The following is a 56,491-nucleotide window of genomic DNA, read 5'->3' as shown; positions in this document are numbered from 1 at the left end:
TGTCGCGGATCACGGTGCGGTCTGGACCAGTGCGGTGTCAATACGGCAGGGGCGGCTCGGCGGGTGCGGGCCGCCGAGGGGCCGCTCGCCCGGGCGGGCCGCCTTCGCGGGCTCCCCGCAGGGGCGGGGCACCCCCGGCGGCCGCTGCGGGGGCAGCCCCGGGTTTCGGCGCCGCGGCACGGTTGTCGGTGGTATCCGGCAGAATTGATTCCAGGGCCAGCGCACGCGCCGAGGCGCCGTCGAGCCTTCGGCAGATCTCATCGAGGGGCACGTATGTCCGGACTGATCGACACCACGGAGATGTATCTCCGCACCATCCTCGAGCTGGAGGAGGAAGGTGTGGTCCCCATGCGCGCCCGGATCGCCGAGCGGCTCGACCAGAGCGGTCCCACGGTCAGCCAGACGGTGGCCCGCATGGAGCGCGACGGCCTGGTGTCCGTGGCCACCGACCGGCATCTGGAGCTCACCGGCGAGGGGCGCCGGCTGGCGACGCGGGTGATGCGTAAGCACCGGCTGGCGGAGTGCCTGCTCGTCGACGTGATCGGCCTGGAGTGGGAGCAGGTGCACGCCGAGGCGTGCCGCTGGGAGCACGTGATGAGCGAGGCGGTCGAGCGCCGCGTGCTGGAGCTGCTGCGGCACCCGACCGAGTCGCCGTACGGCAATCCGATCCCGGGCCTGGAGGAGCTGGGTGAGAAGGACGGCGCCGACCCGTTCCTGGACGAGGGCATGGTGTCGCTCTCCGAGCTGGACCCGGGCGCGGAGGGTAAGACGGTCGTCGTGCGCCGGATCGGCGAGCCGATCCAGACGGATGCGCAGCTGATGTACACGCTGCGGCGGGCGGGCGTGCAGCCCGGCTCGGTGGTGAGCGTGACGGAGTCGCCCGGCGGAGTGCTGGTGGGCAGCGGTGGCGAGGCCGCCGAACTGGCGGTGGACATCGCTTCCCACGTGTTCGTCGCCAAGCGCTGACCCCGCGGCGGGCGGTGCCGGAGGGTGCTGAATCAGTCAACTCCTGTGACGTCTGCGCCAGTTGTGACGTCCTCCCGTGTGCGCCTGCGGCAGGATTCGGTGTGCCGAACGGCAGCGCCGACGCCCCGGGCGTGCGAGGCTGTCGCGTGATGCGTACGACCGGGCTCGGGTGCGGAAGAGGCCGAGAGGGGGCGGAGAATGCGCCGCAGACGTGTGAAGGGCCCCGGCGCCTCGCGGCGCCGGGGCCCGTCCTCCCCTGTCATGACCCGGAGCCCCGAGCTCTCAAGGTCATCCCCGTCGGACCGGTTTCCCCGAGCGGTCCGCCTCCCGTTGAAGATCTCCCCTCGGCGGCGGCGATCATTCCTTGAGCGAGGTCACTCGAACGAGGGGTGTTGTCCGCGGAGACGGCCTTTTTCGAATGTGCATTCGATAGTCTGCGAGTGACAGGCCGGGCGGAACGCACGCTGCACAGGATGCGCGGCAGAGCACGGCCCGCACGGAATGCGCGAGCGGAATGCGCAGCACACGGCACGACGGTGACAGGGCACAGCGGTACGACGGCAAGCGGCAGCGCGGAGCTAGGGGGTGCCAGGACCATGGCGCGGCGCATCGACGTGACCGGGGCGGGCGGCGTACGCCTCGCGGCCTGGGAGTTCGGCGACCCTCCCAAGGGCGAACCGGCGGCACTCCTGCCGGAGCAGCGGGCGGCCGGCGGCAGCGCCCCCGGCGACCCGATTCTCGGCTTCAGCGGCCAGGACCCCTCACCGGGCGTGCTGTTACTCCACGGTCTGATGGGCCGTGCCTCCCACTGGGCGTCCACCGCCCGCTGGCTCTCCGAGCGGCACCGTGCGATCGCCCTCGACCAGCGCGGCCACGGCCAGAGCGGCAAGCCCCCGCAGGCCGCCTTCACCCGGGAGGCCTACGTCGAGGACGCCGAGGCAGCCCTGGAACAGCTCGGCCTCGCCCCGGCCGTCCTGATCGGTCACGCGATGGGGGCGCTGACCGCCTGGCAGCTCGCCGCGCGGCGCCCCGACCTGGTGTGCGGTCTGGTCATCTGCGACATGCGGGCCTCCGCGCTCGGCGCCGCCTCGCAGCGCGAGTGGGCCGACTGGTTCAAGTCCTGGCCCCTGCCGTTCGCCACCCTCGCCGACGTCCGCAAGTGGTTCGGCGAGGACGACCCCTGGGTGGAGCGCCCGAACCCGGCCCGCGGCGAGTTCTACGCCGAGGTCATGCACGAGTCCCCCGACGGCTGGCGCCCCGTCTTCGAACCCGACCAGATGCTCCGCTCCCGCGAGACCTGGGTGTACGACGCCCACTGGGAGGAGCTCGCCCAGGTCCGCTGCCCCGCCCTCGTCGTCCGCGGCCTCGACGGCGAGCTGGGCCGCGCGGAGGCGCAGGAGATGGTCCGCGTCCTGCCCAGCGGCCGGTACGCGGAGGTGGCCGACGCCGGCCACCTCGTCCACTACGACCAGCCGGAGGCCTGGCGGACGGCGATCGAGCCGTTCCTGGACGCGGTGCTCACCCCGTGACCCGACCGCCCACCGGCCGGGGCCGCGCGCACGGGCCCGCGTCGCCCCGGCCGCACGGCGGGCACCCGGCGGTGGCCGGCGTGCCGCCCTGCCGCATGCCCGGGGGCCGCTCGGGCCCCTCACCCCTTGCTGACCGCCGCGAGGATCTCCGGCAGTCGTGCCGCCGTGCGCGGCGCCGCCAGCCGGAGGCCGAGCACGGTGAGCGCGGCCCCGTACGCGGCGCCGCCCGGCAGCAGCAGCCAGCCGAAGGCGTCGGCGTCCGCGCCGGCGTGCAGCCAGATCGTCACGGCGATCACGGGCGAGCACAGCAGCGCCGCCGACACCATCCCGCCGAAGATCGAGATCCAGGCCAGCCCGGCCTGCCCGGGCGCCACGTTCTTGTGGCCCTCCTGCGGGATCGAGTAAGGGAACCGGGCCGATGTCCACGCGCCGGTCGCCAGCATCGCGCCCAGCAGCGCGAACGACAGCCCCAGCACCTCCGGCAGGCGCACCCAGGAGCCGAGCAGCGCCGTCGTCAGGACGGTCACGAGCGTCGCGTACGGCAGGGTGATCACGAGCAGGGCCAGCGCTCGCGCGCGCAGTTCGACAAGGGCGTCCCGCGACGAGGAGATCGTCATCGCGACCATCCAGAACGCGGACGTGTCCTGCCCGAACTGGTTGTACATCTGGATGCCGAGCATCCCCGCGGCGAAGCAGGCGAAGTAGACGGTCCCAGTGCCCTGCACGGCGTTGAACACGGGCACGATCAAGCCGATGGCGAGCGAGGTCACCCAGGCCGCCTTCGTCTTCGGGTCCCGCCAGACGTAGCGCAGGGAGCGCCCCATCACGGTGCCGGTGCGCCCGGCGGGCAGCAGCCGCTCCCAGCCCCGCGCCGACCGCCGCTCCCGCCCGGACGGTTCGGCCGCCCGGAGCGTCGAGCCGTCGGGCGCGGTCATCAGCCGTTCCAGACTGCGCGCCCACACCACCACCAGTGCCGCCGACGCGAGTGCGCACAGCAGCAGCTGCCCGGCGGCGGCACCGTACGAGCCGTCGCTCACCGACTGCACCGCACCGACCGCCGCCCCCGGGGGCACCCACCGCAGCACGTCCGCGACCGGGTCCAGCTGCCCGAGGCCCGCCGACCCCAGCCGCTGGGCGCCGAAGTTGACGACCTGGGCCCCGACGGCGATCACCAGCCCGCTCAGCACGGCCAGATCCCGCCCCCGGCGGCTGGTCAGCAGCCGGATGTTGGCGGCGGCGACCGCCCGCGCCAGCGCCACGCACAGCAGCAGGGCCGCCGGGACCGCGAGGACCGCGACGACTCCGGCCGCCGTCCCGTGGGCCACCGCGATCACGGACCCCGTCAGCAGCAGCAGCGTGAACAGCGGCCCGATCCCGACCAGTGAGGCCGCGAGCAGGGCGCGGACCAGCGGGCGGGGCCGCAGCGGCAGCATCACCAGCCGCGTCGGGTCCAGCGTCTCGTCCCCACCGGGGAAGAACAGCGGCATCACCGCCCAGCCCAGGCCGAGCACCGCCGCCAGCACCACCACCAGCGCATCGGCGTGCGCGTGCCCGCGCAGGGCGATCAGACCGACCAGTTGCAGGGCGGCGAACAGGAGCGCGACGACCGCGGAGGCCACGTACGCGGCGCGCCGCCCGCCGGACTGCCGCAGCCCGTTGCGCAGCAGTGACAGCTTCAGCCGGACGACGACGGCGGTGACGCTCATCGCCCCGCCCCGCCGCCGAGCCAGTCGAGGTCGGAGCCGGCGTCCCGGCCGCTCGCGCCGACCAGCTGCAGGAACGCCTGCTGCAACGACGGCGCCTCGCCGCGCACCTCGGCGAGGGTGCCCTGGACGCGGATCCGGCCGGCGGCCATGACGGCCACCCAGTCGCACAGGGACTCCACCAGCTCCATCACGTGGGAGGAGAAGACGACCGTGGCGCCCGAGGCGGTGTACCGCTCCAGGACGCCCCGGATGGTCTGTGCGGACACCGGGTCGACGCCCTCGAACGGCTCGTCGAGGAACAGCACTTCGGGATTGTGGAGGAGAGCCGCCGCGAGCCCGATCTTCTTGCGCATGCCCGTGGAGTAGTCGACGACCAGCTTGTGCCGGGCCCCGGCCAGGTCGAGCACGTCGAACAGCTGCGCGGCACGTCTGTCCACCTCGGGGCCGGGCAGGCCGCGCAACCGCCCCGTGTAGGCGAGGAGTTCACCGCCCGAGAGACGCTCGAACAGCCGGAGCCCCTCCGGTAGCACCCCGATGCGGGCCTTGACGGAGACCGGGTCCCGCCACACGTCGTGGCCGACCACCTCGACGCTGCCCTGGTCGGGCCGCAGCAGTCCGGTCACCATCGACAGCGTCGTGGTCTTCCCGGCGCCGTTCGGTCCGACGAGCCCGATGAACCGCCCGGCCGGCAGCTCCAGATCGATCCCGGCCACCGCGACCTGCTGCCCGAAACGCTTCCAGAGCCCTTGCACCCGTACGGCAACCGGTCCGGCCGCTGTGATTCCCTCCGTCATGGGGCAACCCTACGACCGCGCTGCCGCCCGCAGGATGGGGCAGCAGCCCGGGAACGCGCCCTCGGGCACACCCGCGCCCGAGGGCGCGGGCCCGCACGAACCGGCAGCGGCCGTCAGCGGTCCCGCCCGCACGCGTACGCGAGCGGCGGGATCAACTCCTCCGCGTCCGGCAGCCACCGGTTCGCCGGAGTCGGCCGCCGGGCCCACTGCACCGCCCCGCGGGAGCCGTAGCGCGTCGGCGGGGCCGCCACGTAGGAGCCCTCGCCCAGCGCGAGCAGGTCCAGCGAGGAGAGCGACCAGCCGATCTTGCGCACCAGTTCGCCCACCTTCGCCGCCGCGCCCGGCAGCACGAAGAAGAACATCCGCCGGTCCGGGGTGAGCGTCACCGGACCCAGCGCCAGCTCCATCCGCTCCATACGGGCCAGCGCGAGGAACCCGGCCGTCTCCGGAACGGAGAGCGCGTCGAACGTACGCCCGGTCGGTAGCAGGATCGACGCCGCCGGCTGCTTCTGCCACATCCGGCGGGCGACGGTCACGCTGCCCGTGGCCTGCGACGCCCAGTCGGCGCGCGCAGGGTGGGCGCCGGGTGCGGCGCACCCGGCGTCGTCGCAGGAGCAGCGCTGCACCCCGTCGAGGGCTTCCAGCCAGGCGCCGGGGAACACGTCCCAGTGGCGTTCCTCGGCGTAGCGAACGGCGGCCTCCAGCAGCGATTCCCCGCGCTGCTTCGGAATCTGTGCGGCTTCGGTGCCCGGGATCGTCTCTTCCACGTGGAACACAACTCCCGCACCCACCTGGAGTTACGGCCGTGACCGCGCGCGGGGGAGGAGCATCGATTCCGCGTCCGGGGCGCACGGGTGCACGGGTGGGGGCGCGCGGAGGGATCGAGGGCGCGAGCGGGTAGCCACGTGGGGGGCGCGGCTGCGCCGCTACCCCGGCAATCCTCAACATGCCGCGCATGACGTGCATTTTCGACAAGTCGGCGGGGCATTGATCTTCACGGCCGGATCTGCACGCCGGAACGTGAGGGGTTCGGTCGCGGAAGACTCGTCAACCCGGTGCGTGGGCAGGCACCGCAGCCACAGGGGGTTATGCCATGGCCGCAAGGCCTCTCGTCGCGCGGCAGCCGAACGAACGGCTGCAGGCGCTCATCCAGGAAGCCGGTTGCTCGAACGCGGGGCTGGCCCGCCGGGTCAACATGTGCGGCGCCGAGCACGGCCTCGACCTGCGGTACGACAAGACCTCCGTGGCGCGCTGGCTGCGCGGCCAGCAGCCCCGGGGGCGCGCTCCGGCGATCATCGCCGAGGCCCTGGGCCGCAAGCTGGGCCGAACGGTCACGATCGACGAGATCGGCATGGCCAACGGCAAGAACCTCGCCTCGGGCGTCGGCCTGCAGTTCTCGCCGACGGTCCTCGGCGCCATCGAGCAGGTCTGCGAGCTGTGGCGCAGCGACGTCGGGCGCCGCGACTTCCTGTCCGGCTCGTCCGTCGCCGCCTCCGCGCTGGTCGAGCCGAGCCGCGACTGGCTCATCTCCTCGCCCGACACCCAGGTGGCGCGCGCGGCGGGCCCGCGGGTGGGCCAGGCCGACGTGGCCGCCGTGAAGGCCATGACGCGCGCGCTCGTCGATCTGGACCACCAGTACGGCAGCGGGCATGTGCGACCGGTGGTCGTGCACTACCTCAACAGCGTCGTCTCCGGGCTGCTGGCCGGGTCCTACCGCGAGGCCGTGGGGCGCGAACTCTTCGCCGCGGTCGCCCGGTTGACCGAACTCGCCGGGTACATGGCCGTCGACACCGGGCAACCGGGCCTCGCCCAGCGCTACTACATCCAGTCGCTGCGGCTCGCGCAGGCGGCCGGCGACCGCGGATACGGCGGCTACGTCCTCGCCGCCTCGATGAGCCACCTCGCCGCGCAGCTCGGAAACCCGCGGGAGATCGCGCAGTTGGCGCGCGCCGCGCAGGAAGGGGCGCGCGGGCGCGTCACGCCGCGCGCGGAGGCGATGTTCCACGCCGCGGAAGCCCGGGGGCACGCCCTCCTCGGCGACGTGCGCTCCGCCCACGCCGCGGCCGGGCGCGCGGTGGGCGCCATGGAGGCCGCCGACCCGGCCTCCGGCGACGACCCGACGTGGATCGCCCACTTCGACGAGGCCTATCTGGCGGACGAGTTGGCGCACTGCCACCGCGACCTCGGGCAGGCCGACGCGGCGGCCCGCTGCGCGGAGCAGTCCCTGGCCGGGCACCCCGAGTCCCGCGCGCGCCGGCGGGCCATCGGCTACGTCCTGCTCGCCACGGCGCAGGCCCAGCAGCGGGAGATCGAACAGGCCTGCAGCACCGGTCTGAAGGCCGTGGAACTCCTCGAAACCCTCCGCTCCAACCGGGGCGCCGAGTACCTGGAGGACTTCCAGGAGCGCCTGGAGCCCTTCCGGGACGAGCCGGTGGTACGGGAGTTCGGGGCGCGACTGGACCTTCGCGCAGCCGCATGACGGAGCAGGGCACGGCGGGTTGACGAAGCGGCACCGGCCGTCCACAGGGGTGTGTTACCGCGGTCACAGGGAAGGAGGCGCCGTTCTGAGCTGCGTGGCACCCGACTCAGGGGACCCGGTAGCGTGAGCCGACGATCCCGAAGGTCCCCCATTCGTAGGAGTCCCGGTGACGCAGAGTGGACAGGGCGAGGAGCCCTCGGCGCAGCAGCCCGCGCGCGAAGGCGTCGTGCTGCCCTCCGACGGCGGTGCGCCTCTGCTGCCGGACCCGCAGGGGGGTGGGCAGTCGGCCCAGTACCCCGCCGGCCCGCAGCCCGATCCGTACGCCGGCCAGGGCAGCGCCCCCGGCGCGGCCCCGTCGGGCGGCCAGGCCTGGGGCAGTCCGTGGGGACCCGGCCGGCAGCAGCACCAGCAGCCGCAGGCCGACCAGGGGTGGCAGCAGCCCGCCCAGCCCTGGTCCGCCACCCCGGCGCCGGCCGGCGCCGGCCCGCTGCCCCCCGAGGTCGGGCACCCCCCGGCCTACGGCGGCCCGGACGCGCCGCAGGCCCCGGGCTACGGGTACCCGGCCACTCCGCCGGCGTCGGCCGAGCCGTCCCCGGCGTACGGCTATCCGCCCGCATACCCCGCGCACGGGGCCGGCGGTGCGCAGCCCACCGCGGGCCACGGCTACGGGGCACCCGCCGGCGGCCCCGGCGCCCCCCTGCCGACGGCGGCCGACGGGGCCACCGCGTACCCGCCGCCCACCGGCGCGCCGGCGTACCCGCCCGCGCCGGCAGCCGCCGAGGGCGCGACGCAGTATCTTCCGCCGGTCGCGGCGCAGCCCGCACACGGCGCTCACCCCCCGCAGGGGGCACAGGGCGCGTACGGCGCACACACGCCGCAGGGGGCACAGGGCGCGTACGGCGCACACACGCCGCACGCAGGCCCCGACGAGGCTGCCACCCGTTTCATACCCCCCGTCGGCCCCGGCGCCCTCCCGCCCGAGACGGGCGCCGACCCGGCACAGATGCTCGGCCGGGGCGCACCGCCCGCGACCGGTCCCGACGCCGAGGCCACGCAGTACATCGCGCCGGTGCCCGCGCAGCCGGACGCCCCCGCGCCGTCGTACGGCGGCGTGCCGGGCGGGGCCGACCGGCAGCCGCCCGTCGAGTTCGACAACCTCTTCCGCAACGGACCCGAGGGCGACGGCCCGGCCGGCGCGACCCAGCAGATGCCCCGCGTCCGGCAGGAGGAGCCCGGGTACGCCGCGCGGCCCGCGTTCATCCCGCCGCGCCCCGGACGGGACGACGACGGGGGCGACGAGCGGCGCCGCGGCGGCGGCACCGGTTCGCGGTGGCCGCTGATCGCAGCGATCGGCGTCGGGATCGCCGTGCTCGGCGTCGGCGCCGGCGCGATGCTCGGCAGCTCCGGCGGTGACGACGACAAGGGTGGCGACAGCACCGACGTCTCCGCCAGCGCGCCCGCGACCACCGGCGCCCCCTCACCCACCGCCGATCCGGCCGAGCAGCAGGCGGCCGCGCTGGACAAGCTGCTCGCGGACAGCGGCAGCAGCCGGGCCGCCGTGATCAAGGCGGTCGGCGACGTGAAGGACTGCCGCAATCTCGGCCAGGCCGCCGCCGACCTGCGTGCCGCGGCCAAGCAGCGCAACGACCTGGTGACCGAGCTCGGCGCGCTCCAAGTAGACAAGCTGCCCGACCACGCCGCGCTGACCGGCGCCCTCACCGACGGGTGGAAGGCGTCCGCGTCGGCCGACAACCACTACGCCGCGTGGGCCGACGAGATCGCCGGCGACAAGGGCAAGCTGTGCAAGAAGGGTCACGCCCGCTCCACGGGGCAGAGGCAGGCGGGCGACCGCGCCAGCGGCACCGCCAGCACGCAGAAGAAGAAGGCCGCCGAACTGTGGAACGCGATCGCGCGGAAGTACGGGCTGACCCAGCGCCAGGCGACCCAGCTGTGATCCCCGCGGCCGGCGGACCCCGCCGGCCGCCCACCCGCTGACGGTGACCGGCGAGGCCCGCGGCGTCCTCGTGCGGCGGTCGGGCCACCGGAGCACGCCCCCGCGCACCGGCGCCCCGGACGGCGCCACCTCGCGCCCCGGCCCGCCCGGCGCGCGGCCCGACACCGTGCCGGGCGCCGCGACGGAGGCGAACGCCGCCTCAAGGACTGTCCCGTGAACCCGGCGGGCGCACGACGACGGCTACGGCACCTTGCCGCGTTGCCGGATGGCCGCACACGCCCGGTACGAGGGCGCCCCTGGCCGTGCGACGTACCGCATCCGGCGCCGCGCGTCGATCCACCGCGGATCACGGGACAGCCCTCAGTTCAGGTCGGCGTCGAGCAGGGTCCGGGTGACGTCCACGAAGCCCTTCTCGGCAGCCACCAGCCGGCCCTCCCGCACCACCTGGAGCGTCACGTTGGCGTTGACCAGGCGGGGGAAGCCGACCGCGGCGAGCTTGGCCGCGAACTCCCAGTGCAGCGGTGGGGTGAGGCCGCCCGTGTCGACCGTGACATCCTTGTCGAGGGTCTGCCGGACGCTGACGGCCGTGACGTCCCGGTCGCCCAGCCGATCCACTGCCCGCTTGAAGACGCTGTAGGCGATGTACGTCGTCTGCACCCCGGCGTCGGCGGGGTCGATGCGTTGGTCGAGGAAGGCCTGCTCCTTGATCACCTTCTTCATCCCGTCCCAGCGCGGATCGCCCGCGACGGGGTACCAGCCGGTGATGTACGCCCCCTCGTAGGGGCCCGACTTGCCGCCGGAGGCGTCGATCACGGTCTGGTCGACGCTGCCGAGCACGGTGGCGGCCCGCACGTCCGGGTAGTCCGCGCGGACGCGCCGGAAGGAGTCCATGAAGGTGCTGGTGCGGTCGCCGAGCGCCGGCACCACACAGCCCTCCTTGCCGGACTCGGTGCCGGCCTGCTCCAGGGCCTTCTTCGACTGGGCCGAGTACTCGGTGGCGTCCTCGGCGGCCCGCTGGTCGCCGGCCTCGGCGTGCCGGCCGGCCTTGAGGCCCGAGTCGAGCAGCGGGGGCAGCTCGTCGCCCGCGATGGAGTCGGGGCGCACCAGCGTCACCGGCCCGCAGCCGGCGGCGAGCTTGCGGCCGAGACCCGCCAGCAGCGTGGGCTGGCCGCCGTTGACGGGGTAGGACAGCGGGCTGGTGAACTCGGCGGTGGTGATGCCGTATCCGCCTATGTAGGGGATGCCGGCGCCCTCCAGGGGCGGGAAGAAGGAGTCCGCGTACTGGCTGTAGGAGCCGACGACGGCGACGACGTGTTCCTGGACCGCGAGGCGCGCGCACTTCGCGGCACCGACGCTGTCGTTGTGCTCGTCGCAGACCAGGACCTTCAGCCGGTGGCCGTTCATGCCGCCGTGGGCGTTGATCCACCGCTCGTACGCCTGGGCGAAAGCGGGCATTCCGGGTTTGCTGTCGACGTCGGAGTCCATCGGTGCCCACGTCATGACCTTGATCGGATCATCCCCGGAGCCCCCCGTGGCACCGGGGATGATCCCGCATCCGGCGACGAAGGACGCGATGGCCAGCGCCGCCCCCGCCGCTCTGGCGGTGGCTCTGCTGACGGGGCGGGTCGAAGGTGGGAGGGACGTGCTGCGCGTGCATCGCCTGCCGGTCATGTCCCTGCACGATTCCGGCACATCCCTAACCCGGGAGTGACCCGCGGTCAACGGATGGTGACGTGGAGGTGAATTGCGGGGGCCGTGGGGCGCCACGGGCTGCGGAACGTACGATCGATGACTGTGCAAGCTCCGGAGAACTCTTCCCGTCGCGGCCGTCGCTCCCCCACCATGGGCGGCATGCCTGTGAACGACATGCCGTGGTGGCGCTGGCGCAGCAATGTGCGCTCGGCGCTGCACATGCTCTCCGACCCGGCGTTCCAGAGGGACGTCTGGCTGACCGGTGCGGAAGGGTACGGAGACGTGACCGACGCCGTGTACCGGCTGGTCGAGGACACCTGGCTGGACCACTGGTCCGCCGAGAAGTACGTGGGCACGATCTTCCGCGACTCGCAGGAGGCGGCGCTCGTCGACACCGCCGTCCTCCGCGTCCTGCGGATCGTGCATCAGGTCGGCCCGGACGCGCCGGTCACCGCCTACGTCGAGCACCCGGCCTGGCCGGAGGCGGTCCGGGCGGCGCGTGACGCCCACATACGTCTCGCCGCCGGTGACGGGGAGGACCCGGACTCCCCGCCGAGCAGCCTCGACGTGCTGCGGATCCTGACCAGGTCCGCGTAGCGGACGGCGCTCTCCGGGCGCCCGCGGGACATGAGACCCTGTGCTGCATGAACGAGCAGTCCCCCCGGGCCGCGGCCCCGGCCGACCAGTACGTCCTGACGCTCTCCTGCCCCGACAAGCGGGGCATCGTGCATGCCGTGTCGAGCTACCTGTTCATGACCGGCTGCAACATCGAGGACAGCCAGCAGTTCGGCGACCACGACACGGGACTGTTCTTCATGCGGGTCCATTTCTCGGCCGAGGCGCCGGTGTCCGTGGACAAGCTGCGGGCCAGCTTCGCGGCGATCGGTGACTCCTTCCACATGGAGTGGCAGATCCACCGGGCCGACGAGCGGATGCGCATCGTCCTGATGGTCAGCAAGTTCGGCCACTGCCTGAACGACCTGCTCTTCCGGGTCCGTATCGGAGCCCTGCCCGTGGAGATCGCGGCTGTGGTGTCCAACCACACTGACTTCGCCGAGCTCGTGGCCTCTTACGACATTCCCTTCCACCACATCCCGGTGACGAAGGACACCAAGTCCGAGGCCGAGGCGCGGCTGCTGGAGATCGTCCGCGAGAGCAACGTCGAACTGGTCGTCCTCGCCCGCTACATGCAGGTCCTCTCCGACGACCTGTGCAAGCGGCTCTCCGGGCGGATCATCAACATCCACCATTCCTTCCTGCCGAGTTTCAAGGGCGCCAAGCCCTACCACCAGGCGCACACGCGCGGTGTGAAACTCATCGGCGCGACCGCCCACTACGTGACGGCCGACCTGGACGAGGGGCCGATCATCGAGCAGGAGGTCGAGCGGGTCGGGCACGACGTGACCCCCGACCAACTCGTCGCGGTCGGCCGCGACGTGGAGTGCCAGGCGCTGGCGCGGGCCGTGAAGTGGCACGCCGAGCGGAGGATCCTGCTCAACGGGCGCCGCACGGTCGTCTTCGCCTGACGGGCGCCGCCCGTGCGGGTGCGCGACGCCGCTCGGTCGCCGCCGCCCTGGCCGCCCGGGCTCCCGCCGGTGCCGGACGCCCGTCCTCACGGCGCCCGTCACCCGGGTACGCGTACCGAGCGGGTCGCCGACCAGCCCCACGCCGGTCCGCACTCCCCGGCGCACGCCCGCCCGCCTCCGACGCGCCTCGGGTTCAGCGCTGCCGCCCGGTCCCGCCTTCCGCCCGGTGCGGCGGGAGTGCGTGCCGGGCGTCGCGACGGGGCGAACGTTGCCTGTTGTGGCACTAGAGCCGGCTCAAGGACGCCGCGGCGAAGAGCACGTCCTTGATCGCGTCGCGGTCACCGGCCTGCCCGGCCGCCGCTTCGACGGGTGGTACGTGGCCGGCGGCCACGCGGCAGAACTCGACGCCGTCCAGGGCCACATGGGCCACCTCGCGCTCCGCGGAGCCGACCGCGGCGGGGGAGTCGAGCGGGATGAACCACTCACCGCCGCCCAGGCCCTCGATCTCCAGCCGCAGGCTGCGGCCGGGATCACCTGCGGTGACCAGGTGGCGGCCCGGACCGGGGGCGGCGAGCCCTGCCTGCCGGCGGGCCGCGAGCACCGCCGGCAGCATCCGGGCCGCCAGATCGATCATGTGATGCAGATGGCGGGGCGCGGGCGGCTCGTAGGGGTAGTCCACGGCCTCCGCGATGTCCTCCGCGTGCACCCAGCACTCGAAGGCGCGGTCCAGCATGGCGTCCCGCAGCGCTAGTTCCACGTCGCCGTACGAGACGCCCATGGTCCCGGCGCCGCTGCCCGTGAACGCCGCCGCCCGCACGATGGCATGGCTCTGCTCGCGCCACGGCCCGCGCACCGTCCGCGTGGGCGGGACCCGCGAGACGCGCCAGAAGGTCTCCGTGCGCTCGGTCGGCGTGCGGGACTCGGCGGCGGCGCCGTCCAGCGGGTCGTCCAGACCCAGCGCGGACGCGACCAGCCCGTCGACGGCCAGCAGATGCGCGATGACCCCGGCGACGGTGGTGCCGCGACTGGTCGCCGCGTCGCCGTCGAACCAGCGCAGGTGCACCGGCGCCTGCCACTCGCCGTCCCCGAAGTCCTGGAGCAACGCGTCCAGGCGCGCGGTCTCGGCGTCGTACGCCGTCGCCCAGCCCGGCACCGGGATGCGTGGCGGGCGCCGGTCCAGGCAGCCCTCCAGGACGCGGGTGCGCAGCGCGGGATCGAGGTCGAGGGTCTCGGAGCGCTGGAGCAGGCCGACGGCCTCACGCAGGCGCCGGGCCTCGTCCGCGCAGACGCCGCAGGTGCCGAGGTGTTCCTCCACGGCGGCGGACTCCTCGGCGGAGCAGGCGGCCAGCGCCCACGCCCCCAGCAGCGACTTCAGCACGCCGTGTGCCAGCCGCAGCGGTACCGCGGGGACCGGTGCCGGCAGCGGCAGCCCGCTGTCCTCGACGGAGATCCGGGGCATCGGTATGCGCGGTTCCGGCTCCGGGGGCCGGACGGGGGTGCCGTGGTCCCCGGCGTCTCCGGAGCCGCCCCCTCCGTCGGTCGCACCGGGGCCGGCCGGTGGCCGGTAGGGGGCGTCCGGCCCCGTACCGGGCGCGGTTCCGTCCCGCCGGCCGTGCGCCGGCCCACTGCCTTCCGCGCCCTGCTCGGTGTTCCCGGCGGTTCCGGCGGTTCCGGCGTTCCCGGCGTTGCCGGTGTCCGGGGTGCGCGTGCCGGCACTGCCGTACTCCTCGTGCGATGTCTGCCGATGCCGCGGGCCGTGTCTCTCGTGCCCCTCGCCGCCCTCGTGGCGGTCCGCCCCGCTCACACCGCACCCCCGTACTCCGGCGGGGCGCCGGGCGCCGCCGTGTCGTGGGCGGTGGACAGCAGCTGCAGTCCCAGGCGGAGGCGGCGGCGGGCCTCGTCCTCGGTGACGCCCAGGTCGGCCGCGGTCTGCCGGTAGTCGCGACGCTGGAAGTAGGCCAGCTCCAGGGCCGCGCGCAGCGGGGTGGGCATGGACTGGACGATGTAGTCGGCGCGGGCGGCCACCGCGGCATGGCGGACGTTGCGCTCCAGGTCCTCGGGGGAGCCCTGGCCGCCCCGGGCGAGCGCGGCGGTCTCCGTGGCGCGCAGGCGTTGCACGGCGAGCCGGTGGGTCAGCGCGGCGACCCAGGTGCGCAGCGGACCCTTCTTCGGGTCGTAGGCCTCGGGGTGCTCCCAGACCTGGGCGAAGACCTCGCGCGTGATGCCGTCGGCGGCGCGCTCGTCGCCGAGGACGCGGTGGGCGAGGCTGTGCACGAGTGAGGCGAACCGGTCGTACAGCTCGCCGAGGGCGGCGGCCTCACCGCGGGCGAGCCGCTGCTGCATCCTGAGGTCCCAGCGCGGCGGTGTGTCCTTGCTCGCCATGCGGCCTCCTCCCCCTGCCCGTCGCCCCGGTCCAGCGTGTGCCCGCCATCTCCTCGAATGTAGTCGGCACGTCCGACAGCGCACGCCCCTTTGTGTCAATGTGCGCCCCCTGTCGTGCCGGAGGTGGTAAGGGACGCATCCGGAGTTTTCGCTCCGGCTGGCCGCCTACCCCCTCACCTTCTGATCAGACTCGATCGAACAGGATCGAGGGTGACTGAAACAAGCCCCTTGTTGATCGGTTGCCGTTTTGCATCCCGGGTTTCAGGGAACGGCCGGTGGGCAGCCGCGCTGCAAGGAAGCGTAGGGACTGCCTCCGCTTGATGAGCGAAGGACGTGGTGGTGACGTTCAATGTGACCGACGGCGAGCAGGGCGAATGGGCTGTGCTCCACGTGTCGGGGGAACTGGACCTGGTGACGTCCCCGGTGCTGCGGCAGCGGGTGCACGATGTCGTCGCGGACGGCCGGCACCACCTCGTCCTGGATCTCTCCGGGGTGCACTTCTGCGACTCCAGCGGTGTCGGCGTCCTCATCGCCGCCCGCCGTCTGCTGCGCTCCTGCCGGGGCATGCTGCGGCTGGTGCTGCCGGACGGAGGCTCGGTCGAGGGCTCCCACGTCAACCGGGTCTTCGGGGCCCTCGGCGTGCGCCGGCTGTTCGACGTGCACGCCGCACTCGCCGACGCGGTCACCGAGGAGGTCCCGCCGCTGTCGGCGTGAGGCTCGGGCGGCGCGTTGCACTGACACAGGGCTGTCCCGGAACGTCCCCGGTCCTGGCACAGGCGTTCTGCGCCCGTTCCCGGCGGACCCCCGGCGTCCTACGCTCGCAGCCGTACGCACCCCCACGACGTGACGTAAGGCGGCCCGAGAAGACATGGTCAGCAGCGAGTACGAACGCAGGATCGCCGCCCGGTTCGCCACCTTCGACCAGAACGGCAACGGCTGGATCGACCGCGAGGACTTCAGCTCCGCGGCCAAGGCGCTGCTCGCCGAGTTCGGCGTGGCCGCCCGCTCCGACCGCGGGCAGGCCCTGTACCTGGGCGCCGAGGCGTTCTGGCAGGGCATGGCGGGCATGGCGGACCGGGACGGCGACCAGCGCATCACCCGCGAGGAGTTCGTCACCGGCGCGGTCAAGCGGCTGCGGGACAATCCGGAGCGCTTCGCCGGCATCGCCCGCCCCTTCCTGCACGCCGCCCTCGCCCTCGCCGGCCCCGACGGCCACGGCCCCGGAGCGGCCACCGTCGACGACGTCGCGCGCGTGCTGAGGATCCTCGGCGTCCGGGAGGGCGTGGCGCGCACGGCCGCCGCCTCCCTCGACGCCGACGGCGACGGCGTGGTGGAGGAGGACCAGGTCGTCACCGCCTTCGCCCGCTACTTCACCGTGCCCGAGTGACCTCGCAACCGCGCGGCCACGCCCTGTCCGCAGGGCGTGGCCGATGACGGCCCCGACGGCGCCGGTGCAGGACGGGCCCGGCGCGGGGGTGCGGCTGCGGTGTACGGCTCGCGGGTATGTCGCGGAATGTGGCATCCCGATGTCACGGAGCGTCACATGGTGCCGATACCGGGTTGTGTCCTTCACGTGACTCGTCACCAACCGGAGTCGACCGCACCCTCCGGTACCTTGTGTGGGATGCGAGTGGTTCCGGTCAAGAGCCATGCCGGTGTCGCCTGTTCGACTCCTCGCGGTGAGCGTCGCACAGTATGCCGCACGGGTACTCCTTCGCGCTGGAATATGCCCGAAGCGCTTGTTGGGGTGACTGTACGTCAATCAAGCTGTCCTGCAAGGGTTTCACGTTCCGTGACCCAGGCTTCGGCCGTTGTCCTGGCCATGCAGAAAATGGCTACGATCGTGGCCCTCGTCGTCGTGGTGCTCGCGTGGCGCGCGGCCATGTGTCCGCCGGTTCGGATGGTGTGAGCGGTGCAGGTGCTACAGGTGCAGCTGGAGATCCGGCCCGATCCCACGGAAGTGGGTCGAGCCCGGAGATGGGCCCGCTCCCGGCTCGCCGGGTCGGGTATAGAGGCCGGCGATCCGCTCGCCGAGACGCTGATTCTCCTCGTCTCCGAACTCGTCACCAACGCCGTGGTGCACACCGGCCTTCCGGCCGTTCTGCGACTGTCCCTGCCCTGTGTGGCGGCCGAGTCGGCTCCCGTGCGGCTGGAGGTCGCCGACGGCAGTGGACGGGCCCCGGTGCCCAGGTGCGCGGGTGACGACGCGACCGGCGGCCGGGGCCTGGCCCTGGTGGACGGCCTGGCCGACCGGTGGGGCTGGAGCGCGGAGGGGGCGGGTAAGCGCATCTGGTGCGAACTCGACCGGTGCACCGCTCCGCGGGAGCTCGGCGAAGGCTGCGGTGCCTCGGCCCCGCCCTACGGGGACCTGGCGTACGAAGCGGTGTGACGCCGCCCGGCGGGGAGTTGCCCCCGCATCCGGCGCCCGGATCGGGGCACGGTCGCAGACGACGACGATGCGACGGTTCCGGTGCCCGGTGTGCGCCCGCGCTGTGCTTCCGTGCGCGCCTGCGGCAAATCGGGCGTAAGTAATAATTCCCCTTTCTGCTGTTGACGTGACGTGTCCGTTTGATCACGCTTGTGGGCAGCGATTCGCCGCGAGGGGACGGCGAGGGTTCCGGTGACGGGAACCCTCGGCGAGTGTGGGTCGCGGACGGCGTCCGTTCCCTCCAGGGGTGCTCGGGGCGGAGGGAAGTCGGGGCGGGTGCGCCGGAGTCGGTCGGCGGCGTGCGGTGCCGCGCTCGGGGCGGAGCGGTGCGCCGTCGGCCGGACTGTTCGGGGGGTGTCCGCGAGGGACCCCCGCGTTCCGCACCTCGGGGGCGGATCGCTCGGGCGGCGCAGGCGGCGGGAGGGCCGCGCCGCCCGTCTCTCCACAGGTTGTGGACAACTTTTCGCGGGTCAGGGGACGGCGCGATCGTCTTCGGCTGGGTGCTCGCCGCCCACCAGGTGGACGCGGCGGCGGTGGCGTGGCTCGGCGGCGTCGCCCGGGACGTCTTCGGCTCCTACGACGTCGTCCGGTACGTGTCCGGCGCGCTGTGCGCGGCCGCGCGTCGATGGCACTGCTGATCCGGCGCAGGCCGGCGGGCTCCGCCCTCGTCGCGGGACGAGGACCCGTGGCCGCCCGCTCCGGTCCCGGCGGCACGAGCCGCCGGGGCTACGGTCCGCGGGCGCTCCCGAGCCGGTGCCGGTGATGCGCAGGAAGGTGGAAGCCGCGGAGCGGTGGGCCCCGTGCGCGGATCAGACCGGCAGACGCGACACCTGTCCGTCGGCGTTCCCGGCGATCGCCTTCGCTATCTTCTCCGCGTCCATGGCCAGTTCGCGGAGCATCCCGCTGATGGGGTTGGTGAAACCGGTGAAGTACAGGTCCGGCGCGCCGGCCGGGGTGCGCGCGCCGCGCACGACCGGTCTGCCCCGGTCGTCCAGGAGGTCGAGGTGGCCGACGAGGCCCTCCAGGGCGCGGGCGTAACCGGTGGCGGCGATGACGGCGTCCGGCTCGATCCGGGTGCCGTCGGCGAGGGCGACCTTGCCGTCCTCGAACCCGTCGACGGCGGCCACGATCTCCACCCGGCCCCGGCGGACGGCGTCGACGAGGCCGACGTCCTGCACCGGGACGGCGCCCTCGGTGACCCGGCTGTAGAGGCCGGTCTCGGGGCGGGGCAGGCCGTGCGCGGACAGGTCGGGCACGCTGAGCCGTGCCATGGGCCTGGCCAGTCGGTCGACGAGCGGCACCGGCAGCCGCCGGACCAGGACGGCCGAGAACTGGGCGGCCCAGCCGGCGGTCGAGCGGCGCACGATGTGCGGCGCGGTCCGCACCGCGAGCCGCACCCGGGCGGCGCCGCCCTCCACCAGGTCCACGGCGATCTCGGCACCGGTGTTGCCGGCGCCGACGACGAGGACGTCCCGGCCTGCGTAGGGCTGGGCGTTGCGGTAGCCGGAGGCGTGGAGGAACTCGCCGGTGTACGCGGTGCGGCCGGGCCAGTCGGGGACGCGGGGCGTGTGGTTGTGGCCGGTGGCGACGACGACCGCGGCACCCGTCAGCTCCCGGCCGCCGGTGGCGTGCAGCAGCCAGCCGGTGCCGTCGGGGGCGCGGTCGACCCGGGTGACCTCGACGCCGGTGACGATCTCCAGCTCATGGTGCTCGGCGTACTTCTCCAGGTAGCGCACCACGTCGTCCCTGGACACCCACCGGCCGAAGCGGCGGGGTATCGGCAGCCCCGGCAGGGCCGAGAGACGGCGTGTGGTGTGCAGGTGGAGCCGGTCGTAGTGGCCCCGCCAGGACGCCCCCACGCGGTCGGACTTCTCCAGGACGACGGCCCGGATGCCGCGGGCCCGCAGCGCGTACGCGACGGCCAGGCCGCCGGGTCCGCCGCCGATGACGTGGACGGGGCGGGCGGCGGGCGGCGTGGGGCGTGCGGACGCTGTGGAGTCGGCCATGTGCGCGAGCGTAATCACCCAACAGGTTGATGGGTCTCGGTCAAGACCGGAATTGGTTGCGGATTGATCACGGGTGGGGGAGAACTGTGTGGGACTTGTGTCGTAGAGGTCCTCGTCGCGAAGGGGTGAGGGGCGGCCGATCGCGCCGGTCGCCGCGCCTTTGCTCCCCGGCGGGAGCGGAGGGACGTCCGCGAGCGGCGCGGGCGCCGTGGCCCCTCAGGGCCACAGCAGCTCCCGGTGCCAGCCGCCGTCCCCCTTCCGCCGGTAGGCCAGTCGGAGGTGCCGGCGGGATGCGTCGCCCTGGAAGAACTCGATCTCCTCCGCGCGCACCCGGTACAGCGTCCAGGTCGGTGCCTGTGCGTCCGGTTCCCGCCGGGCCCGCTCCCAGGCGGCCTGCGAGGCGAGCCGCAGCTCCTCGACGGACCCGAGCGGTTCGCTCTGCCGCCCGGTGAGCGCGGCGGCCAGCGCCCCGGTCGACCGGACGTGCAGATCGGTCTGCGCCTCCTCGGCCGACGCCGCCTCCACCGGCCCGCGTACCCGTACCTGACGCCCCAGGATCGGCCAGTAGAAGCCGAGCGCGGCATACGGCCGTCCGGCGAGCTGGCGGCCCTTGCGGCTGCCGGCGTGCGTGGCGAACGCCCAGCCGTCCGCGTCCGCGCCGTGCAGCATCACGGTCCGCACGTCCGCGCGGCCCTCGGCGTCCGACGTGGCCAGCGACATGGTGTGCGGCTCCGGCTGCCCGGCCGTCGCCGCCTCCCCCAGCCAGCGCGTGAACAGGTGCAGCGGGTCCTCGGGTGCCGCGGCCGGGTCGAAGCCGGGCAGCGACGTCACCTCCGGATCCCACACCCGCAGTGACCGCAGCAGTTCGTGAAGATCGGTACTCATCCCCCGATTGTCGGGCTCCCGCGTCCGCGGCCGGGCGGCAGGTGCCGTTCGGCACAGGGCGCCGGGCACCGGTTCACCCGGCCCGGTCCTCGCCCCGCAGTCTCCCGGTTCCCGGCCCCTCGGTTCCCCGGTTCCTCTGCGCCGCCGTGGGGTGTGGGCCGCCCGCCCTCGGCCCTCCGCCGGCGTGTGTGCGGCGTGGGCGGCACCGGCCCGGGTCCCGGCCCCGTCGGGCGCTCCGAAGCCGGGGCGGGCAGGCGGTCACAGGGTCGCCAGGCGCTCCACCAGCAGCAGTGCGCCGACCCCGAGCATCGCCGCCCCCGAGGTGCGGGTCACCGCCCGGGCCGCGGCGGGGCGGGCGCCGAGGACGGCGCGGGCCAGGAGGCCGACCGTGAGGTAGACGACCGTGCAGCAGGCCATGTTCAGCAGGCCGAGGACGCCGGTCTGGACGGGCACCGGCAGGTGCGCGCCGCCCAGGGTGAGGAACTGCGGCAGCACGGACAGGTGGAGGAGCAGGCCCTTCGGGTTCAGCCCGCTGATCGCGGCGCCGCGCAGCAGGACGCGGGAGCGGGAGCCGTCCGCCGCGGGCGTCCGGCCCGCCCCGGGGACGCCCGGCCGGCGCAGCACGCCCCACCCCAGCCAGAGCAGGTACGCCGCCCCCGCCACCGTCAGCGCGGTCAGCAGCCGGGGCGACCCGGCCACCAGCACGGAGAGCCCCGCCGCGGCCAGCGCCGTGTGCAGCGCGTACCCGGAGACCAGGCCCGCCACCGCGACCGTGACCGACCGGCCGCGCAGCCCGGCGGCGATGGCGTACGCCCAGTCGGCGCCCGGCACGCAGACCAGCAGGAGGTCCACGGCGAGGAAGGAGATCAGCGTTCCCGAGTCCATGGAGGGGACATTAGGCGTGATGTGGCCGAAAGTGTTCCTGAAGTTTCTTCATACGAGGACAGAAGGGGGGAGAATCTTGCTCATGGACGACGTGGACCGGAAGATTCTTGCCGAGCTGCAGCAGGACGGGCGGCTGACCGTGACCGAGCTGGCGGCGCGGGTGCGGCTGAGTGTCTCGCCCTGCCACCGGCGGCTGCGCGAGCTGGAGCGGTCCGGCGCGATCAGCGGATACCGGGCGCTGGTGGACCCGGCGGCCGTCGGGTTGAACTTCGAGGCGCTGGTCTTCGTCTCGATGCGGCAGGAGGACCGGGAGACCGTCGTCGAGTTCGAGCGGGCGCTCGGCGAGGTGGAGGAGGTGCTGGAGGCGCAGCGACTGTTCGGCGAGCCGGACTATCTGCTGCGGGTCGTGGCCGCCGACCTCACCGCCTACCAGCGGCTCTACGACGAGCGGCTCGCCACCCTGCCCGGCGTGCAGCGGCTGACCTCCACGCTGGTGATGAAGCATGTGGTGCAGGACCGGCCGTTGCCCGCGTAGCACCCGTGAACGCGACAGGCGGCGGTCCACGTGAGGGAACCACCGCCTGTGAGACAGGATTCGGCATTGCGGGGGAGCAGGCTGGCTCCGGATGCCACCGCGCGGGTGTCGTTCGTGTCTACCTCGTGGGCTTCTTCCCCGTCACTCCGAGGTGCACCAACAGCGCCAGGTTGGGCTTGAGTTCAGCCTGCTTGACGCCCCATGCCGAGAACCCCTTCTGGTGCGAGGCGACCGCCGCGAGCATCGCGACGAGCGAACCGGCGATCGCCCCGGGGTTCACGTCCTTGTCGATCCGGCCTTTGGCCTGGAGTGCGGCGACGGCCTCGGTGAGAGGGCCGTTCACCGCGTTGAGGATCTTCATGCGGATCTTGTAGAAGCGCTTGTCGCCCTCGGCGGCGCCGAGATCGACCACGCGCAGGATCGCGTCGTTCTTCTTCCAGAAGTCCAGGAAGCCGTCGACGAGTTCCTGGGCGGACTGCCAGCCGGCCTTGCCCACCCAGGACCGGTCCTCGACCAGTTCGGACAGGCCGGTGCCCTCGGAGGCCGTCTCTTCGGCGATCTCCAGGACGGCACCCTCGACGTCCGGAAAGTACTGGTAGAAGGTCGCGGGCGATGTGCCCGCCTTCCGGGCGACATCGATGACCTTGACATCCCGGTAGGGGGAGGAGCTGAGCATCTCGCTGAGGCAGTCGAGCAGCTTCTGCCGGGTCGCCTGCCCACGTCGACCGGCCACGCGGCCGTCGACGGTACGCACTTGTCCTGTCATGCCGTCAGCTTACCGACGGGTGATCGGAGCGCGATTCGGCCGACTGCAAATGGGGTGCAGGGGGGCTCGGAGGCTGGTGTGCCTGGTCTGCGCGGTGTCGGTGCGGCCGTTACTTTGGCGCTATGGCCGAAAACAGGGCATCCGCGTACGGAGAGGGCGTCCCCTGCTGGGTGGACGCGCAGCTGCCGGACGTGGAGGCGGGCAAGCGCTTCTACGGTGAGCTCTTCGGGTGGACCTACGAGGACGCGTACGGCTCCTCGGTGTGGGCCCGCCTGGGCGGCGAGCCCGTCGCCGCGCTCGCCCACAAGACGGACGGCCGCCTGCCCACCGTGTGGACGGTGTACTTCGCCACCCCCGACGCGGAGGCCACCTCGCGGCGCATCCTCGCCGCCGGCGGGCAGCTCGTCACCGCCCCGCTGCCCGTCGGCGAGCTGGGCAGTCACGCCCTGGCGGCGGACCCCGAGGGCGCGGTCTTCGGGCTCTGGCAGCCCGGCAGCCATCCCGGCTTCGGCCGGCGCCACGAGGTGGGCACCTTCGCCTGGGCGCAGCTGTACGCCCGTGACACCTCGGTCGTCAACACCTTCTACGGGGGCCTCTTCCGCGACGCCCTCTTCGGCCCGGACGCCCGTCCCGACTTCGGCCGCGCACCGGTCGCCGACGTCTTCCCGGCCGAGATGCCGCCCCACTTCGTCGTCCACTTCGGTGTCGAGGACTGCGAGGACGCCCTCGCCACCGTGCTGCGCCTCGGCGGGCGGGTGCAGGCGGGGCCCTTCGAGGCGTCGTACGGGACGGTGGCCGTCGTCACGGACAATCAGGGGGCGTCGTTCGCGGTGCTGGAGCGCCGAGCGGAGGGTGAGGAGGGACACGATCCGATGGATCTGCCCTGAAATGATGTGAGACACCCCTGTTGTCACCCGGTTCGCAACCGGCGCTCCGGCCAGGAAGAATCGGGGTGCGTGCCGCCGCGGCGGTGCGGTGGTGAGACGCTGCACTTCGGCCGCGTCCATACGTGGATGGCGCGGCTCGTACGGGGAGGTGGCAGGCAAGTGGTGGATCAGCTGACGCAGCACGATCCTCGGCGCATCGGGCCGTTCGAGGTGCTGGGACGGCTGGGGGCCGGCGGCATGGGTCTGGTCTATCTCGCGCGCTCGGCGTCGGGCCGGCGCGTGGCGATCAAGACCGTCCGCACGGAGCTGGCCGAGGACCAGCTCTTCCGGGTCCGCTTCACCCGTGAGGTGGAGGCGGCCCGCGCGGTGTCCGGCTTCTACACGGCCGCCGTGGTCGACGCCGATCCCCGCGCCGCCGTGCCGTGGCTGGCCACCGCGTACGTGCCCGCACCCTCCCTCGAAGAGATAATCAACGACTGCGGGCCGCTACCGGCCCAGGCGGTGCGCTGGCTGGCGGCAGGCGTGGCCGAGGCCCTGCAGTCCATCCACGGTGCCGGACTGGTCCACCGCGACCTGAAGCCGTCCAACGTCCTCGTGGTGGAGGACGGCCCGCGAGTGATCGACTTCGGTATCGCCTCCGGCGTCTCGAACACGCGTCTGACGATGACGAACGTCGCCGTCGGTACGCCCGCCTACATGTCCCCCGAGCAGGCGAAGGACTCCCGCAGCGTCACGGGCGCCAGCGACGTCTTCTCCCTCGGCTCCACGCTGGTGTTCGCGGCCACGGGCCACCCGCCGTTCCATGGCGCGAACCCGGTCGAGACGGTCTTCATGCTGCTCAGGGAGGGCCCGGACCTCGAAGGGCTCCCCGAGGAACTGCGCCCGCTGATCGAGTCCTGCATGCAGATGGAGGCCGCGGGCCGCCCCACGCCCGCAGACCTCCAGGCCCAGCTCGCCCCGCACCTGTTCGGATCCGGCTCCGACGACAGCGGCACGGCGTCCGCGTGGCTGCCGGAGAAGGCCGTCGGCCTCATCGAGACCCGCCGCGGCGGCCGGCCGGCCGCCAGACCGGCGCCCGCGGGCCCGCGCAGCGGCGGACGGGGTGGAGCGGGAGCCGGCCTGCCCGCCGTGCCGCCCCCGCCCTCGCACGCGCCCGCCGTCCCGGCCGCCCACCGGTCCGTGCCCGTCGGCGCCCCCGACAACGGCCCCGTGCGGTTGGCCGGCGCCGCCGTCCCGATCGGGCCCGGCCCGCGCGTGGCCGACGTCCGCGCCGCCGCCCTCGGCGCACCCCGGCCGGAGACCGCCCTCGCGGCCTCCTGGTCCCGGGCCCGCCCCGGCGTCGTCGGCCCCGAACCCGGCGCTCCCCACCCGCCCCCTGCGCCCCCGGAGCAGCAGAGCGGCTGGCGTCCCTGGCGGTTCCGCATGTCGAACGACGTGTGGGGCACCCCGGCGGTCTCCGGCGATCTCGTCTACGTCACGTCGTTCGAGGTCCACGCCCTGGACGTGGCCACCGGCCGGCGCCGCTTCAAGACCCGGGACGTGGCCTGGTCCATGGCGGTCGCGGACGGCCGTATCCACGCCTCCGACGGGCCGACGTTGTTCGCCCTCGACGCCCGCGAGGGCGGCGACCTGTGGCGGCTCCAGACGGATGCCTGGGTGTACTCGCTGAAGGCCGAGCACGGAACCGTCGTCACCGGCACCCGCGGCGGCGGCGTGCAGGCCCGGGAGGCGTCGACCGGTCAGAAGCTGTGGGAGATCACCGGCGCGCAGACCGACTTCGAGTCCCCCGAGGCGGGCCCGGCGCTGCACGACGGCACGGTGTACGTCTGGCAGGACGCCCGGCTGCGCGCCCTGGAGGCCCGCACCGGCGACGAGCGCTGGTCCTACCCGATCGGCGACGCCGCCTCCTGCGGCGGTGTGCCCGTCCGCGTCTGCCCGGCGCCGGACGGCTATGTCTACGTCTCCGCCGGCACCCGCGTCCTGGCCGTCGACGTGGCGAGCGGCAGGGTGCGCTGGCACTTCGAGGCGCCCGCGGTCTTCCTCTCGCCGCCCGCGTTCGTCCCCGGTCCCGCGGTGACCGGCGGCGGTGTGTACCTGGCCGACTACCTCGGCACCGTCTACGCCCTCGACGCCACCGACGGACGCGACCGCTGGCGCATCGCGACCGAGTCCCGCACCTCGATCGAGCCGGTGCTGGTCGCCGCGGGCCATGTGCACGTCGGCAGCGGCCGGGGCCTCTACACCCTGGACGCGGTCACCGGCACACCGAAGTGGCGCTTCCAGGCGGGCGGCGACATCGTGGGCGCGCCCGCGGTGGCCGAGGGCCGCATCCACTTCGGTTCCACCGACCATCTCCTCTACACGCTCAAGGCCGACGACGGCCGGTTGCGCTGGAAGCTGGCGACCGGCGGCGAGATCACCGGGTCACCGGTGGTCAGGGACGGCGTGGTGTACGCGTGCAGCAAGGACCGCTGCGTGTACGCGCTGGACGCGGAGAAGGGCACGGGTACCGCGCGTACGCCCTGACCCGGGCCGGGGGCCGTGGGCGCGGTGGGATCCGGGACGGCCGTCGTGCCGGGCGCTGCGGAAGGGATCCGGACGGCGGCCGCCGTCTGCGGGGGGATCGACCGATGCGTACTCCCTTCCCACCCCGGACGCTGCGCCCGGTACGCCCCGGTCGCCCGGCAGTGACATGTCCGTGACAGCATCCCGACTAGGGTGACCGGCATGCAGCGACGCGCACGTGCGATCAGGTTCTCGGCGGTCTCGGCTCTGACGGTCCTGGCTCTCACCGGATTCTCCATCGGACGGGGCCACGGCCATGGCCACGGCCACGGCCACGCCCACGGCACCGGCCACGGCGGCGGGTGCAGCAGCTCCCAACAGGACCACGACGGCAGCTCGTCCTCGGGCGGCTCGAACTCGACCCGGCACCACGACGACGAAGACGACGACCACGGCAGCGGCGACACCTCCGGCGAGACCGGGGCACCTCGGACGGGAGCGGTCGTCACGCTGGTGAGCTGCGCGACGCGGACGCAGCCCTACGCCACCGTCGAGGTCCGCAACGCCGACGACCGGGACGGCACCTTCACCCTCACGGTGAGCTTCGTGAAGGCCGACGGCGACCTGCTCGACGTCCAGCAGGACGAGGTGGACGTACCGGCGAGCACGACGGTGACGGTGAAGGAGTACGTCGCCGGGAACGCCGCGGCGGTCGACCACTGCGAGACCGACCGGCAGGCCCCCGTGGCCTGACGCGCCACCACCGTCACGTGGCCCGGGGCCCGCTCGGTCGTCTGCACGGGACCGGCGCACCCCGTGCGCTCCTTGCCCTGGAGGACGACCTCGCACCGGTACGTGTCGAGGACCGATCTGCGGGCGCTCGGCGCGGACACCGACGCCGGCCTGTGTCGTGAACGACCGCGAGCAGGGTGGTGCCGGCGCGCTCGCCACGGCGGGCATCCGGCTCGTCTCCCTGCTGACGGCCGTGGCTCTGCACGCCACCGCCTGACCGCGGCCGGACCGTACCGGGCCGGCCGATGTGCCGCGTGCCCGGCCGCCGGCCCCGCCGGCGCTCCCTGAACCACGCCCGGCGGCCCGCCGGACGGACCGCACGGCCGACCCGGTCGCGCCGCGCCGCCCCGGCGATCCGCTCCCGGACGCACCTCGGCCGCGGCGGCTCCCCTCCGCGCCGCCGCGGCCGAACACCCCCGTCGGACCGAGGACTACTTGGTGCCGTCGAGATCGAGAGCGGGCGGCACGGGCGAGTGGCTGTCCATGGTGGTGAAGGTGCCGTCGCTCGGCGGCGCGGGCGAGTGGCTGTCCATGGTGGTGAAGGTGCCGTCGCTCGGCGGCGCGGGCGAGTGGCTGTCCATGGTGGTGAAGGTGCCGTCGCTCGGCGGCACGGGCGAGTGGCTGTCCATGGTGGTGACGGCGTCCGCCTCGTCCTTGCCGCCGAGGGCGTGGCCCTGGCCGCCGGAGGCCGCCGCGTCGTCCTTCGTAGCGTCGCTCATGATCAAAACTCCCGTGGATGACAAGCTCATCGAGCGGAGCGCCTGTTCGGCAACTCCCCCGCGGGTCGCCGAACAGGCGTTCCGGGGCGCTCACAGTAGCGTCGAGGCCCTTGCCGATCCGCCCGCCCCCCGACGGGAGGAATCGACGTACTGAGCTTGGCAGGGCGTCATAAACGTTCGATGAACGCCGGTTCGGGACCTCAGGCCGTCGCCAGGGGCGCCAGCAGGCCGCGCACCTCTTCCGCCTCCGGCGCCGCGGAGGCGTCGTAGATGGCCAGCGCCTCCTGCCAGCAGGCACGCGCGCGATCCGACTGGCCCAGCGCGATCAGCGACTTGCCGAGGAGGGTGAGGGCGTTGCCCCGCATCCAGTCACCCCCGATGCAGCCCGTCGCCAGGGCCTGTTCGGCGTGCTGCGCCGCCTGCGCCGGCCGGCGTGCAAGAAGATGCACCTGGGCGATGCGGAAGTGGGTCGTGCCCTCCCAGAGCCGTTGCCGGTTCTCCGCGAACGTCTGCACCGCCTCGGTCAGTTCGTCCATGGCCTCGGCGAGCCGCCCGGACTGGGTCAGGACGATCCCCAGGGCGTAGCGCGCGTTCGCCAGACGCACGATCAGCCCCAGCTCGTCGTAGATCTCCGTGCCCTCACGCGCGAGTTCGACCGCGCGGGACAGGTGGCCCATCGGCGCGAGGACCCGGGAGAGGTTGCACAGCGCGCTCGCCTCCCCCGGCCGGTTGCCGTCGGCGCGGAACGCCTCGATCGCCTTCATCAGGTGGAACTCGCCGTCGGCGTAGCGATTCGTGCAGTTGGCGATGATCCCCAGCTCGTTGGGGGCGTTGCCGGTGGTCCACGGGTCCCGGGACGCCTCCGCCAGCGTCATCGCCCGACGGGCCTCCACCTCCGCGGACTCGAACCGGCCCGCGTTGCTGAGCACCTGCGTCAACGTGACCCGGGCCCGCCCCTCCGCGTGCGCGTCGCCCGCGGCCCGCGCGGCGTCGCAGGCCGCCAGCGTGGCCGTCTCGTACCGGCGGGAGCTCGCCCCCGACTCGGCCAGGTCCTTGGCGGCCAGGAGCAGATCGACCGCCCGCCGCAGCGTCGCCCCCTTCAGCGACTGCTGGGCGCAGGCCAGCAGGCAGTCCGCCTCGGCGTGCAGCCAGTCCAGGGCCTGGGACGCGTCGGCGAACTCCAGCCCCTGCTGCCCGCCGTGTTCGAGGTGCGCCACGGTCCGGTCCCCGGGCCGCTCGATCGCGTACACCCGGGCCGCCGTGGCCAGATAGAAGTCCAGCACCCGGGAGAGCGCCGCCTCCCGCTCGCTCGGCGGCCACTCGTCCCGCTCCGCGCAGGCCCGCGCGTACAGCCGCACCAGGTCGTGGAACCGGTACCGCCCCGGCGCCGCCGACTCCAGCAGCGAGGTGTCCACCAGGGACTCCAGGAGGTCCTCGGTCTCCTCCACGTCCAGGTCCAGCACCGCGGCGGCGGCAGCCAGCGAGATGTCCGGGCCGTCGGCCAGCCCCAGCAACCGGAACGCCCGCGCCTGGGCCTCGTCCAACGCGCCGTAGCCCAGCTCGAACGTCGCCTTCACCGCCAGGTCCCCGGCCTGCAGCTCGTCCAACCGCCGCCGCTCGTCCGCCAGCTTGGCCGCCAGGACCGACACCGTCCACGTCCGCCGCGACGCCAGCCGGGACGCGGCGATGCGGATCGCCAGCGGCAGGAAACCGCACGCCGCCACCACGTCCAGCGCGGCCTTCCGCTCCGACCCCACCCGCTCCTCGCCCACGATCCGGGTGAAGAGCGCGAGCGCCTCGTCGGGGGACATCACGTCCAGGTCGACCAGATGGGCCCCCGCCAGGTCCACCATCCGCACCCGGGACGTCACCAGCGCCGCGCAGCCTTCGGTGCCCGGCAGCAGCGGACGGACCTGCGCCGCGTCCCTGGCGTTGTCCAGCAGCACCAGCACCCGCCGGCCGTCCAGCACGGACCGGTACAGCGCCGCGCGCTCCTCCAGGGTGTCCGGGATCGCCGAGTCCGCCGTGCCCAGCGCCCGCAGGAAGGAACCGAGGACCGTCTCCGGGTCAGCCGCCCGGGGCCCGGCACCCTGCAGATCGACGTACAGCTGACCGTCCGGGAAGGACGCCCGCGCCCGGTGCGCCACATGCACCGCCAGCGTCGTCTTGCCCACTCCTCCGATGCCGGCCAGCGCGGACACCGCCATGACCCGGCCCCCGGCCGACGACAGTGTCTCGCCCAGGTCGCGGACGAACGCCGCTCGCCCGGTGAAGTCCGGTACCGTCGCCGGGAGTTGAGCGGGACGCACCCGGACCGCGGACGGCTCGGGAGCCGACGCGGACGGTTCCGCCAGCCCCGGGTCCGCCCGCAGGATCCGCTCCTGCAGCTCGCGCAGACCGGGCTGCGGGTCGACGCCGAGTTCCTCCGCCAGCAGGCGGCGTGTGTCGGCGTAGACCGCCAGGGCCTCCGCCTGCCGGCCGCTGCGGTAGAGGGCCAGCATCAGCAGCTCGCGCAGCCGCTCCCGCAGGGGGTGCGCCGCCGTCAGCGCCGTCAGTTCGGAGACGGCCTCCGCGTGGCAGCCCTGCTCCAGGTCCATGTCCAGGCGGGACTGCAGGAGTTGCAGCCGCCACTCCTCCAGCCGCACCCGCTGGGTGTCGGCGTAGGGGCCCGGCACGCCGGCCAGGGCCTCGCCCTCCCACAGGGACAGCGCCCGGTCCAGTGCCTCCCGCGCGCGGCTCAGAGCGCCGCCGGTGCGCGCCTTGTCCGCCTCCGCTGCCAGCCCCTGCGCCACGCCGAGGTCGAGCGCCCCGTCCGCCAGCCCGCGCACCGCATAGCCGCCGGACTCGCTCACCAGGACGCTGGCGTCGAGTACCTTGCGCAGCCGGGACGCGTAGGTGCGGATCGCCGCCAGTGCCTGCTGCGGCGGCTCATCGCCCCACAGGGCGTCGATCAGCTCGGCGGCGGTGGCCGTCCGCCCCTCGCGGAGCAGCAGCGCGGCGAGCAGCGCGCGTTGCTGCGGGGAACCGGACGGCAGCTCCTCCTCGCCGCGCCGGGCACGCACCGGGCCGAGCACGAAGAAACGGAGTCCGGCCGCGGGTCCCTGCCCGTCGGCGCCCGACGGTTCCGGCCCCGCGGCCGCGTCCGGCCGCGCCGGAGGCTCCGGCTGCGTGGAAGGCTCGCTGTGCGCCGCCCCGGTGTCGGGACGCCTCTGCTCCGGCACTCGCGGTACTCCGTCCATCGCCGTCCCCCTAGACAACCTGAGCAACCCTGTCAGTCTGCCTTGTCCCGGGTCGGCCCGTCAGCCGGGCGAGACGCCGATCACAGGCCGCGGCACCAGAGACCACGAAGTCCGCACACCTCGTACGCCCCGCCCGCACACCACCACAGGCGGGTCCGGTCGCGGCCGTCGCGCCCCCGCGAGTCCGCTCGTCCCCTTCCGCTCCCCTCGACCGCGCCGGCACCGCGCCGAACTGACGGGGCATCACCGGTCCAGGTCGACTCGTACCGTCAGCAGGTTCGTCCCGAGGGAGCGTACGGCCGCACTGTTGAGCCGCGGAAGCGTCCGCAGCCGCGCCACCGGGTCGTCGTCGGGGAGCAGACGTGCGGTGCCGGTGTGCCAGCGGCCCCGGATGCGCACCCGCACCCGGGGATCGGCCGCGATGTTGCGCACGTACTGGGACCGTCCGCCGAACTCCGACACCAGCCAGAAGGCGTCGCCAACCCGGCGCCCGCCCACCGGCGTCGGCCGGGGCAGGCCGGAGACGCGACCGGTGGTCTCCAGCAGTGTCTGCAGCGGCAGGCGGCGCAGGACCGGGTTGACGATCCTGCGCTGGAAGGCGGTGGTCGCGCGAAACCTCAGGTCGGCGGGGCGGGGCATCTGCTCTGGGCCTCCTCGTGGCGGGTCGGGCGGCGCTGCGGGCGCCGCCACCGTGACCTCCATGGTCCCCGACGCGGCCCCGGCCGCGGCGACCGGTGCGGTCGTCCCGCGGGCGCTGCCGCATCACGGGGGCGCGCCGTCCTGCCGGCCCTCCGCGCCCGGAACGGCCGCGAACCGGGTTGCTCCGAAGGGGAGTCGAGGGCTCGGGCGACGCGTTGCCCGGCGTCACGCGGGCCCGCCGGCCAGTAGGCGGGCGCGCCCTGCGCGGCTCGAACGAACCGTCCCGGCGCCAAGAGGGCAGCGTGCTAGTGCCGCATCAGGCAACGTTCGCCCCGTCGCGACGCCCGGCACGCACTCTCGCTGCACCGGACGAAAGCCCGAGTACATCCAGTACGAGGCTGTGGGACCAGGACGGCGAGACCTGTGTGCCCTCCTCCACGGTCACCGCGCGCGCCATGGTCGACCCCGTCTACGCCCTGGAGCTGACCGGCGGCCCCGACGGCACGGACGACGACCCCGACCACTTCCGTGAGCGTCTGACCGACGAGCAGCTGCGCATGCACGAGGAGGGCGACGGCGACAACGCCGGCTGGTGGTGGGACGAGCACCCCGACGGCATGGACAAGGACGGGCAGGCGGAGATCTCCAACAAGGAGCTCAGCCCGCACACCGGCGACAGCTACGCCGTCCGGGACATGGGCGGCGAGGACGACCGGCGCAACGTGCTGCCCGACATCGAGAAGTCCGTTGCCGAAGGCAAGCCGGTGCCCATCAACATCGAGCGGTACGACGAAGACGGCAACCGGCACGGCCACAGCATGATGATCATCGGCCAGGAGGGTGACAGGCTCCAGATCTACAATCCCTGGGGCGTCACCACCTGGGTCGGCGAGGACGACTTCCTCAGCGGCGACCTCAGCGCGGCCGCGGACGAGCGCTACACGCCCGAACACAAGGGCAACGTCGACACCGTCTATATCCAGCAGGGCTGAGCCACGTGAAGAAACGCATCGCAATGCCCCCCTTTGCCGCCGCGGCGGCCGCGGTCCTCGCCCTGACGGGCTGTGGCGCCCAGGAGGGAGCAGACCACTACGGCACCGCGGACCGCACCGTGACAGTCGACGCGGGAGAGGAGTTCACCCTCGAAGTGCCGGCGAACCCCGCGCTGGGGCAGAACTGGTACCTTGCCGAACCCCGCCCCGACACGCACGTCCTGACGTACCGGGGCAAGCGGGAAGAGGAGAAGGGCGGCGGCAGCACCGGCTCCGGCGACGGCACCCAGTACTTCGACTTCACCGCACTCCGGGCCGGCCGAGCCACGGTGAGGCTCCTGCACTGCCCCATGGCCGGCTGCCACAGCGGTACCGAGACGGCGGCTCCGTTCCCGGACCCCTCCCGGCCCGGCACGACCACGATGAGCCCGTTCCCGACCGCCACGGGCACGCCGGACGACCTGCCGGCCTTCTTCGTCTACACGATCACCGTCCGCTGACCTCGCCGACTCCGCCGCCCCTCGAAACGGAAGCGCCCCGCATGCCCTCCGCTCCCCGCACCGACGACGACGTCGTGGCCGCCACGGACGTGACCGAGCTGCTCCGCCACGGCCTCGGCCGGAAGGCGTTCCGCACCGCGCTGTTCGGCGACGGCGCGGTCGCCGCCGCCGTCACCCTGGACCGGATGGGAGTGGTGCCGCGATCAGTGGCCTACGTCGCCGAGGTCGCGAAGGCAGGCGGTCTGGCGTACGCGGCGGGGCTGCCCGAGCCGCTGCCGTCCCCGGATGCGGCCGCGGTGCTGCGTGACTGGCTGGAGACCGCCGCGCGGGCCGCCGGCACACCGCAGGACGAGGAGCACGCCGTCCGCTGGCTGGACGCGGTCGCCGAGCTCATGGGCCTGCGCAGTGACAGCCGCCGGCATCGGGACACCCCGTGACGGCAGACGTCTTGGGCGGGTGGGAAACCGATGAGGACGGAGCGGAGGAGCCGCGCGGCGGACGGGCACCGCACGAGGCGGTGACGTCCCGGAGCGGGTGGGCCCGGGCGCCGTCCGCGGGCGCGGTCCACCGCGCGGGCCGTGCCGCCCTCGCGCGTGCGGGCGGCGCACCGGCGACGCTGCGGTCCGCGCGGCCCGCGGGAGCCGGGACGTCGTCATCTGCGCCCGCCGTACCGCGACGGACACCCGCATCACCGCCGAGACCGGCGACCGTTTCGAGATCGCCGTCCGGGACAACTCCTTCACCCGCGACGAGTGTCACCCTCGACGGTGCCCCGGCACAGCGCACCACCCCGGACGCCTCATCCGGCCCGAGGCGAAGGCCGAGACCGAGTCCTTGACGTCCATCCGCACGGTCCGCCGGGTGGCCCCCTCACCGGGGCCCGAGGAAGATCGGATTGGTGCACGCCGCCATCGCCCCCGGCAGCGGTCCGAGGGCCGTCTCGTGCCGCACCTCGGCGCGGACGTAGGCGGCGTACGACGGCGTCGTACGCCACTCCACCGCGCCGGAGCCGGAGACCGGCAGGGGGCCGCCGGTGAACAGCACGCCCTGATCGGTGACGAGGCGGACCGTGCAGCGCGGGGCGCCGGCGACCGCCAGCCGGACGGTGACCGGGCTGTCCGGGGCCACCTCCAGCCGCTCCCCGATGCCGGCGTGCTCGCCGTGCCCCCCGGTCGCGGTGAAGGACAGCGAGACCCGGCCGGACTCGGCGACGTAGGAGCGGCCCGCGCGGATGCCCTCCAGGACGGCCCGGCGCGTGAGGTCGTCGGCGAGCACCACGGTCCGGGGCAGTCCGACGGTGTCCGGGTCGCGGTGCGCGTCGCTGCTCCCCATCGCCGGCAGCCATCCCAGGCCCTCTCGTACGGAGGCGACGAGCAGGGCGTCCCAGTGGGCGAGCGCCATCTCGTCGTCCGGGGTGTACGGGCCGTTCCACACCTCCACGGCGTCCGCCTCCGCGAAGCCGAACTTCCAGGCGCAGCCGAGGCAGGGGGCGTGCGGATGGGCCGGTACGACGAGTCCGCCGGTCTGCCGGATCCGGCGGGCGAACCGGCCGAACACGCCGTCGCGGGCCCGATGGCGCCAGTCGACGAAGGTGCCCGGGTCGGTGCCGAGGGCGACCACGTGACCGTTGCGCGTAGTGACCTCCTCGCCCAGCATCACCAGCAGGTCGTCCCCGGCCGCGTCCGCCCAGTGCGCGTGCGCGGCGTGGGTGTTGTGCTCGGAGCTGTTGATGAAGTCCAGCCCGGCCGCCCGGGCGAGGGCCGCGATCTCGGCGGGGGTCCGGCGGCCGTCGGAGTGCCAGGAGTGCAGATGGCAGTCGCCGCGGTACCAGGCCCGCCCCCGCCCCACGGCCCGCTCCGGCGGGTACGAGGGCGCGGGGGTCTCGCCGGGTGGGCCGTGGGTGAGTGTGACGGTCAGCTCGTACGACAGGCCCTGCGGGGCCACCGTGTACGGGCCGAGCGCGATGTGCCAGGTGCCCTGCTGCACCGGGCCCGGGAGGTAGCCGGGGGTGGCGTCGTCGGCCCGTACGAAGAACTCCGTACGGGCCCCGCCCGACCAGCCCCGGAAGCCGTGGCCGCCGAGGTCGGTGCCCCGCTGGTCGAAGAGGCCGATGTCGAGGGCGTTGCCCGGGGTGCCGGTCGGCACGGAGGGTCTGTCGTAGCTGTAGGAGACCTTGATCTCCCGGACGCCCGCCGGGACTTCGACGGGCACGTACACGAAGTCGGGGGACCCGGCGGGCAGTGTGCCGCGCACGGTCCTGGTCTCCTGCTCGCCTGCTGAGGCGGAAGCGAAGCTCACGCCTCCCAACGTAGGCGCGTCGGCGGCGCCCGTCACGAGCGGGGGAGCGGCAGGGGAGCGGCAGGAGATGCGCAGGGTTCCGCAGGGGATCGTCAGCGCAGTGACAGGGCAGGGGCAGCGACACGGCAGGGCCGGGGCAGGGCCGGGGCAGGGGAGGGGCGGAAGGCGGGGCTTGTGGGGGTTCGCGGTCCCGGGGTGCTGCCGGGCGGCTCGGCGGAAACGATCAGTGCGCTCGTATGCTCGAAGGATGACGACTTCCGCGGCCTCCGGAACCGGCCCGACCGAGAACTCCATGCGTCGCGCCCTCAAACGCGCCCGTGACGGTGTCGCCCTCGACGTCTTTGAGGCGGCGGTCCTGCTCCAGGCCCGCGGCGAGCACCTCGTCGACCTCGCGGCCTCCGCCGCCCGGGTCCGGGACGCCGGGCTCCGGGCCGCCGGTCGCCCGGGCGTCATCACCTACTCCAAGAGCGTGTTCGTCCCGCTGACCCGGCTGTGCCGGGACAAGTGCCACTACTGCACCTTCGTCACCGTCCCCGGCAAGCTGCGCCGGGACGGGCACGGCATGTTCATGTCCCCGGACGAGGTCCTGGACATCGCCCGCAAGGGCGCCGCGCTCGGTTGCAAGGAAGCGCTGATCACCCTCGGCGACAAGCCGGAGGACCGGTGGCCGGAGGCCCGCGAGTGGCTCGACGCGCACGGCTACGACGACACCATCGCCTATGTACGCGCCGTCTCGATCCGCATCCTGGAGGAGACGGGCCTGCTGCCCCACCTCAACCCGGGCGTCATGACCTGGACGGACTTCCAGCGGCTCAAGCCCGTCGCCCCGTCCATGGGCATGATGCTGGAGACGACCGCCGAACGGCTCTGGTCGGAGCCCGGCGGCCCCCACCACGGCTCCCCCGACAAGGAACCGGCCGTGCGTCTGCGCGTCCTGGAGGACGCCGGCCGCTCCTCGGTCCCCTTCACCTCCGGACTCCTCATCGGCATCGGCGAGACCCACGAGGAACGGGCCGAGTCGCTGTTCGCGCTGCGCCGGGTGGCCCGTGCCCACCACGGCATCCAGGAGCTGATCATCCAGAACTTCCGCGCCAAGGCCGACACGGCGATGCGCGGCACGCCCGACGCGGAACTGGACGAGCTGGTCGCCGCGGTCGCGGTCGCCCGCCACGTCATGGGCCCGAGCGCCTGCCTCCAGGCGCCGCCGAACCTGGTCGACGACGCGTACGAGCGGCTGATCGGGGCGGGTGTCGACGACTGGGGCGGTGTCTCGCCGCTCACCATCGACCACGTCAACCCGGAGCGCCCCTGGCCGCAGATCGAGCAGCTGGCGGCCCGGTCCGCGGCGGCCGGCTTCGAACTGCGCGAACGACTGTGCGTGTACCCGGAGTTCGTCCGCCGGGGCGAGCCGTGGCTGGACCCGCGGCTGCGCCCGCACGTGGCGGCGCTCGCCGACCCGGAGACGGGACTGGCCCTCCCGGACGCGGTGGTCGAGGGCCGGCCGTGGCAGGAGCCGGAGGAGGTCTTCACCGCGACCGGACGCACGGACCTGCACCGCTCGATCGACACCGAGGGCCGCACGTCGGACCGGCGCGACGACTTCGACGAGGTGTACGGCGACTGGGAGGCCCTGCGCGAGGCGGCCGTCCCCGGCATGGCGCCCGAGCGCATCGACGCCGACGTGCGGGCGGCGCTGCGCACCGCGGCCGACGACCCGACGCGGCTGACCGACGACGAGGCGCTGGCGCTGCTGCACGCGGACGGCCCGGCGCTGGACGCGCTGTGCCGGGTCGCCGACGACGTGCGGAAGTCCGCGGTCGGCGACGACGTGACGTACATCGTCACCCGGAACATCAACTTCACCAACGTCTGCTACACGGGCTGTCGTTTCTGCGCCTTCGCGCAGCGCCGCAGCGACGCGGACGCCTACACCCTCTCCCTGGAGCAGGTGGCCGACCGGGCCCAGCAGGCGTGGGACGTCGGCGCGGTCGAGGTGTGCATGCAGGGCGGCATCCACCCGGACCTGCCGGGCACGGCCTACTTCGACATCGCCAGGGCGGTCAAGGACCGGGTGCCGGGGATGCACGTCCACGCCTTCTCGCCGATGGAGGTGGTCAACGGTGCCACCCGCACCGGGATGTCCCTGCGCGAGTGGCTCTCCGCGGCCCGTGAGGCCGGCCTCGACACGATCCCGGGGACGGCGGCGGAGATCCTCGACGACGAGGTCCGCTGGGTGCTCACCAAGGGCAAGCTGCCCGCGGCGACCTGGATCGAGGTCGTCGAGACCGCGCACGAACTGGGCATCCGCTCCTCGTCGACGATGATGTACGGCCACGTCGACCAGCCGCGGCACTGGCTGGGCCACCTGCGGACGCTCGCCGGGATCCAGCAGCGCACCGGCGGTTTCACCGAGTTCGTGACGCTTCCGTTCGTCCACACGAACGCGCCGGTGTACCTGGCCGGCATCGCCCGCCCCGGCCCGACGATGCGGGACAACCGGGCGGTCACGGCGATGGCGCGCCTGCTGCTCCACCCGCACGTCCCGAACATCCAGACCAGCTGGGTCAAGCTGGGCTCGGAGGGCGCGGCGGAGATGCTCCGCTCGGGCGCGAACGACCTGGGCGGCACGTTGATGGAGGAGACGATCTCGCGGATGGCGGGCTCGTCCTACGGCTCCTACAAGTCGGTGCAAGACCTCGTCGCGGTCGCCGAGGCCGCGGGCCGCCCGGCCCGGCCGCGGACGACGTTGTACGGCGAGGTGCCGCAGGAGCGGCAGCGGACCGCGCGGGCGTCGGACGGGCATCTGCCGGAGCTGCTGCCGGTGCTGGACTGAGCAAGGCCGGGCACCACCCGCACAGTACGATGATCCGACCCTCGGTGTCGTCCGGAACCGGGGGCCGGAGACTGAGGAGATGCGTGCCCGTGCCTGCCCGACGGCTTCCCTCGTGGGCCTGGGTCACCGGCCTGACCGCGGGTGCGGTCGCCGCGGTCGTGGCCCTGGCGGTCCAGGCCGACCACGGCCCGAAGCCCACGGTGGTGTCCGCCCGCCCCAGCGCACGGGCGTCGGCGTCACCGGGGCCGCATCCGGCGCCGACGCCGACCGCGGTGAAGGTGCCGGACGGCTCCGGCACCGGCCGCCGTATCGTCTACTCGCTCGGCAGCAAGCGGGTCTGGCTGATCGACGCCAGCGACGCCCAGCGCCGCACCTTCACCGTCTGGCCGGGCACGGTCGGCCCGGAGCCCGGCACCTACACCGTCTCGACCCGGCGGGAGACGACGACCGGTTTCGACGGCGTACCGGTCGAGCACATCGTCTACTTCACGGCCCGGTCGGGGCTGTCCATAGCCTTCTCCAACGCCCTCGACGGCTCCTCCCCGCCCGCCCCGACCCCGGGGGCCAGGACGGGCGGCATACGCATGGGCAAGCCCGACGGCCAGGCACTGTGGGCGTTCGCGACGACGGGGACCACGGTCACGGTCGTCGCCTGACAGCCGGCTCACGGCCCGCCGGGACGGAAGACGGCGACGGATCCGGGCTCCCGGACGCCGGCGGAGGCAGAACGGCGGGAACCGGGTGGCCGACGAGCCCTCGCCCCCGTGCCGGATCCGGCACGGGCACCGGCACCGGCGGAAGTCCTCAGTCGCGTACTCCCTGCCGGCCGGGGCCCTGAGCCCCGTCCCGGTCGTCGAGCCCGTCGCGCACCTGTGCGGACGGCAGGTGGTTCACGAGCAGGACCACCCCGCTGATCAGGAAGATCCGGGTGGCCGCGGCCAGGCCGTTCCAGTCCTTCGACTGCCACATCGCGAACCACTCACCGCCGATCGCGATGAACCCGGCGCCGAAGAGCAGCATCAGCATGAGCAGTCCGTAGCTGGACAGCCGCCGCGCCCGGCCGTGGTCGGCACGCGCCCAGAACCAGGTCCCGGCGATCAGCACGCCCGCGGCCACGGTCTCCCAGGCGATGATCGCGACGTACGCGGCGTTCTGGAGGCCCTTGCCGGTGACGGCCCGCCACATCAGGTCCTCGTCCCGGAACGTGGTGTCCATGGCCAGAACATGCTGGACGAACGCCTGGTTGGTGCCGAAGTCGGTGATGTTCCCGAACGCCACGAGGGCGATGTAGAGCGCGAGGGTGCCCGTCAGGACACCGGCTGCCAGCGGGACTGTGCGTGGAGTGGGGGTGGTCATGCAGATCATGTACCGCACCCGTGTGAACGGGGGGTGGGCAATGAGCCACCGCCGGCCGGCGCCCCTCGGACCCGGCAGCTCCGGACACGGACCTCCACCCCCTTTCGAGGGGTGTTTTCCGGTCACTCGCGATCGCTCCCTGCCTGTTCCGTGCACCGTTGTGCCCCCGATCGACCGTTGTTGTTCGATTACAGTGCTTGCGTCGTACGTACGGACGGTGCCCGGGGGAGGACATGGTGGGTGCGGCAACCGGGGTCGTCTGGGGGCGGTCCGAGCAGCAGGACTTCCGGAGCCGGGTGCGCGGGACCCTGCTGGGCGCGGCCGTCGGCGACGCGCTGGGCGCGCCGGTCGACGGCCTGCGGCTGGAGGAGATCCGGGAGGTGTGCGGCCCGGAGGGCGTCGTGGACCTGGTGCCGGCGTACGGGCGGCGCGGCACCGTCACGCACCTCACCCAGCTGACCCTCTTCACGGTCGACGGACTGATCCGGGCCCAGGTACGCCGCGACACCGGGGCCTGGCACCCGCCGACCGACCTGCACCGCGCGTATCTGCGGTGGGCCGCCACCCAGCGGGACTGGGGGCCCGACGAACGACGCAAGGACGACGGGTGGCTCGCCCGCGAGGAGTGGCTGTACGCCCGCCGTGATCCGTCCCGCCCGCTGCTGCTCGGACTCGGCGACGACCGCATGGGCACCCTGGACGCGCCCAAGAACCCCGGCGCCGACGGGCCCGAGGCAGCCGCCCGATCCGCGCCCTTCGGGCTGCTCGTCGGCTGGGAACCGCACCTGGTCGTCCAACTCGCCGTCGAGTCCGCCACCCACACCCACGGACACCCGGTGGCCTGCCTGTCGGCCGGCGCGTACGCGCTGATCGTGCACGGGCTGGCCCGCGGCGAGGGCCTCGACGCCGCCGTGCAGCACGCCCTCGCCCTCCTCGAGCAGCGGCCGGGGCACGAGCCCGTCGCGGACGCCCTCCAGCACGCGCTGGGCGCCGTGCGGCAGGGCATTCCCGGCCCCGCCCGGGTGGCCGAACTCGCCGGGGGCGGCGCCGCGGACGGGCTGCTCGCCGCCGCGGTCTACTGCGCCCTCGTCGGTGAGGACGTCCGGCACGGACTGCGGCTCGCGGTCAACCAGGACGGCCCCTCCGCCCCCGCCGCCGCGCTCACCGGCGGTCTCCTCGGCGCCCTGCACGGCGAGACGGCCCTCCCGCCGGCCTGGCTGGCCGAGCTGGAGGGCCGTCCCACGATGCTGCAACTCGCCGACGACTTCGCCATGGAGATGACCCAGGGTCCGGCGCTGCACGGGCCGGGCGGGGCGTCGCCGGGGTGGCTGGCGCGGTATCCGCGGGCCTGACCGGTCCGCGGACCGGTCAGGCGGCTGCCGGCCGGCGGGCCGGTCCGCGCCCGCCATCGGCCGGCGCGGGCGCCGAACCCGGCAGTCCCGGGGTGCCGGTCGCGCCGACGATCATTTGAGCTCGTCGGGACACGGAGTGCCCCGCGGCACCGTGTACGGCGCCGCCAGCCGGTACGTCCCCGCCTCCGGCGCCACCAGCAGCGTCCACCGGTCGCCCTGGGCGTCCTCTTCCGTCTCCGTCAGACAGCCGTTGACGTTGCTGTACGTCTTCGGCGTGCCCTCGGGACGGCTCTTGGAGGCCTCCGTCTCCTGCGGCGGCTTCAGTTTCCTGCCCTCGGCGTCGACGATGCTCAGCCACGGCGAGTACGGGATGCGGACGAGGATGCGCCCCGGTTCCGACACCTGCATCGTCCACTCGCCCTGCTCGGCCCGCGTCACCACCGCGTTCGGCTCCGCGAGCGGCTTCGGGTCGGTCATCTCGTACAGCTGCCACTGGGCGTCGCCCCAGATCTGCTTCAGGTACGGCAGTCCGCGCTGCACCAGCTGCCGCTCACGCTGACCGCCGTCGCCGTCCGGCTCGTCCTTCGGCAGCACCACGAAGTGCACGGCCCACCGCTGGAGCCACTCGTGGTAGTTGGCGGAGTTGAGGGTGTCGTCGTAGAAGAGCGGGTTGCGCTCCATGTCGGCCTGCCGGTTCCAGCCGCGGGCCAGGTTGACGTAGGGGGCGAGCGCGGAGGCCTCGCGGTGCGAGCGGGCCGGGACGACCTCGACACGGCCCTTCTCCGCACCGACCTTCTGCAACTGGTTGACGAGCGGGGCCACCTCGCGCGACCAGGACGCGGCGGGCGCGGTGTGCACGATGTCGTCGACCGTCTTGAAGCCGATCCATCCGACGAACGCGGTGAAGGCCAGCACGATCAGGTACCACTTGCGGGAGCGCGGCACCGCGAACGGCAGTGCGGCGATCAGCGCCACGCCCGCGAACAGCATCGCCAGCCGCGTGATGTTGGAGCCGATCTGGGAGCTGATCAGCCACACCAGCAGCACCGACAGCCCGTACACCGCGGACGTGGTCCGCACCGTCCGCCACCCGCGCGGGGCGACGTAGAACACGATCCCGGCGTACAGCAGCGGCAGCACCGCCGAACCGAACGACATCGGCTGCGTACCGGAGAAGGGGAACAGCAGTGCCGACACGGCGACGATGGCACTCGGCACCAGCCCGAGCGCCCACGCGCCCGGCCGCCGCTTCTGCAGGAACAGCGCCACCGCGACCAGGCCCACGAACAGGCCCGCCACCGGCGAGGACAGGGTGGACAGCCCGGCCAGCGAGGCCGCGCACAACGCCTTCGCCCACCTCTTGTACCGCCAGCGGTAGGGCCAGCAGAAGACGGAGGCGACCGCGCCCAGCGCGAACATCGTGCCCAGCCCGAAGGTGACACGACCGGAGATCGCGTTGCACAGGAGGGCGAACACGCCCGCGAGCGACGCCCACAGCGGATTGCGGACCGCCCTGCTGCGGATCAGGAGCATCGTCAGCAGACCGGCCGACACCGTCCCGGCGATCATCATCGTCGTGCGCACACCGAGCACCGACATCAGATACGGCGAGACCACGCTGTACGACACCGGGTGCATGCCGCCGTACCAGGCCAGGTTGTACGCCGAGTCCGGGTGCCGACCGACGAACTCGGCCCACGCGTCCTGCGCCGCCAGGTCGCCGCCGCTGTTCGCGAAGGTGAAGAACCAGACGATGTGGAGAACCCCGGCGAGCGCGGTGACGGACAGTACGGGGTGTCGCAGCAGCCGCTCGCGCAGGGTCAGGAACGCCGATCGCGGACGGTCGCCGGCATCGTCCGGACCACCCGGGCCGCCCTCCCCGCGTGCTTCCTCAGGTTCGTCCGGCTCATCCGCTTCGCCCGGTCCCTCGGCTTCATCGGGGTCACCCGGGTGTCCGCTCCGCTCGCCGTGGTCGGTCGTCCCCCGCCCGCGCGGATCGGAGAGCTGTATTCGCGGGCCACCCCCAGGGCCCGGACCGGTGTCGTCGGCGCGTGTCGGCTCCGCAGTGGCCACCTGAAGGCACTCCCCGTGTCCTGTCTTCTCTTCTCGGCCGCGCTCCGTCTACGTCGGCTTCGACATCCTGTTTCGTGACGCTAGCACGCACCCCGCCGCCGGGCGCCCGAGTGGTGACCCGGCGGCGGAGTGCGGCGACACGGCCCCGGCGCGGGGTCCGTCGCGGAGGTCATCCCAGGCGGGTCAGCTTGTCCGCGAAGCCCGGCTCCGCCAGATCCTTCTGCAGCGCGACGGGCACCTTCACGGCGCTGCCGGCTCCGCCGTCGCCGACCGTCAGCGTGCCGACCGTGGTGCCCGCCTTCGCCGTGTGCGGGACCTCGCCCGCGACGAAGGACAGCTTCACCCGCATCCCGGTCCAGCCGACCGCCGTGACGTCCTCGGTGATGACGACGGGCGTGCGGCCGCCGAGACCGTCGTCGACATAGCCGACGACGTCGCCCTTCTTCACGATCTTCGCCGAGGTCAGCGCGGACTGGGCGGCGAGCAGCGCGGTCTTGCTGACCGCGTTCACCGTCTTGAGGATCGTCGGCTTGTTCTGACCGAGGATCGCGCCGACGACGGTGACCGTCTGCCCGTCGACGTTCCTGCGGGAGGCGAAGAGCAGGTTGCCGCCGGCCGCGGTGGTGCTGCCGGTCTTGATGCCGATCGCGCCGACGAGGTACGGCAGCTCGTTGTAGTTGTTGTGGTAGTGACCGGAGGGGTCGGTCCAGCTGGCGGCGCTGGTGATGTCGACCAGAGCCGGGATCCTGACCACCGCGCGGCCCAGCTTCACCTGGTCCTCGGCCGTGGACACGGTGGTCTCCTTCAGGCCGGAGGGGTCCGTGTACGTCGTGCCGGTCATCCCCAGGTCGCGGGCGGCGGCGTTCATCTTCTCGACGAACGCCTCCTCCGAACCCGCGTCCCAGCGCGCGAGCAGCCGCGCGATGTTGTTGGCGGAGGGGATCATGATGGCGGACAGGGCCTGCTTCTGCGTGAGGAAGTCACCGGCCTTGACGGTGTTGAGCGTCGACTCGCCGTCCTTGTAGTAGCCGCCCTCCTTCTCCGCCGTGGGGTCGACCTCGATCTTCGGGCCCTCCTGCCCCGGCTTCAGCGGGTGGTCCCGCAGGATGACGTACGCCGTCATGGTCTTGGCGACCGAACCGATGGCCACCGGCTTCTGCTCCCCGAAGTGGTCCATCGTCCCGACACCGTCGACGGCCATCCAGCCCTGACCCTCGTCCGGCCACGGCAGGCTCAGCTTGTCGCCCTCGAAGGAGTAGGTGTCCTCCGCGGTGAGCGTGAGGGTGGGCGTGGGCAGCGGACGCATGACCTGCACGACCGCAAAGGCGATCACCAGCAGCAGCACCAGCGGCGTCCAGATCTTGACCCGGCGCACCAGCGTGCGCAGCGGCGTCTGCGGGGGCGGCGGGGTGTTCGTGAGCTCCGCCAGCAGGTCCAGCGGCGGCTTCGGGGGGAGCGGCTGCCGGGTGGTGCGCTCCGGGCCGATCTGGAGGAGGGCGTCGGTGGCGTCCGAGGCGGGCGGCTCTGCCTGCGTCCGGGACGCGGCCCGGGAGGCACGGGCGGGAGGCTCGTCGAGGGGCTTGAGTGCGACGAACCGGCTGGTGCGCTCACTGCCCCGGTCGTCCTGCCCGGCCCTCTCGCCCCGGTCGTCCTGCCCGTCCCGGTCGTCCTGCCCGCTCCGCCTGCCCGTCTCGCCCAGCTTGAGCATGGCGGTCGGCTGGTCCACGGCGGGCCGGACGGGCCGGTCGAGCTTGAGCATGGTGGTCGGCTGATCCACGGCCCTGCCGGTGCCGGTGCCGGTGCCCTTGTCGGCGCTCTGGCCGCCGTCGCCGTCCTCGCCTTCGTCGGCGTCCGCTTCCGCGTCGGCGCGACCGGCGTGGTCGTCCGTTCCCTCGCCGGTGGGCTCCTCGTCGACGGAGGTGCCGGAGGAGACGGCGTCGGCCTCCTCGCCGGCGTCCTCGCCCGGGCGGGGGCGGTCGTCGACGGTCGTCCCGTCGGCCTCGCCGGTCGACTCGTCAGTCGCCTCGTCGGCCTCGGTCCGGTCGGGCTCGGGCTGGTCGGGCTCGTCGGCGGGGAGGGTGCCGGTGCGGGAGTCCGCGGGGCCGGTCGCATCCCGGCGGTCCTCGTCGGGCTCCCTGACCTCCTCGGACGCCTCGGACGCCTCGGGCCGGTCCGACCGTTCGGTCTCCGCGGCCTCGTCCGCGGGGCGATCGGCGCCGACCCGGCCGTCGGCCCGGTCCTCGCCCGGTTCCGTGCGCTCCGCCCGCTCCCCGGTGTCCTGGTCGGCCGCCTCGCGGTCCGCCTCGTTCGCCCGGCCCTCGTCGGTCCCGGCGTCCGGGCCCGGCTGCGGGGCGTCGGCGTCCGGGCCCGACTCCGGGGTGGTGCCGTTCGCCGATGCAATCCACTGGGCCACGGCCGACCGCAGCCGTTCGTCGCCCTGCGTGCTCACCCCGTCGCCCTGCGGTGCGGCGTCCTCGCCGGAGGGCTCCTCGCCCTCCTGGGGCTGCCCGGTCTCCCCGGCCTCCGGGTCGCCCCCGGAGGCGGCGGAGCGCCCGTCGTCTTCGTTCCCGCCGGACGCCGCGTCCGCGGGGTCACCGGCGTCCGGCGCCAGGTCGCGCACGGAGAGGATCTTCGTGGCCGTGTCCACGCTGCCGCGCGCCGTCCCGGGCGCCGCCGGCGTCACGTCCTCGCGGGACATGGCCAGCCGCGGGTCGCGGGTCTCACGGCGCTCCTCGGCCCGAGCCTCGGGAACCGGAAGCGCGCTCCCCGGCGTCGGTTCTGCCGACGACTCGCGCTGCTTCGACCTGTCGGGGGACTCGCCCGCCACCGATGCCTCCTCCATGCGCCGCACGCCTTGGCGCGCTTCCGAACCCAACCGTGAATCGCCGCCCGGAACAGCTTCATGGCACTGTCCGAACCATGTACCAGTGTCCTGTCTGAGGGCTTGGCTCCTGCGGTAGACGAGAACGACATACCTGCCGGTTCCCTTACAAACAGGTCACGCACCCTCGACAGACCAATGTGAGAGGGGTCACCCTGTCATTCATCCACGCGGGGAGGCATGGATGGGCAGGAGCCGCAGAACACTTCCGGAGGAGCTTCTGCTGCTGGCACTGGACCCGGCCACGGGCACCACTGCACAGCCGCAGTCGCTCGACCTCGGTCTGGCCGGAGCGCAGCTAGTGGAGCTGGCGCTGGCCGGACGGATAGCCCCTGACGGGGATCGTATCGCCGTGGTGGTCCCACGGCCGACAGGAGATCCGACATTGGACTGCGCGTTGGAGTTGCTGCGAAGGCGCGGCGCTCCGGTACGTGCCGTCCACTGGATCGGAGGGCCGCGACTGGGCCTCCGCCAGACCTATCTCTCGCATCTGGAGCGGTGCGGCATGGTGCACGCCGTGCCCGGCCAGATGTGCGGGGTACTGCCGACGACGCGCTACCAGGCGACGGACACGGCGATCAGCCGGGAGATCAGGGCCCGGCTGGACTCGGCGATCCGGACCGGCGTTCCGCCGGACCCGCGGACCGCCGCGCTGGCCGCGCTGGCCCATGCGGTCGGTCTCGGCAAGCACCTGTATCCGGGCAACGAGGGACGCTCGTCCCGTTCCCGGCTGCGGGACCTCATCAGGCACGACCCGATGGGCGGCCTCGTCGCGCACGCCGTGATGGACGTCCAGAACGGTGCGGCGGCCCAGCCGCGCCGCGGTCCGGCCGGTCGCCAGGCCACCGCCGGAGGCAGGCCGACCGCGGAACCCGCGCGCGGTGTTCCGGTGCAGCCGCACCGCGGATCGATGGTGCGCGCCGTGGCCAGCTGAGGCGCAGCTCCACAGCGGGCGCGCTCCGGCGCGACCCGGTGCGGCCGGCACGACCCGGCACCCTTCGGCACGACCCGTTCGACCCGCACCACCTGCGCACCAGCGCGCCGCTCGGCATCGCGTGCCGTCGCCCGGCGCCGCGTCGCACCGCAAGACCCGTTCGGGAGCCGCGCGTCCCGCGCGGGGCGATACGGCATCATGTCCGCGAGGCCATGGGCCGTACCGCCCCGCGCGGACGCATGTCCGGGACACTTCAGCCGCATATCCCCTGTTTCCCAGCGGTAATAAGCACCTTGGTGGCAGTCTGCTCAACAGCAGATACGCAAAGTTGCAGTACAACCGAGTACAGGCACGCAGCCGGAGGTGCACGTCCCGTGGCGTCGAATGTCAATCCCACTGTCAGGCGGCGCCGGCTGGGCCAGGAGCTGCGCAGGCTGCGCGAGCTCAAGGGCATGACGGCCGAGGAGGTCGCCGAGCGGCTGCTCGTGTCCCAGTCGAAGATCAGCCGCCTGGAGAACGGGCGGCGCAGCATCAGCCAGCGCGACGTGCGCGACCTGTGCAACGTCTACGAGGTCGAGGACCAGCGCATCGTCGACTCGCTGATGCAGATGGCCAAGGACTCCCGCCAGCAGGGCTGGTGGCACACCTTCGGTGACATCCCCTACAGCGTGTACATCGGCCTGGAGACGGACGCGGCGAGCCTCAGGGTGTACGACCCGCAGGTCGTTCCCGGTCTGCTGCAGACCCGGCAGTACGCCGAGGCGCTCATCGCGGGCGCGCTCCCGGAGACCGCGCCCGCGGACATCGACAAGCGCGTACAGGTCCGGATGCGGCGGCAGGAACGAATCACCGCGCCCGAGAACCCCCTGCGGCTGTGGACGGTCCTGGACGAGGCGGCGCTGCGTCGCGTGGTCGGCAACAAGGCCCTGATGCGGGAGCAACTGGAGTACCTGGTGGAGCAGTCGCAGCTGCCCCACGTCACCGTGCAGGTCATCCCCTTCGACATGGGCGCCCACCCCGGCCTCAACGGCCAGTACGCGATCCTGGAGTTCCCCGACGCGGCCGATTCCAGCGTCGTCTACATCGAGGGCGTCACGAGCGACCTGTACCTGGAGAAGGCGAACGACGTCCAGAAGTACAGCGTGATGTACGAGCACCTGCGCGCCCAGGCCCTGAACGTGGACCAGTCCCGCCAGTTCATCGCGGACATCGCGAAGGAGTACGCCCGCTGACCGGATGCCGCCGGGGCCGAGAGTGGCCGAACGGTACACCCTCACCCGGCCGGGATGGAAGCCTCATCTGGAATATGCCGCCCAACGAGTGAATAGTCGCTTCGTAAGCCGATGTCGGCGAGTAGCGTCGATCACGCCATCGAGCAACAAGGTTGGCGCAAACAGAGCAACTCATCGACAGGCAACACGGAGCAAAAATGGCAATTCGTCAGGGCGCCACGGACACCTGGACCAAGTCCTCCTACTCCACGGGCAACGGCGCGTGCGTCGAGATCAAGTCGCCGCTCGTGGCGGCCATGGCCGTACGGGACTCCAAGGTTCCCCAGGGCCCCACTCTGTCCTTCCCCGCCGAGGCGTGGAACGCCTTTGTCGCATCGGTCAAGGCGTAGGGGGCGGATCTGTCTGGGACTCGCCACCCGCCCGGTCGGCCCCCCGGGCCGGCGACAACTCCATAAGCACCACGGGAAGAGCCCTCTCGACCAGCCGCCGTCCTTGCCGAGAGGGCTCGCCCGTTCTCAGCCCACCCTCACCTGACCGGGAAGGCCACGTCGCAGACCGGGTCGTCCGGGCCGGCCGCGTCCCAGTCGGCGAAGTAGACCTCGCGGCACGGTCCGTCGTAGGACAGTCCTCGCTCCTTCATCCACGCCTCCACCGCCTCGAAGGCCGCGAGGATCTGCGGATGGGCCACCTGCGCCTTGGTGATGCGGGTGTACGCCAGCCGGCGGGCCGGCTCGACGCGCACCGTCGTCCGCCACGGCCGCCCCTGCGCCTGCGCCCAGGCCCGCGCCGCGGTCTCGTCGGCGACGGGGACGCACGACTCGGCGGGCCCGTCGCTCTCCGTGGACACCTCCGCGTGGTACACGACGAACGGCGCGCCGGCCACCCCGCCGCACTCCCGTGCCGCCGCCTCCAGCCGGCCCAGCGACGCCCCGATCCACGCCGGCAGTTCGTCCGCCAGCGTGTGCCGCTTCTCGGCGATCACCACCTGGGCGGGCACCTCCACCGTTCCGACCGTGAACCTCTCGTACATCTCGGAGCTCCTTCCCGACAGCCGTCCACGGAGGAACTCGGCGAGGGTGCGCCGCGCCGCGAACCGCGCCTCGGTGTCCGCCCAGTACGCGGTGAGCCGCTCGGCCCCCTCGGGCCCGTCCGCCGCCAGGACCTCGGCGACGACGGCCAGCGGCATGTCGAGCTGCCGCAGCAGCGCGATCGTGCGGGCCCGCTCGATCTGGCCGACGCGGTAGTACCGGTAGCCACTGGCGGGATCGACGCGCGCGGGTGCGAGCAGACCGAGCCGGTCGTACACCCTGAGCGCCTTGGCCGACAGCCGGGCCCGCGCCGCGAACGCCCCGATGGTGAGCAGATCGTCGTCCACGCCCTCATCCTCCGTCACCGGGCGCCGTCCGCCCGGTCACGGGGACCCTCCGCCCTGCCCCAGGGGCAAGGTCAACGCCCGCCGGGCGCGGGGTGCCCTGTCCCGGGGCAGGGGCGAGCGCCCGTCAGGCGAGCGGGGCCAGCCGCGCCTCGATCGCGGCGACCACCTCGGCCGCCTCCGGCTCGGTCTTCGGGGAGAACCGGGCGACGACCCGGCCATCGGTCCCGACCAGGAACTTCTCGAAGTTCCAGCGGATGTCCCCGCTGTACCCCTCGGTGTCGGCGAAACCGCTCAGCCGCTCGTACAGAGGGTGCCGCCCGTCCCCGTTGACCTCGACCTTCTCGGTCATCGGGAAGCTCACGCCGTACGTCGCCGAGCAGAACGCGGCGATCTCACCGGCACTGCCGGGCTCCTGCCCGAGGAACTGGTTGCACGGCACGCCGAGCACCGTGAAACCCCGCTCCGCGTAGCGCTGCTGCAACCGCTCCAGGCCGGCGTACTGCGGCGTCAGGCCGCACCGGGAGGCCACGTTCACCACCAGCACGACCCGGCCCGCGTACTGATCGAGGCCGGCGGAACCGCCGGTCAGGGCCTCTATCTCCACGTCCAGGGGAAAGCTCTCGTCCGTAGTCGTCATGCGCGGATGCTAACGCCGCGGGGTGACGGCTCCGTCCGCCGCCTCCACCACCACCTCTCCCGCCGCCGTCCGCACGTACAGCACCGACCGCCCCGCCCGCCGGCCCTCGACCAGGCCGGCGTCCCTCAGCACCCGCAGATGCCGCCCGACCGAGCCGAGCCCCTGCCCGGTGAGGGCGACGAGCTGGGTGGTGCTGAGCGGGGAGCCGAGCAGCACCAGCACCCGGGCACGAGCGGGCCCCAGCAGCGCGCCGAGCGCCGCAGGCACGGGTACCCCGTCCCGCCCGCCGACGAGCACTCCCGCGCACGGGTACACGACCGCGTACCGGGACCGCCCCTCCCAGGACACCCACCCGGTCTGCGGCGTGACCGGCACCAGCAGCAGCTCCGCCCCCGCCAGCTCACGCGGCGGGTACTCGTGCAGATTGACCTGGAAGCGGCTCTCTCCCAGCCACCGCGTCCCCGGCCGCAGCGAGTCCAGCACGGCGGCCCAGCCCGCCCGGCCGGCCTGCGCGGTCCGCGCGACCACGTCGGCCTCCAGCACGCGCCGGCGCGTCTCCCACGTCGGCCGCACGGTCTCCTCCCACACCCACTCCAGCAGGCAGGCCGCACGCTCCGGCAGATCGTCCCGGTCCAGCGCCGCGGGCAGCGGCCCCGCGACGGAGCGCCGCAGATGCGTGCGGGCCGACGCCGGATCGGCCGCCCGTACCCGGGCGGCACCGTCGCCGAAGGTCTCCCCGTCACGGGGCGTCGGCGTGAGGAAGTCGGCGATCCACGCCCGCCCGAGCCCGGAACGGACCAGCAACGAGGTGACCGGGTCGGCGGCCAGCCGGGCCCGGTACGCGGGCAGATGGCGGCGCAGCCACGCCCGCTCCCCGGGATGCGCGCCGCTCCCGGCGTGCAGCAGCTTCAGACTTGCGAAGGCCTCGGCGAGCGGGGAGAGAAGGAAGCGGCTGCGCGCCAGCGTGTCCGCGTTGACGAGCCACCAGCCCACCGCACCCCCCGGTTTCGCACCCCCGCGAAACATTAACGACCACCCGCCGGGCCGCTCCAGCCTGTGCCGCATGCGCCGATACCGCGACCTGTTCCACACTCCCGAGTTCACCCCGCTCCTGCTGTCCTTCGCGGCCCAGACCGCCGCCCGGACCGTCGGCGGCCTCGCCCTCGGCACCCTGGTGTTCCGGGCGACGGCGTCCCCGCTGCTGGCGGCGCTGAGCATGTTCGGCCCGTCGCTGGCGCAGGTGCTGGGCGCGACCCTGCTGCTGTCCGCCGCCGACCGGATACGCCCGCGGACCGCGCTCACCGCGGTCCCGGCCGTCCTCGCGGCCACCACGGCACTGGAGGCGCTGCCCGGGCTGCCGGTGGCCGCCGTCCTCGCCGTCGTCCTCGTGCAGGGCATGGTGGCGTCACCGGGCGCGGGGGTCCGCTGGGGACTGCTCGACGAGATCCTGGACCGGCGGGGCTACCTGCTGGGCCGCTCGGTGTTCAACATGACGAGCGGCCTCGTGCAGATCACCGGGTACGCCGCGGGCGGGGCCCTGGTGGCCGTCCTGTCCCCACGCGCCGGCCTGCTGCTGTCGGCCGCACTGCACCTCGCGTCGTCCGCGGCGGCCCGCCTGCTGCCGGCCTCGCGTCCGCCCCGGGCGGCCGGCCGGCCCTCGGTGACCACGACCTGGCGCACCAACGCCCGCCTGTGGTCCTCCCGCCCCCGCCGCCTGGTCTACCTCGGCCTGTGGGTCCCCAACGGCCTGGTCGTCGGCTGCGAATCCCTGTACGTGCCGTACGACCCGGAAGCGGCGGGCACCCTGTTCGCCTGCGCGGCGGTCGGCATGCTCGCCGGAGACACGGCCGTGGGCCGCCTCCTGCCGCCCGCGGCACGACCCCGCCTGATCACGCCCCTGCTCCTGCTGCTGGCGGCGCCGTACGGCGTCTTCGCCCTGCACCCGCCGCTGCCCGTGGCCGCGATCGCCGTCACGGCCGCCTCCGTCGGCTTCGGCGCGAGCCTGCTCCAGCAGGAGCGGCTGATCTCCCTCACTCCCGCCGACCTGACCGGCCACGCCCTCGGCCTGCACTCCGCCGGCATGCTCACCCTGCAGGGCGCGAGCGCCGCACTGGCGGGCGCCGTGGCCCAACTCGTCCCGCCGGCCGCGGCGATGACGGTGACGGCGGCGGCATCGGCCGTAGCGACCGTCCTCCTGGCCCGGGCCGGACGGGGGCCGAGGACAGCGCGTCCCGCTCCACCGCCACCCGACACGACCGCTCTGTGCCGAACCGGGAAAAAATCTTGACGCACGCATGAGCAAAAGGTCACCGGTTCGTTTCCCTGGCCTCCATAGAGTCCGCACGGGCCGCTCACAGAGCGCCCCGACCGGCACTGAATCCTGAAGGACATCGATGCGTCTCCTGTCCCGCGCCCTCCAGGCGCTCGCCCTCGCGGCACTCCCGCTGGCGCTGGCCGCCTGCTCCACCGGTGCCACCGGCACCGCCGCTTCCGGCGCCTCGTCGTCCGCGCCCGCCGCCGAGAACCCCAACGCCGGCCTGCTGACAGGCACGGAGCTGAAGGAGGCCCTCGCCCCGGCCTCGTACTTCCCCTCCGGCTTCGCCGCCCAGGCCGACCTCACCCGGGACAGCGGCGGCCACTACCGGGCGCCGGCCACCAAGAGCGCCGCCAAGCCCGACTGCACCCACCTCGGATACACGAGCTGGGTGGACCTCACCGGCATCGAGGGCGTCTCGTTCGCGCAGTCGACGTACATCAACGACGCCACCTCCGCCGAACTCGACCAGGAGATCGACGTCTACCGCGGCGACACGGCCGCCGACGTGATGAAGGGCCTGGCGGCGGTCGTCGCCGCGTGCCCGACCTACCACGAGACCGAGCCCGACAGCACGGTGAAGGTCACCGGTGCCGCCAACAGCGGGACGGGTGACGAGACCTACACCATCACCCTCACCGACCCGGCCTGGGAGAGCGGCACCACACTGATCGCCACCCGGGTGGGCACCGCCGTGGTCACCGTGCTCTCCACGGACGGCGCCGACGACGGCGCCGCGAGCGCGAAGAAGCTCGCCGGGCAGATCGTGACGTCGCTGAAGAGCAGGACCGACACGGCGGCCGGCCAGGGCTGACCACCCGCGGCAGCACGCCACCCGTGACGCCGGCCACCCCGCCCTTGCGGCCCGGGGCGGCCGGCCCGGCGCGACCCGACGGCAGGGCCTCCGTCCCGCGAGCCCCGACCGCCGGGCCGCCGCGCGTGGACGGTGTGCCAGGTGTTCGCGGCGGTCCGGGGGGCTCTGCCGTTCCTCTCCCACCGTTCACCCCGGGCGGGGGAGACCGCCCGCACTCACCGCCGGGATCGCTCCCAGGCCAGCCAGACGCCCCGCACCAGAGCCCACAGCAGCAGCCCGCCGATCAGCGGACCGCCGACCAGGATCACCAGGCCCGCCCCGATGTTGGCGCCGATCACCCCCGCGGTCAGGATCCGCAGGCCCACGCCCGCCAGCGCCCCCGCCGCGACGAGCGGCCCGAGCACGGCCCACCAGCGGTTGTCGAGACTCCCGCGCAGACCCGCCCGTACGAGGAGCGCCGCGCCGAGGACACCCAGGACGAGGGCGACGACCCCGAGCACCGTGGCCGTACCGTCGGCGACATCCGGCGGCCGGAACGCGTGGTCCAGCTCGGAGGGCGGAATCCCCTGCGCGTCCTGTCGGCCCATCAGCCCCCACACGGCGACCGGCACGGCCGCGACCAGAAGGAGGGCGGCAAACAGCTGTGTTCCCCGTTTTCCCATGCACTCATGGTCCGCGCGGCATCGGCCCCGCGCATGAGCATCCGTACTCATGCCGCCCCCGAGAACCGCGCTGCGGGGCCACGTTCATGCCCGACCCACGGGCGCCGGACCCCTGCCCCCGGCCCGGCCCAGGACGCGGCGGCCGTCCGCAACCGGCGCGGTCCTGCCGCCGCGACGGCCGGCGACACCCCGGCGACGGCACATGCCCACCCCGGCGGAGAACGGGCAGGCCGTCCAAGGCACAGTGGCCGGATGCTGATGGATCCCGAGAACACCCTCTTCGTCCGCGGTACTCGGCCCGTCCTCCTGCCGGCCGCCGCGCCGATCCACGACGCCCTGCCCCTGCCGGCCGCTCCCGACGGGACGGTGACCGTGTGCGGGGGGTGGAGCATCGTCCCCCGCCTCACCCTGTGCGTCGTGGATGATCCCGCGGACCACGGCATCGTCGTCCCCGCCCTCGCCGCGCCGGTGCTCGACCCGACACAGGGCGCCGACGCCCCAGGCGAGCAGGCCGACTGGTGCACCGACAGCGAGCGGGCCGGCGGCGCCCTGGTCCTCTCGGTGGACCGGATGCCCGACGTCCTCGACCCGACCGCGCTCCTCGGCTCGGGAACCGCACGCGGCGGCTTCGTACGCGCCGTGGTCTGAGACCGCCCCGCAGCCCGTCCGTCCGGACGCCGAAGCGTTGCCGCGCCCGTGCCGGCGTCCCCGACGAGGGGTCGACTGCTCGCGAGAGCACCCCTTCCACACCACCCCGCGGGGGTCCCGATGCCGGGGGCGAGTTCAGGCCGCGGCGTCTGTGCGCGATGCGGAGGCGAAGGCCAGGATGTGCGGAACCGCCTCACGCAGGCTTTCGAAGTGCCGGTGCACGCCCTCCACCGCGGCAGCGGCGTTCACGCCCCACACCGTCATGCCGGCCCGCAGCCCGGACCGCACTCCGGACGGCGCGTCCTCGACGACGAGGCAGTCTCCCGGCCGGGCACCCAACTGCTCGGCCGCCCGCAGATACGGAACGGGAGAGGGCTTGCCCTCCTCGACCGCGGCGGCGTCCACGAGCACGCCCGGCAGCGGCAGGCCCGTTCGCTCGAAACGCCCCCGCACCCGGTGCTCGTAGTTCGAGGTCACCAGGCCCAGGACCCCGTCGGCAGCCCGTGCAGCAGCTCCGACGCGCCGTCGAAGGCCGCATAGACGCCGGACCGCACGTCCCCGTCCTCCAACTCGTGCAGCGCGGCGAGGCATTCACGCGGATCGCGGTCCCCGGCGACCGTCGCGAACGTCTCCGCCGGCCGCGTCCGCAGGGCCACTCGGTACACCTCGTCCGCGTCGAGCCCGTAGCGCTCTGCCCAGGCCCGCCACACCCGGCGCTGGTTGTCCACCGCGTTCATCAAGGTGCCGTCCACGTCGAACAGCACGTACCTCGAGCGGCCCGAACGGGCGGATTCACTTCTCACGCGCCGATCATGCCAGGCACCGACCGGACGATCGGGGGAAGGCGTCCGGTGAGACCTCGGCGGAACACCACGCCGTGCTCGTGGCGAACCGCGTGCAGTGCGGTGGCCGACAGCCAGGAAGTCGGCCCCGAAGGTCCATGAACGTTTCTGCTGGTCAGTGACCCTGCCGTCATGTTCGCTCATGCTGGTGAGATCACCCGAATCCCGGCAACCGGCCCCTGCGCGGTGCAGTTGTCCCCCGCGTACGCAGGAAGTACCGGTGAAAGGGGACCGACTTGGTCATGCGGCACATCTCACGTCTCGCCACGACACTCACCGCAGCGAGCGCCCTCGCCTTGGCCTTCCCCACTGGCGCCCAGGCCGGTGCCGTGGGCTCGACTCCGGTCCACACCTTCGAGTACAGCGTGGGTGGTGCGACGGTGAAGGTCCCGACCGGCTGCATGTTCACACACATCATCCGTGGCAGCAGCAAGGAGATCACGTACCAGAACGCCGGCGTCGACTGCGCCTTCGTCGCGGCTCTGAGCAGTGGCTTCTGCAACTGGCGCATCGACTTCACATACGCCGACACGAACAACAGGACCTACCGCACATCGCGTGGCAGGACGCACAACGAGTGCAAGATCGATCCCATGCGGAACAACCATCCGCAGAGGCTGCCTCGTTATGGCAAGGCGTGCGCTCACCTCTACGTCAACGGGGCGCGGCGCGTCAGCCAGTGCCACCACATCACGAAGTGAGTCCGCGCATGACCGACCAGCAGCAAGGGCCGGGCCCGTACCGAGTGGGGGAAGCACGACGTCGGCGGGCCGGCATCGGTGCCTTCCTCGTCGGCTTCGTCGCCACTCTGGCCTTCTTCGGCTTCTTCCCGGGGCTACCGCATGTCATCGACTGGGGCGCCATCCTCGCGGCCCTCCTCGTGGGCGGGTTGGCCCGATGGGGTTGCCAGACCTGGATGGCGAGGTCGGCCAAGAAGGCCGAGCGCACGTAGGGGCGACGGAGAAGCCCCCGCCCCACACCGCGCTCCCCGGACCGACGGCCCAACGCCTCTCGGACGTCGTAGCGTGATGCGGGGCGCCGGTCCCGCCTGCGGAACAGGAGGGTGTCGCGCGTGAGGAACGGCACGTACCTCGGGCGAACCTTCGGGCTCGAGCCGCTCTACCTCTCACCTGCTGCGACGTCACCCGGTGTTCGCCCCGGTCCTCCACACACCGCCGGACGTGTCCACTCGACGGCCACCCGGTGGGACACGCGCGCAAGAGGTAGGTTTGGGATCAAGGTCGGCAGTGATCTGCCGAGGACATGCCAGCCGGGCCGGAGCACGGGAGAGTCTGAAGTTCCCCCCTCGAACTGGACAGCGGGTGTTTACGCTGCCGGGACGAGGTTCTGCCTGAGCAAGGATCTCGTTTCGAGTGGAGTGACGTACCCGTAGTCGGGGTGCCGACGGAGCCGGCTGCGGTTGTACTCGACCTC

Annotated in this window: 48 protein-coding genes and 2 pseudogenes; 28 read left to right on the top strand and 22 right to left on the bottom strand. The window is 73.5% G+C overall.

Translation table 11 applies throughout. The annotated features are described in order from the left end of the window. The first annotated feature begins 273 nt into the window (after positions 1 to 273). Positions 274 to 966 carry an iron-dependent transcriptional repressor DtxR gene (locus JS756_RS12835; RefSeq protein WP_205383195.1) on the top strand — a complete coding sequence of 231 codons (693 nt, stop codon included), beginning with the start codon at positions 274 to 276 and terminating at the stop codon, positions 964 to 966. Between the two features lie 596 nt (positions 967 to 1,562). After that, positions 1,563 to 2,495: an alpha/beta fold hydrolase gene (locus tag JS756_RS12830; RefSeq protein ID WP_205383194.1), complete on the top strand. Its 933-nt coding sequence runs from the start codon at positions 1,563 to 1,565 to the stop codon at positions 2,493 to 2,495. Between the two features lie 119 nt (positions 2,496 to 2,614). Here JS756_RS12830 and JS756_RS12825 read toward each other — a convergent pair whose 3' ends face one another. The 3 genes from JS756_RS12825 to JS756_RS12815 form a co-directional block, all read right to left on the bottom strand. Further along, on the bottom strand, positions 2,615 to 4,201 hold the full coding sequence (locus JS756_RS12825; RefSeq protein WP_205383193.1) for a transporter: 1,587 nt from the start codon (positions 4,199 to 4,201) through the stop codon (positions 2,615 to 2,617). After that, complete coding sequence (locus tag JS756_RS12820; RefSeq protein ID WP_205383192.1) at positions 4,198 to 4,995, bottom strand: ABC transporter ATP-binding protein; 798 nt, start codon at positions 4,993 to 4,995, stop codon at positions 4,198 to 4,200. Before JS756_RS12820 ends, JS756_RS12825 begins: the two co-directional genes overlap by 4 nt. A gap of 113 nt (positions 4,996 to 5,108) precedes the next feature. Continuing rightward, entirely contained in the window at positions 5,109 to 5,771 is a 663-nt protein-coding gene (locus JS756_RS12815) for a bifunctional DNA primase/polymerase (protein WP_205383191.1), read from the bottom strand. Positions 5,772 to 6,088: 317 nt separating this feature from the next. Between JS756_RS12815 and JS756_RS12810 the strand changes: the two genes are divergently transcribed. Further along, positions 6,089 to 7,474: an NsdA family TPR-like regulatory protein gene (locus JS756_RS12810; protein WP_205383190.1), complete on the top strand. Its 1,386-nt coding sequence runs from the start codon at positions 6,089 to 6,091 to the stop codon at positions 7,472 to 7,474. Between the two features lie 166 nt (positions 7,475 to 7,640). Continuing rightward, the gene (locus tag JS756_RS12805) at positions 7,641 to 9,428 is read left to right on the top strand and encodes a hypothetical protein (RefSeq protein ID WP_205383189.1); all 1,788 of its coding nucleotides are present in this window, start codon (positions 7,641 to 7,643) and stop codon (positions 9,426 to 9,428) included. A 360-nt stretch (positions 9,429 to 9,788) separates the two neighbouring features. On the opposite strand, the gene JS756_RS12800 is transcribed toward JS756_RS12805, so the two are convergent. Further along, positions 9,789 to 11,099 carry an ABC transporter substrate-binding protein gene (locus tag JS756_RS12800; RefSeq protein WP_205383188.1) on the bottom strand — a complete coding sequence of 437 codons (1,311 nt, stop codon included), beginning with the start codon at positions 11,097 to 11,099 and terminating at the stop codon, positions 9,789 to 9,791. 117 nt (positions 11,100 to 11,216) lie between these two features. On the opposite strand from JS756_RS12800, the gene JS756_RS12795 reads away from it, so the two are divergent. Then, positions 11,217 to 11,717 (top strand): SCO4402 family protein, encoded by a 501-nt coding sequence (locus JS756_RS12795; RefSeq protein ID WP_205383187.1) that lies wholly within the window; start codon positions 11,217 to 11,219, stop codon positions 11,715 to 11,717. A gap of 47 nt (positions 11,718 to 11,764) precedes the next feature. Beyond that, the gene (gene purU, locus JS756_RS12790) at positions 11,765 to 12,646 is read left to right on the top strand and encodes a formyltetrahydrofolate deformylase (protein WP_205383186.1); all 882 of its coding nucleotides are present in this window, start codon (positions 11,765 to 11,767) and stop codon (positions 12,644 to 12,646) included. 283 nt (positions 12,647 to 12,929) lie between these two features. Here the strand turns inward: purU and JS756_RS12785 are convergent, their stop codons facing one another. Beyond that, positions 12,930 to 14,450 carry a maleylpyruvate isomerase N-terminal domain-containing protein gene (locus JS756_RS12785; protein ID WP_307790557.1) on the bottom strand — a complete coding sequence of 507 codons (1,521 nt, stop codon included), beginning with the start codon at positions 14,448 to 14,450 and terminating at the stop codon, positions 12,930 to 12,932. After that, the gene (locus tag JS756_RS12780; protein ID WP_205383185.1) at positions 14,447 to 15,028 is read right to left on the bottom strand and encodes a sigma-70 family RNA polymerase sigma factor; all 582 of its coding nucleotides are present in this window, start codon (positions 15,026 to 15,028) and stop codon (positions 14,447 to 14,449) included. The genes JS756_RS12785 and JS756_RS12780 overlap by 4 nt, the downstream gene beginning before the upstream one ends. A 333-nt stretch (positions 15,029 to 15,361) precedes the next feature. Here JS756_RS12780 and JS756_RS12775 point away from each other — a divergent pair, with 333 nt between their 5' ends. From JS756_RS12775 to JS756_RS12760, 4 genes and pseudogenes are all read left to right on the top strand, one after another. Then, entirely contained in the window at positions 15,362 to 15,742 is a 381-nt protein-coding gene (locus JS756_RS12775; RefSeq protein WP_205383184.1) for an STAS domain-containing protein, read from the top strand. 154 nt (positions 15,743 to 15,896) lie between these two features. After that, positions 15,897 to 16,415 carry an EF-hand domain-containing protein gene (locus tag JS756_RS12770; RefSeq protein WP_205383183.1) on the top strand — a complete coding sequence of 173 codons (519 nt, stop codon included), beginning with the start codon at positions 15,897 to 15,899 and terminating at the stop codon, positions 16,413 to 16,415. A 540-nt stretch (positions 16,416 to 16,955) separates the two neighbouring features. Next, positions 16,956 to 17,417, top strand: a complete 462-nt coding sequence (locus JS756_RS12765) for an ATP-binding protein (protein WP_205383364.1) — start codon at positions 16,956 to 16,958, stop codon at positions 17,415 to 17,417. 515 nt (positions 17,418 to 17,932) lie between these two features. Beyond that, positions 17,933 to 18,120, top strand: a pseudogene (locus JS756_RS12760) (MFS transporter); the annotation flags it as partial. A 145-nt stretch (positions 18,121 to 18,265) separates the two neighbouring features. On the opposite strand, the gene JS756_RS12755 reads toward JS756_RS12760, so the two are convergent. The 3 genes from JS756_RS12755 to JS756_RS12745 form a co-directional block, all read right to left on the bottom strand. Beyond that, positions 18,266 to 19,462 (bottom strand): flavin-containing monooxygenase, encoded by a 1,197-nt coding sequence (locus JS756_RS12755; protein WP_205383182.1) that lies wholly within the window; start codon positions 19,460 to 19,462, stop codon positions 18,266 to 18,268. A 216-nt stretch (positions 19,463 to 19,678) separates the two neighbouring features. After that, positions 19,679 to 20,347 carry a pyridoxine/pyridoxamine 5'-phosphate oxidase gene (locus JS756_RS12750; protein WP_205383181.1) on the bottom strand — a complete coding sequence of 223 codons (669 nt, stop codon included), beginning with the start codon at positions 20,345 to 20,347 and terminating at the stop codon, positions 19,679 to 19,681. Positions 20,348 to 20,605: 258 nt separating this feature from the next. Further along, on the bottom strand, positions 20,606 to 21,232 hold the full coding sequence (locus JS756_RS12745; RefSeq protein WP_205383180.1) for a LysE family translocator: 627 nt from the start codon (positions 21,230 to 21,232) through the stop codon (positions 20,606 to 20,608). Between the two features lie 82 nt (positions 21,233 to 21,314). On the opposite strand from JS756_RS12745, the gene JS756_RS12740 reads away from it, so the two are divergent. Continuing rightward, on the top strand, positions 21,315 to 21,767 hold the full coding sequence (locus JS756_RS12740) for an Lrp/AsnC family transcriptional regulator (protein WP_205383179.1): 453 nt from the start codon (positions 21,315 to 21,317) through the stop codon (positions 21,765 to 21,767). A gap of 118 nt (positions 21,768 to 21,885) precedes the next feature. On the opposite strand, the gene JS756_RS12735 is transcribed toward JS756_RS12740, so the two are convergent. After that, positions 21,886 to 22,533, bottom strand: a complete 648-nt coding sequence (locus JS756_RS12735) for a TetR family transcriptional regulator (protein WP_205383178.1) — start codon at positions 22,531 to 22,533, stop codon at positions 21,886 to 21,888. Between the two features lie 122 nt (positions 22,534 to 22,655). Here JS756_RS12735 and kbpA point away from each other — a divergent pair, with 122 nt between their 5' ends. The 3 genes from kbpA to JS756_RS12720 all read left to right on the top strand — a co-directional run bounded on the left by kbpA (position 22,656) and on the right by JS756_RS12720 (position 26,678). Beyond that, complete coding sequence (gene kbpA, locus JS756_RS12730; protein WP_205383177.1) at positions 22,656 to 23,420, top strand: AfsK-binding protein KbpA; 765 nt, start codon at positions 22,656 to 22,658, stop codon at positions 23,418 to 23,420. 159 nt (positions 23,421 to 23,579) lie between these two features. Beyond that, positions 23,580 to 25,946 carry a protein serine/threonine kinase AfsK gene (afsK, locus tag JS756_RS12725; RefSeq protein WP_205383176.1) on the top strand — a complete coding sequence of 789 codons (2,367 nt, stop codon included), beginning with the start codon at positions 23,580 to 23,582 and terminating at the stop codon, positions 25,944 to 25,946. 201 nt (positions 25,947 to 26,147) lie between these two features. Then, entirely contained in the window at positions 26,148 to 26,678 is a 531-nt protein-coding gene (locus JS756_RS12720) for a hypothetical protein (protein WP_205383175.1), read from the top strand. A gap of 470 nt (positions 26,679 to 27,148) precedes the next feature. Here JS756_RS12720 and JS756_RS12715 read toward each other — a convergent pair whose 3' ends face one another. The 3 genes from JS756_RS12715 to JS756_RS12705 form a co-directional block, all read right to left on the bottom strand. Continuing rightward, positions 27,149 to 27,436 carry a hypothetical protein gene (locus tag JS756_RS12715; RefSeq protein WP_307790553.1) on the bottom strand — a complete coding sequence of 96 codons (288 nt, stop codon included), beginning with the start codon at positions 27,434 to 27,436 and terminating at the stop codon, positions 27,149 to 27,151. 200 nt (positions 27,437 to 27,636) lie between these two features. Continuing rightward, a complete protein-coding gene (gene afsR / locus JS756_RS12710) occupies positions 27,637 to 30,675 on the bottom strand; it encodes an SARP-family global regulator AfsR (protein WP_205383174.1) in 3,039 nt (1,012 codons plus the stop codon). A 243-nt stretch (positions 30,676 to 30,918) separates the two neighbouring features. Then, positions 30,919 to 31,314, bottom strand: coding sequence for a nitroreductase/quinone reductase family protein (locus JS756_RS12705; RefSeq protein WP_205383173.1), 396 nt, complete (start codon positions 31,312 to 31,314; stop codon positions 30,919 to 30,921). A 425-nt stretch (positions 31,315 to 31,739) separates the two neighbouring features. Between JS756_RS12705 and JS756_RS12700 the strand changes: the two genes are divergently transcribed. From JS756_RS12700 to JS756_RS12690, 3 genes are read left to right on the top strand one after another with little or no spacing between them, the layout of a single operon-like run. After that, complete coding sequence (locus JS756_RS12700; protein WP_205383172.1) at positions 31,740 to 32,306, top strand: hypothetical protein; 567 nt, start codon at positions 31,740 to 31,742, stop codon at positions 32,304 to 32,306. Between the two features lie 23 nt (positions 32,307 to 32,329). After that, a complete protein-coding gene (locus JS756_RS12695) occupies positions 32,330 to 32,806 on the top strand; it encodes a protease inhibitor I42 family protein (protein WP_205383171.1) in 477 nt (158 codons plus the stop codon). Between the two features lie 41 nt (positions 32,807 to 32,847). Next, positions 32,848 to 33,243 (top strand): hypothetical protein, encoded by a 396-nt coding sequence (locus tag JS756_RS12690; RefSeq protein WP_205383170.1) that lies wholly within the window; start codon positions 32,848 to 32,850, stop codon positions 33,241 to 33,243. Between the two features lie 433 nt (positions 33,244 to 33,676). Here the strand turns inward: JS756_RS12690 and JS756_RS12685 are convergent, their stop codons facing one another. Further along, entirely contained in the window at positions 33,677 to 35,179 is a 1,503-nt protein-coding gene (locus tag JS756_RS12685) for a CehA/McbA family metallohydrolase (RefSeq protein WP_205383362.1), read from the bottom strand. A gap of 172 nt (positions 35,180 to 35,351) precedes the next feature. On the opposite strand from JS756_RS12685, the gene JS756_RS12680 reads away from it, so the two are divergent. Beyond that, the gene (locus JS756_RS12680; RefSeq protein WP_205383169.1) at positions 35,352 to 37,937 is read left to right on the top strand and encodes a bifunctional FO biosynthesis protein CofGH; all 2,586 of its coding nucleotides are present in this window, start codon (positions 35,352 to 35,354) and stop codon (positions 37,935 to 37,937) included. A gap of 83 nt (positions 37,938 to 38,020) precedes the next feature. Next, the gene (locus tag JS756_RS12675) at positions 38,021 to 38,593 is read left to right on the top strand and encodes a hypothetical protein (RefSeq protein ID WP_438817308.1); all 573 of its coding nucleotides are present in this window, start codon (positions 38,021 to 38,023) and stop codon (positions 38,591 to 38,593) included. Between the two features lie 148 nt (positions 38,594 to 38,741). On the opposite strand, the gene JS756_RS12670 is transcribed toward JS756_RS12675, so the two are convergent. Continuing rightward, the gene (locus JS756_RS12670; protein ID WP_205383167.1) at positions 38,742 to 39,293 is read right to left on the bottom strand and encodes a DUF2165 domain-containing protein; all 552 of its coding nucleotides are present in this window, start codon (positions 39,291 to 39,293) and stop codon (positions 38,742 to 38,744) included. A gap of 236 nt (positions 39,294 to 39,529) precedes the next feature. Between JS756_RS12670 and JS756_RS12665 the strand changes: the two genes are divergently transcribed. Continuing rightward, the gene (locus JS756_RS12665) at positions 39,530 to 40,645 is read left to right on the top strand and encodes an ADP-ribosylglycohydrolase family protein (protein WP_205383361.1); all 1,116 of its coding nucleotides are present in this window, start codon (positions 39,530 to 39,532) and stop codon (positions 40,643 to 40,645) included. 111 nt (positions 40,646 to 40,756) lie between these two features. Here JS756_RS12665 and JS756_RS12660 read toward each other — a convergent pair whose 3' ends face one another. Both JS756_RS12660 and JS756_RS12655 read right to left on the bottom strand, forming a co-directional pair. Next, positions 40,757 to 42,718 carry a DUF8823 domain-containing protein gene (locus tag JS756_RS12660; protein ID WP_205383166.1) on the bottom strand — a complete coding sequence of 654 codons (1,962 nt, stop codon included), beginning with the start codon at positions 42,716 to 42,718 and terminating at the stop codon, positions 40,757 to 40,759. 169 nt (positions 42,719 to 42,887) lie between these two features. Further along, positions 42,888 to 45,560 carry a D-alanyl-D-alanine carboxypeptidase gene (locus tag JS756_RS12655; RefSeq protein ID WP_205383165.1) on the bottom strand — a complete coding sequence of 891 codons (2,673 nt, stop codon included), beginning with the start codon at positions 45,558 to 45,560 and terminating at the stop codon, positions 42,888 to 42,890. A 223-nt stretch (positions 45,561 to 45,783) separates the two neighbouring features. Between JS756_RS12655 and JS756_RS12650 the strand changes: the two genes are divergently transcribed. The 3 genes from JS756_RS12650 (at position 45,784) to JS756_RS12640 (ending at position 48,154) form a co-directional block, all read left to right on the top strand. Continuing rightward, the gene (locus tag JS756_RS12650; protein ID WP_205383164.1) at positions 45,784 to 46,533 is read left to right on the top strand and encodes a GOLPH3/VPS74 family protein; all 750 of its coding nucleotides are present in this window, start codon (positions 45,784 to 45,786) and stop codon (positions 46,531 to 46,533) included. A 374-nt stretch (positions 46,534 to 46,907) separates the two neighbouring features. Next, entirely contained in the window at positions 46,908 to 47,765 is an 858-nt protein-coding gene (locus JS756_RS12645) for a helix-turn-helix domain-containing protein (protein WP_205383163.1), read from the top strand. A gap of 197 nt (positions 47,766 to 47,962) precedes the next feature. Beyond that, positions 47,963 to 48,154: a DUF397 domain-containing protein gene (locus tag JS756_RS12640; protein WP_205383162.1), complete on the top strand. Its 192-nt coding sequence runs from the start codon at positions 47,963 to 47,965 to the stop codon at positions 48,152 to 48,154. Positions 48,155 to 48,291: 137 nt separating this feature from the next. Here JS756_RS12640 and JS756_RS12635 read toward each other — a convergent pair whose 3' ends face one another. The 3 genes from JS756_RS12635 to JS756_RS12625 form a co-directional block, all read right to left on the bottom strand. Beyond that, entirely contained in the window at positions 48,292 to 49,140 is an 849-nt protein-coding gene (locus tag JS756_RS12635) for a MerR family transcriptional regulator (RefSeq protein WP_438817307.1), read from the bottom strand. 124 nt (positions 49,141 to 49,264) lie between these two features. Then, positions 49,265 to 49,777 carry a glutathione peroxidase gene (locus JS756_RS12630; protein WP_205383160.1) on the bottom strand — a complete coding sequence of 171 codons (513 nt, stop codon included), beginning with the start codon at positions 49,775 to 49,777 and terminating at the stop codon, positions 49,265 to 49,267. Positions 49,778 to 49,786: 9 nt separating this feature from the next. Continuing rightward, complete coding sequence (locus JS756_RS12625; protein ID WP_205383159.1) at positions 49,787 to 50,770, bottom strand: ArsR/SmtB family transcription factor; 984 nt, start codon at positions 50,768 to 50,770, stop codon at positions 49,787 to 49,789. A gap of 70 nt (positions 50,771 to 50,840) precedes the next feature. Here JS756_RS12625 and JS756_RS12620 point away from each other — a divergent pair, with 70 nt between their 5' ends. Together JS756_RS12620 and JS756_RS12615 are read left to right on the top strand one after the other, a co-directional pair. Beyond that, positions 50,841 to 52,064 (top strand): MFS transporter, encoded by a 1,224-nt coding sequence (locus JS756_RS12620; protein ID WP_205383158.1) that lies wholly within the window; start codon positions 50,841 to 50,843, stop codon positions 52,062 to 52,064. A gap of 106 nt (positions 52,065 to 52,170) precedes the next feature. Continuing rightward, on the top strand, positions 52,171 to 52,905 hold the full coding sequence (locus JS756_RS12615) for a hypothetical protein (protein WP_205383157.1): 735 nt from the start codon (positions 52,171 to 52,173) through the stop codon (positions 52,903 to 52,905). Between the two features lie 215 nt (positions 52,906 to 53,120). On the opposite strand, the gene JS756_RS12610 is transcribed toward JS756_RS12615, so the two are convergent. Then, the gene (locus tag JS756_RS12610; RefSeq protein WP_205383156.1) at positions 53,121 to 53,567 is read right to left on the bottom strand and encodes a hypothetical protein; all 447 of its coding nucleotides are present in this window, start codon (positions 53,565 to 53,567) and stop codon (positions 53,121 to 53,123) included. Between the two features lie 252 nt (positions 53,568 to 53,819). Between JS756_RS12610 and JS756_RS12605 the strand changes: the two genes are divergently transcribed. Next, positions 53,820 to 54,215 (top strand): hypothetical protein, encoded by a 396-nt coding sequence (locus tag JS756_RS12605; RefSeq protein WP_205383155.1) that lies wholly within the window; start codon positions 53,820 to 53,822, stop codon positions 54,213 to 54,215. A gap of 135 nt (positions 54,216 to 54,350) precedes the next feature. Here the strand turns inward: JS756_RS12605 and JS756_RS12600 are convergent. After that, positions 54,351 to 54,952: pseudogene (locus JS756_RS12600) on the bottom strand (HAD family hydrolase). Positions 54,953 to 55,299: 347 nt separating this feature from the next. Here JS756_RS12600 and JS756_RS12595 point away from each other — a divergent pair. Continuing rightward, positions 55,300 to 55,758 (top strand): hypothetical protein, encoded by a 459-nt coding sequence (locus JS756_RS12595; RefSeq protein ID WP_205383154.1) that lies wholly within the window; start codon positions 55,300 to 55,302, stop codon positions 55,756 to 55,758. Positions 55,759 to 55,766: 8 nt separating this feature from the next. Next, on the top strand, positions 55,767 to 56,009 hold the full coding sequence (locus tag JS756_RS12590) for a hypothetical protein (RefSeq protein WP_205383153.1): 243 nt from the start codon (positions 55,767 to 55,769) through the stop codon (positions 56,007 to 56,009). Positions 56,010 to 56,491: the final 482 nt, after the last annotated feature.

The sequence above is a fragment of the Streptomyces actuosus genome (genome assembly GCF_016921115.1).
Lineage (GTDB): Bacteria > Actinomycetota > Actinomycetes > Streptomycetales > Streptomycetaceae > Streptomyces > Streptomyces actuosus_A.
Note: the sequence above shows the minus strand (reverse complement) of the source record. Positions and strands in the feature narration are given on the sequence as shown.

Excerpts from the sequence above, each read along its gene's own strand:
- JS756_RS12835 (WP_205383195.1), top strand. The coding sequence starts at position 274 with ATGTCCGGACTGATCGACACCACGGAGATGTATCTCCGCACCATCCTC.
- JS756_RS12830 (WP_205383194.1), top strand. The coding sequence starts at position 1,563 with ATGGCGCGGCGCATCGACGTGACCGGGGCGGGCGGCGTACGCCTCGCG.
- JS756_RS12825 (WP_205383193.1), bottom strand. The coding sequence starts at position 4,201 with ATGAGCGTCACCGCCGTCGTCGTCCGGCTGAAGCTGTCACTGCTGCGC.
- JS756_RS12820 (WP_205383192.1), bottom strand. The coding sequence starts at position 4,995 with ATGACGGAGGGAATCACAGCGGCCGGACCGGTTGCCGTACGGGTGCAA.
- JS756_RS12810 (WP_205383190.1), top strand. The coding sequence starts at position 6,089 with ATGGCCGCAAGGCCTCTCGTCGCGCGGCAGCCGAACGAACGGCTGCAG.
- JS756_RS12800 (WP_205383188.1), bottom strand. The coding sequence starts at position 11,099 with ATGACCGGCAGGCGATGCACGCGCAGCACGTCCCTCCCACCTTCGACC.
- JS756_RS12795 (WP_205383187.1), top strand. The coding sequence starts at position 11,217 with ATGACTGTGCAAGCTCCGGAGAACTCTTCCCGTCGCGGCCGTCGCTCC.
- purU (WP_205383186.1), top strand. The coding sequence starts at position 11,765 with ATGAACGAGCAGTCCCCCCGGGCCGCGGCCCCGGCCGACCAGTACGTC.
- JS756_RS12780 (WP_205383185.1), bottom strand. The coding sequence starts at position 15,028 with ATGGCGAGCAAGGACACACCGCCGCGCTGGGACCTCAGGATGCAGCAG.
- JS756_RS12770 (WP_205383183.1), top strand. The coding sequence starts at position 15,897 with ATGGTCAGCAGCGAGTACGAACGCAGGATCGCCGCCCGGTTCGCCACC.
- JS756_RS12755 (WP_205383182.1), bottom strand. The coding sequence starts at position 19,462 with ATGGCCGACTCCACAGCGTCCGCACGCCCCACGCCGCCCGCCGCCCGC.
- JS756_RS12750 (WP_205383181.1), bottom strand. The coding sequence starts at position 20,347 with ATGAGTACCGATCTTCACGAACTGCTGCGGTCACTGCGGGTGTGGGAT.
- JS756_RS12745 (WP_205383180.1), bottom strand. The coding sequence starts at position 21,232 with ATGGACTCGGGAACGCTGATCTCCTTCCTCGCCGTGGACCTCCTGCTG.
- JS756_RS12740 (WP_205383179.1), top strand. The coding sequence starts at position 21,315 with ATGGACGACGTGGACCGGAAGATTCTTGCCGAGCTGCAGCAGGACGGG.
- JS756_RS12735 (WP_205383178.1), bottom strand. The coding sequence starts at position 22,533 with ATGACAGGACAAGTGCGTACCGTCGACGGCCGCGTGGCCGGTCGACGT.
- kbpA (WP_205383177.1), top strand. The coding sequence starts at position 22,656 with ATGGCCGAAAACAGGGCATCCGCGTACGGAGAGGGCGTCCCCTGCTGG.
- JS756_RS12720 (WP_205383175.1), top strand. The coding sequence starts at position 26,148 with ATGCAGCGACGCGCACGTGCGATCAGGTTCTCGGCGGTCTCGGCTCTG.
- JS756_RS12715 (WP_307790553.1), bottom strand. The coding sequence starts at position 27,436 with ATGAGCGACGCTACGAAGGACGACGCGGCGGCCTCCGGCGGCCAGGGC.
- afsR (WP_205383174.1), bottom strand. The coding sequence starts at position 30,675 with ATGGACGGAGTACCGCGAGTGCCGGAGCAGAGGCGTCCCGACACCGGG.
- JS756_RS12705 (WP_205383173.1), bottom strand. The coding sequence starts at position 31,314 with ATGCCCCGCCCCGCCGACCTGAGGTTTCGCGCGACCACCGCCTTCCAG.
- JS756_RS12695 (WP_205383171.1), top strand. The coding sequence starts at position 32,330 with ATGCCCCCCTTTGCCGCCGCGGCGGCCGCGGTCCTCGCCCTGACGGGC.
- JS756_RS12690 (WP_205383170.1), top strand. The coding sequence starts at position 32,848 with ATGCCCTCCGCTCCCCGCACCGACGACGACGTCGTGGCCGCCACGGAC.
- JS756_RS12680 (WP_205383169.1), top strand. The coding sequence starts at position 35,352 with ATGACGACTTCCGCGGCCTCCGGAACCGGCCCGACCGAGAACTCCATG.
- JS756_RS12670 (WP_205383167.1), bottom strand. The coding sequence starts at position 39,293 with ATGACCACCCCCACTCCACGCACAGTCCCGCTGGCAGCCGGTGTCCTG.
- JS756_RS12655 (WP_205383165.1), bottom strand. The coding sequence starts at position 45,560 with ATGGAGGAGGCATCGGTGGCGGGCGAGTCCCCCGACAGGTCGAAGCAG.
- JS756_RS12650 (WP_205383164.1), top strand. The coding sequence starts at position 45,784 with ATGGGCAGGAGCCGCAGAACACTTCCGGAGGAGCTTCTGCTGCTGGCA.
- JS756_RS12640 (WP_205383162.1), top strand. The coding sequence starts at position 47,963 with ATGGCAATTCGTCAGGGCGCCACGGACACCTGGACCAAGTCCTCCTAC.
- JS756_RS12630 (WP_205383160.1), bottom strand. The coding sequence starts at position 49,777 with ATGACGACTACGGACGAGAGCTTTCCCCTGGACGTGGAGATAGAGGCC.
- JS756_RS12620 (WP_205383158.1), top strand. The coding sequence starts at position 50,841 with ATGCGCCGATACCGCGACCTGTTCCACACTCCCGAGTTCACCCCGCTC.
- JS756_RS12615 (WP_205383157.1), top strand. The coding sequence starts at position 52,171 with ATGCGTCTCCTGTCCCGCGCCCTCCAGGCGCTCGCCCTCGCGGCACTC.
- JS756_RS12610 (WP_205383156.1), bottom strand. The coding sequence starts at position 53,567 with ATGGGAAAACGGGGAACACAGCTGTTTGCCGCCCTCCTTCTGGTCGCG.
- JS756_RS12605 (WP_205383155.1), top strand. The coding sequence starts at position 53,820 with ATGCTGATGGATCCCGAGAACACCCTCTTCGTCCGCGGTACTCGGCCC.
- JS756_RS12595 (WP_205383154.1), top strand. The coding sequence starts at position 55,300 with ATGCGGCACATCTCACGTCTCGCCACGACACTCACCGCAGCGAGCGCC.
- JS756_RS12590 (WP_205383153.1), top strand. The coding sequence starts at position 55,767 with ATGACCGACCAGCAGCAAGGGCCGGGCCCGTACCGAGTGGGGGAAGCA.